46 protein-coding genes (1 of these 46 running past the window's edge) are annotated in these 57,671 nt (G+C 70.7%); 35 read left to right on the plus strand and 11 right to left on the minus strand.

Annotation, left to right across the window (positions count from 1 at the left end; all coding sequences use genetic code 11):
* The 3 genes from CS062_RS03605 to CS062_RS03615 all read right to left on the minus strand — a co-directional run.
* Positions 1–743, minus strand: a 743-nt coding sequence (locus CS062_RS03605; protein ID WP_143742241.1) for an ABC transporter ATP-binding protein, incomplete at its 3' end; no start/stop codon positions are given.
* A 2-nt stretch (positions 744–745) separates the two neighbouring features.
* Positions 746–1,951, minus strand: coding sequence for an efflux RND transporter periplasmic adaptor subunit (locus CS062_RS03610; protein WP_099860095.1), 1,206 nt, complete (start codon positions 1,949–1,951; stop codon positions 746–748).
* A gap of 10 nt (positions 1,952–1,961) precedes the next feature.
* Entirely contained in the window at positions 1,962–3,551 is a 1,590-nt protein-coding gene (locus CS062_RS03615; RefSeq protein WP_099860096.1) for an efflux transporter outer membrane subunit, read from the minus strand.
* A gap of 338 nt (positions 3,552–3,889) precedes the next feature.
* On the opposite strand from CS062_RS03615, the gene CS062_RS03620 reads away from it, so the two are divergent.
* Positions 3,890–4,342, plus strand: coding sequence for a hypothetical protein (locus CS062_RS03620; protein ID WP_099860097.1), 453 nt, complete (start codon positions 3,890–3,892; stop codon positions 4,340–4,342).
* 64 nt (positions 4,343–4,406) lie between these two features.
* Positions 4,407–4,802 carry an SMU1112c/YaeR family gloxylase I-like metalloprotein gene (gene gloA2 / locus CS062_RS03625; protein WP_438270452.1) on the plus strand — a complete coding sequence of 132 codons (396 nt, stop codon included), beginning with the start codon at positions 4,407–4,409 and terminating at the stop codon, positions 4,800–4,802.
* 46 nt (positions 4,803–4,848) lie between these two features.
* Here gloA2 and CS062_RS03630 read toward each other — a convergent pair whose 3' ends face one another.
* A complete protein-coding gene (locus CS062_RS03630; protein ID WP_143742242.1) occupies positions 4,849–5,877 on the minus strand; it encodes a SphA family protein in 1,029 nt (342 codons plus the stop codon).
* A 387-nt stretch (positions 5,878–6,264) separates the two neighbouring features.
* Here CS062_RS03630 and CS062_RS03635 point away from each other — a divergent pair, with 387 nt between their 5' ends.
* Complete coding sequence (locus CS062_RS03635) at positions 6,265–6,870, plus strand: chalcone isomerase family protein (protein ID WP_099860100.1); 606 nt, start codon at positions 6,265–6,267, stop codon at positions 6,868–6,870.
* Between the two features lie 71 nt (positions 6,871–6,941).
* Here the strand turns inward: CS062_RS03635 and CS062_RS03640 are convergent, their stop codons facing one another.
* Positions 6,942–7,184, minus strand: a complete 243-nt coding sequence (locus CS062_RS03640; RefSeq protein ID WP_099860101.1) for a glutaredoxin family protein — start codon at positions 7,182–7,184, stop codon at positions 6,942–6,944.
* Between the two features lie 62 nt (positions 7,185–7,246).
* Here CS062_RS03640 and CS062_RS03645 point away from each other — a divergent pair, with 62 nt between their 5' ends.
* The 4 genes from CS062_RS03645 (at position 7,247) to CS062_RS03660 (ending at position 10,849) form a co-directional block, all read left to right on the plus strand.
* Positions 7,247–8,467: a helix-turn-helix domain-containing protein gene (locus CS062_RS03645; RefSeq protein WP_099860102.1), complete on the plus strand. Its 1,221-nt coding sequence runs from the start codon at positions 7,247–7,249 to the stop codon at positions 8,465–8,467.
* A gap of 90 nt (positions 8,468–8,557) precedes the next feature.
* Entirely contained in the window at positions 8,558–9,220 is a 663-nt protein-coding gene (locus tag CS062_RS03650) for a Vgb family protein (protein WP_099860231.1), read from the plus strand.
* A 194-nt stretch (positions 9,221–9,414) separates the two neighbouring features.
* A complete protein-coding gene (locus tag CS062_RS03655; protein WP_099860103.1) occupies positions 9,415–10,209 on the plus strand; it encodes a DUF899 domain-containing protein in 795 nt (264 codons plus the stop codon).
* A 25-nt stretch (positions 10,210–10,234) separates the two neighbouring features.
* The gene (locus tag CS062_RS03660; protein WP_099860104.1) at positions 10,235–10,849 is read left to right on the plus strand and encodes a hypothetical protein; all 615 of its coding nucleotides are present in this window, start codon (positions 10,235–10,237) and stop codon (positions 10,847–10,849) included.
* On the opposite strand, the gene CS062_RS03665 is transcribed toward CS062_RS03660, so the two are convergent.
* Complete coding sequence (locus CS062_RS03665; RefSeq protein WP_233217894.1) at positions 10,824–11,396, minus strand: CAP domain-containing protein; 573 nt, start codon at positions 11,394–11,396, stop codon at positions 10,824–10,826. The genes CS062_RS03660 and CS062_RS03665 overlap by 26 nt on opposite strands.
* A gap of 211 nt (positions 11,397–11,607) precedes the next feature.
* Positions 11,608–13,803, minus strand: a complete 2,196-nt coding sequence (gene katG, locus CS062_RS03670) for a catalase/peroxidase HPI (RefSeq protein ID WP_099860105.1) — start codon at positions 13,801–13,803, stop codon at positions 11,608–11,610.
* A 319-nt stretch (positions 13,804–14,122) separates the two neighbouring features.
* On the opposite strand from katG, the gene CS062_RS03675 reads away from it, so the two are divergent.
* Genes CS062_RS03675 through CS062_RS03680 form a run of 3 tightly spaced genes read left to right on the plus strand, consistent with a single transcriptional unit; the run spans position 14,123 to position 15,493 of the window.
* Positions 14,123–14,782 (plus strand): peroxiredoxin, encoded by a 660-nt coding sequence (locus CS062_RS03675; protein WP_099860106.1) that lies wholly within the window; start codon positions 14,123–14,125, stop codon positions 14,780–14,782.
* Between the two features lie 19 nt (positions 14,783–14,801).
* A complete protein-coding gene (locus CS062_RS27180) occupies positions 14,802–14,930 on the plus strand; it encodes a hypothetical protein (RefSeq protein ID WP_259373100.1) in 129 nt (42 codons plus the stop codon).
* Between the two features lie 44 nt (positions 14,931–14,974).
* Complete coding sequence (locus tag CS062_RS03680) at positions 14,975–15,493, plus strand: hypothetical protein (RefSeq protein ID WP_099860107.1); 519 nt, start codon at positions 14,975–14,977, stop codon at positions 15,491–15,493.
* A 29-nt stretch (positions 15,494–15,522) separates the two neighbouring features.
* On the opposite strand, the gene CS062_RS03685 is transcribed toward CS062_RS03680, so the two are convergent.
* Positions 15,523–16,425, minus strand: coding sequence for a LysR family transcriptional regulator (locus tag CS062_RS03685; RefSeq protein WP_099860108.1), 903 nt, complete (start codon positions 16,423–16,425; stop codon positions 15,523–15,525).
* Positions 16,426–16,556: 131 nt separating this feature from the next.
* Between CS062_RS03685 and CS062_RS03690 the strand changes: the two genes are divergently transcribed.
* On the plus strand, positions 16,557–17,291 hold the full coding sequence (locus CS062_RS03690; RefSeq protein ID WP_099860109.1) for an SDR family NAD(P)-dependent oxidoreductase: 735 nt from the start codon (positions 16,557–16,559) through the stop codon (positions 17,289–17,291).
* Positions 17,292–17,309: 18 nt separating this feature from the next.
* Positions 17,310–17,546, plus strand: a complete 237-nt coding sequence (locus CS062_RS03695) for a tautomerase family protein (protein ID WP_091727508.1) — start codon at positions 17,310–17,312, stop codon at positions 17,544–17,546.
* Between the two features lie 180 nt (positions 17,547–17,726).
* Here CS062_RS03695 and CS062_RS03700 read toward each other — a convergent pair whose 3' ends face one another.
* Both CS062_RS03700 and CS062_RS03705 read right to left on the minus strand, forming a co-directional pair.
* Positions 17,727–18,389 (minus strand): YitT family protein, encoded by a 663-nt coding sequence (locus tag CS062_RS03700; RefSeq protein WP_099860110.1) that lies wholly within the window; start codon positions 18,387–18,389, stop codon positions 17,727–17,729.
* Between the two features lie 134 nt (positions 18,390–18,523).
* Positions 18,524–19,552 (minus strand): amidohydrolase family protein, encoded by a 1,029-nt coding sequence (locus CS062_RS03705; RefSeq protein ID WP_099860111.1) that lies wholly within the window; start codon positions 19,550–19,552, stop codon positions 18,524–18,526.
* Between the two features lie 266 nt (positions 19,553–19,818).
* Here CS062_RS03705 and CS062_RS03710 point away from each other — a divergent pair, with 266 nt between their 5' ends.
* Both CS062_RS03710 and CS062_RS03715 read left to right on the plus strand, forming a co-directional pair.
* Positions 19,819–20,997 (plus strand): BaiN/RdsA family NAD(P)/FAD-dependent oxidoreductase, encoded by a 1,179-nt coding sequence (locus CS062_RS03710; RefSeq protein ID WP_099860233.1) that lies wholly within the window; start codon positions 19,819–19,821, stop codon positions 20,995–20,997.
* 86 nt (positions 20,998–21,083) lie between these two features.
* Positions 21,084–22,946, plus strand: a complete 1,863-nt coding sequence (locus CS062_RS03715) for a DUF885 domain-containing protein (RefSeq protein ID WP_233217895.1) — start codon at positions 21,084–21,086, stop codon at positions 22,944–22,946.
* 91 nt (positions 22,947–23,037) lie between these two features.
* Here CS062_RS03715 and CS062_RS03725 read toward each other — a convergent pair whose 3' ends face one another.
* Complete coding sequence (locus tag CS062_RS03725; protein ID WP_099860112.1) at positions 23,038–23,979, minus strand: LysR family transcriptional regulator; 942 nt, start codon at positions 23,977–23,979, stop codon at positions 23,038–23,040.
* A 113-nt stretch (positions 23,980–24,092) separates the two neighbouring features.
* Between CS062_RS03725 and CS062_RS03730 the strand changes: the two genes are divergently transcribed.
* From CS062_RS03730 to CS062_RS03830, 21 genes are all read left to right on the plus strand, one after another.
* The gene (locus tag CS062_RS03730; protein WP_099860113.1) at positions 24,093–24,590 is read left to right on the plus strand and encodes a DUF6265 family protein; all 498 of its coding nucleotides are present in this window, start codon (positions 24,093–24,095) and stop codon (positions 24,588–24,590) included.
* 198 nt (positions 24,591–24,788) lie between these two features.
* Positions 24,789–26,129, plus strand: a complete 1,341-nt coding sequence (gene dbpA / locus CS062_RS03735) for an ATP-dependent RNA helicase DbpA (protein ID WP_233217905.1) — start codon at positions 24,789–24,791, stop codon at positions 26,127–26,129.
* A complete protein-coding gene (locus CS062_RS03740) occupies positions 26,126–27,370 on the plus strand; it encodes a DEAD/DEAH box helicase (RefSeq protein WP_099860115.1) in 1,245 nt (414 codons plus the stop codon). The genes dbpA and CS062_RS03740 overlap by 4 nt, the downstream gene beginning before the upstream one ends.
* 132 nt (positions 27,371–27,502) lie before the next feature.
* A complete protein-coding gene (locus CS062_RS03745) occupies positions 27,503–28,582 on the plus strand; it encodes a UDP-glucose--hexose-1-phosphate uridylyltransferase (protein WP_099860116.1) in 1,080 nt (359 codons plus the stop codon).
* 95 nt (positions 28,583–28,677) lie between these two features.
* Positions 28,678–29,865: a galactokinase gene (gene galK, locus CS062_RS03750; protein WP_099860117.1), complete on the plus strand. Its 1,188-nt coding sequence runs from the start codon at positions 28,678–28,680 to the stop codon at positions 29,863–29,865.
* A complete protein-coding gene (locus tag CS062_RS03755) occupies positions 29,862–30,914 on the plus strand; it encodes a LacI family DNA-binding transcriptional regulator (protein ID WP_099860118.1) in 1,053 nt (350 codons plus the stop codon). Before galK ends, CS062_RS03755 begins: the two co-directional genes overlap by 4 nt.
* Positions 30,915–31,076: 162 nt before the next feature.
* Positions 31,077–33,107, plus strand: a complete 2,031-nt coding sequence (locus CS062_RS03760) for an autotransporter outer membrane beta-barrel domain-containing protein (RefSeq protein ID WP_233217896.1) — start codon at positions 31,077–31,079, stop codon at positions 33,105–33,107.
* A gap of 117 nt (positions 33,108–33,224) precedes the next feature.
* Positions 33,225–34,865: a family 43 glycosylhydrolase gene (locus tag CS062_RS03765; protein WP_099860120.1), complete on the plus strand. Its 1,641-nt coding sequence runs from the start codon at positions 33,225–33,227 to the stop codon at positions 34,863–34,865.
* A gap of 51 nt (positions 34,866–34,916) precedes the next feature.
* Positions 34,917–36,476, plus strand: a complete 1,560-nt coding sequence (locus tag CS062_RS03770) for a GH39 family glycosyl hydrolase (protein WP_199174163.1) — start codon at positions 34,917–34,919, stop codon at positions 36,474–36,476.
* A 101-nt stretch (positions 36,477–36,577) separates the two neighbouring features.
* Positions 36,578–38,848 (plus strand): alpha-xylosidase, encoded by a 2,271-nt coding sequence (yicI, locus tag CS062_RS03775; RefSeq protein WP_099860121.1) that lies wholly within the window; start codon positions 36,578–36,580, stop codon positions 38,846–38,848.
* Positions 38,848–40,647, plus strand: coding sequence for a glycoside hydrolase family 9 protein (locus CS062_RS03780; protein WP_233217897.1), 1,800 nt, complete (start codon positions 38,848–38,850; stop codon positions 40,645–40,647). The genes yicI and CS062_RS03780 overlap by 1 nt, the downstream gene beginning before the upstream one ends.
* Before the next feature lie 142 nt (positions 40,648–40,789).
* The gene (locus tag CS062_RS03785) at positions 40,790–42,052 is read left to right on the plus strand and encodes an ROK family transcriptional regulator (RefSeq protein WP_143742243.1); all 1,263 of its coding nucleotides are present in this window, start codon (positions 40,790–40,792) and stop codon (positions 42,050–42,052) included.
* Positions 42,049–43,533, plus strand: coding sequence for a xylulokinase (gene xylB, locus CS062_RS03790; RefSeq protein WP_099860123.1), 1,485 nt, complete (start codon positions 42,049–42,051; stop codon positions 43,531–43,533). The genes CS062_RS03785 and xylB overlap by 4 nt, the downstream gene beginning before the upstream one ends.
* 75 nt (positions 43,534–43,608) lie before the next feature.
* Positions 43,609–44,925 (plus strand): xylose isomerase, encoded by a 1,317-nt coding sequence (gene xylA, locus CS062_RS03795; RefSeq protein ID WP_099860125.1) that lies wholly within the window; start codon positions 43,609–43,611, stop codon positions 44,923–44,925.
* Positions 44,926–45,082: 157 nt separating this feature from the next.
* Positions 45,083–48,118, plus strand: coding sequence for a TonB-dependent receptor (locus tag CS062_RS03800; RefSeq protein WP_099860127.1), 3,036 nt, complete (start codon positions 45,083–45,085; stop codon positions 48,116–48,118).
* Between the two features lie 81 nt (positions 48,119–48,199).
* On the plus strand, positions 48,200–49,888 hold the full coding sequence (locus tag CS062_RS03805; RefSeq protein ID WP_099860128.1) for a DUF5597 domain-containing protein: 1,689 nt from the start codon (positions 48,200–48,202) through the stop codon (positions 49,886–49,888).
* A 19-nt stretch (positions 49,889–49,907) separates the two neighbouring features.
* The gene (locus CS062_RS03810) at positions 49,908–52,172 is read left to right on the plus strand and encodes a hypothetical protein (RefSeq protein WP_099860130.1); all 2,265 of its coding nucleotides are present in this window, start codon (positions 49,908–49,910) and stop codon (positions 52,170–52,172) included.
* Positions 52,169–54,631 carry a glycoside hydrolase family 95 protein gene (locus CS062_RS03815; protein WP_233217898.1) on the plus strand — a complete coding sequence of 821 codons (2,463 nt, stop codon included), beginning with the start codon at positions 52,169–52,171 and terminating at the stop codon, positions 54,629–54,631. The genes CS062_RS03810 and CS062_RS03815 overlap by 4 nt, the downstream gene beginning before the upstream one ends.
* 22 nt (positions 54,632–54,653) lie before the next feature.
* Positions 54,654–56,003, plus strand: coding sequence for a GDSL-type esterase/lipase family protein (locus CS062_RS03820; protein WP_099860132.1), 1,350 nt, complete (start codon positions 54,654–54,656; stop codon positions 56,001–56,003).
* A 51-nt stretch (positions 56,004–56,054) separates the two neighbouring features.
* Positions 56,055–57,458 carry a GH1 family beta-glucosidase gene (locus tag CS062_RS03825; RefSeq protein ID WP_199174164.1) on the plus strand — a complete coding sequence of 468 codons (1,404 nt, stop codon included), beginning with the start codon at positions 56,055–56,057 and terminating at the stop codon, positions 57,456–57,458.
* A gap of 54 nt (positions 57,459–57,512) precedes the next feature.
* Positions 57,513–57,671, plus strand: partial view of an MFS transporter gene (locus CS062_RS03830; RefSeq protein WP_099860135.1) — the 5' portion only. Its footprint extends 1,302 nt past the window's final position; 159 of the gene's 1,461 nt are visible here — the first part of the coding sequence; it begins with the start codon at positions 57,513–57,515; the stop codon falls past the right edge of the window.

The raw sequence follows: 57,671 nt of genomic DNA on the forward strand, positions 1-57,671 counted from the left end.
CAGGCCGCGCCGGCCGGTGCCGGATCGGGCTTGGCCAGCACCGCCGGCGGCGCCGCGTCCGGCCGGCGCCGGTCGGCGACGATGACGCCGTCGCTGATCTCGATCACCCGCTGCGCATGCGCCGCCACCTGCGCATCGTGCGTCACCAGGATCACCGTATGGCCGTCGGCATGGAGCTCCTCGAGGATGGTCATGACCTCGCGCCCGCTGGCCTGATCGAGCGCGCCGGTGGGCTCGTCGGCCAGGATCACGTCGCCGCCGTTCATCAGCGCCCGCGCGATCGATACCCGCTGCTGCTGGCCGCCGGACAGCTGGCCGGGCCGGTGATGCAGCCGCTCGGCCAGGCCCAGCCGCGCCAGCAGCGACCGGGCGCGCGCATGCCGATGCGCGGTGCCCGCGCCGGCGTAGATCGACGGGATCTCGACATTGCCCACCGCGTCCAGGTCGCCCAGCAGCTGGTAGCGCTGAAAGATGAAGCCGAAGTGCTCGCGCCGCAGGCGGGCGAGCTCGTCGGGTCCCATCGCGCCGGTCTCCTGGCCGGCGACGCGATAGCTGCCGCGCGTGGGTCGGTCCAGGCAGCCGAGGATGTTCATCAGCGTCGACTTGCCGGAGCCCGACGGACCGATGATGGCGACCATCTCGCCCGCCTCGATCGTCAGGTCGACATCGCGCAGGACGGCGACGGTGCCTTCGCCGGCCGGGTATTCGCGCACCAGGCCGCGCAGTTCGAGCAGGGCCGCCATGCTCAGCCCCGCGGCGGCGGGCGGCGACCGGCCCCTGGCGCGCCGGGAGGCGCCGCCTCGGCGGTGACGACGCGCTCGCCTTCCTTCAGGCCGTCCAGCACCTGCGCGCGCACCCGGTTGTTCAGGCCGATGCGCACGATGCGGTCCTCGATCCGGCCGTCGGCGCCGAGCACGCGGACCTTGTGGCGGTCGCTGCCGCCCTCGCGCGCACCGAGCGCCGCCACCGGGAGGGTCAACGCCGCCTTCGCCTGCGCCAGCACGATGGTCGCCTGCGCCGTCATGTTGATGCGCAGCGTGCCGTCGGGATTGGGCACGTCGAAGATGCCGTTGTAGTAGATCGCGTTGGCCGTGCCCGACGAACTGGAACTGGAGGTCGAGGTGGTCGCCGAGCTGTCCGCCAGCGTGGTGTCGCCCGGCTCGACCGCGCGCAGCGTCGCCTGGATGCGGCGATCCGGCTCGCCCAGCAGCGAGAAGTGCACCGGCATGCCGGGCTTCACGCGCGGCACGTCGGCCTCGGAGATGCGGGCCTTGATCGTCATCGTGTCCAGGCGCGCGAGCTTGATGATCGTCGGCGCCGTCTGCGCCGCGTTCACCGTCTGCCCCTGTTCCGTCACGATCGCGACGACGGTGCCGTCCATCGGCGCCAGCACCCGGGCGTAGCCCAGGTTCAGCTGCGCGGTGTCCACATTGATCCGGGCCTGCGCCACCATCGCCCGCTGCGATTCGACGTCCGCCCGCGCCGTGTTCAACGTGGCCTCGGCGGCTTCGAGGTCGGCGCGGGCGCCGGCGTCGCCGGCAGCCAGCTCGCGCTGCCGCTTCGCGGCCAGTTCCGCCTGGACCAGCGTCGCCTGCCGGGCGCCGAGCAGGGCCTCGGCGCTGCGCAGCGAGGCCTGCGCGTCGCGCAAGGCGTTCTGCTGCGTCAGCGCGTCGATCTCGGCGATCAGCTGGCCTTCCTTGACCTTGTCGCCCAGCGCCACCGCCAGTCGCTTGACCTCGCCGGTCGCGCGCGCGCCGACGCTGACCAGCTTGTAGGCGTTGATCGTGCCGGTGGCCAGCACGCTGACCTCCAGATCGCCGCGCTCGACCGCCGCCGAGGTCACCTGCGGCGGCGGCGGCGCGCTGAACCAGAGCGCCTTGACGATCAGCGTCGTCACCACCAGTCCCGCCGCGACCGCCAACAGCCGGCCCGGCTTCATCCACTGCTTCATCGGATCTCCCTCAATCCTGGTCATTCCAGCCGGCCCGGCGAGCGGCCGCCAGGGCCGTCGCGGCACCGTCCACCCCTTGTGCCGCGCCCGTCGTCATCGGTGCGGGCGGCGGCGCTGTCGATGGCGCCGCGGCTGGCGTCGCGGGGGTCCCCGTCTCGGCCGTCGGCGCCTGCCAGCCGCCGCCCAGCACCTTGTAGAGCGTCAGGCGGTTGAGCTGCTCGCTCAGCCGCAGCGTCACCAGCGCCTGCTGGGCGCCGACCAGCGAGCGCTGCGCATCGAGGAGTTCCAGCTGCGTCGTGCTGCCGGCGCGGTACTGGGTCTCCGCCAGGCGCAGTTGCCGCTCGGCGGACGCGAGCAGCGACTGCTGCAGGTCCAGTCGCCCGGCCAGCGTCGCGCGCACGGCGAGCGCGTCCGCCACCTCGCGGAACGCCGTCTGGATCGCCTTGTCGTAGCTGGCGAGCGCGATGTCGCGCCCCACCTCGGCCTGGCGCAACGCCGCGTCGCGCGCGCCGCCGTCGAAGATCGGCAGCGAGGCCGACGGACCGAGACTCCAGCTCCCGCTGCCGGCCTTGAACAGGCCCGACAAGGCGCTGCTGCCGGTGCCGGCGCTCGCGGTCAGGCTGATCGTCGGGAACAGCGCCGCGCGGGCGGCGCCGATGTCGGCATGGCGGGCGATCAGCGCGTGTTCGGCGGCCTGCACGTCGGGCCGGCGCTGCAGCACGCTGGACGGCACGCCGCCGGGCAGGTCGACCAGCAGGCTGACCGTCGCGAGCGCATCGGTCGCGCGCGGCGCCGCCGCCTCGGGCAAGCTCGCGCCGAGCAGCAACTCCAGCGCATGCCGGTCCTGCGCGATCGTGGCCGGCCAAGCGGCGACGTCGGCCCGCGCGCTGTCCAGCGCGGTGCGCGCCTGCGCCAGCACCAGCCCGGAGACGGCGCCCGCCGCATGCCGGCGCTGCGTCAGCGCGAAGGAGCGTTCCTGGCTCTCCAAGGTCTGCTGCGCCAGCCGCTGGCGCTCGAGGTCCGCGGCCCAGGTCAGCCACGCGCTCGCGCTCTCGGCCACCAGGCTGATCTGCAGGCTGCGTCGGGTCTCGTCGGCGGCCAGCAACGACTGCTCGGCCGACGCGCTCAGGTTGCGGACGCGGCTGAAGACATCGAGTTCATAGCTGGCCAACGCCAGTTGCATCGACACCTGCTGGGTCACCTGCCCGGCCGCGCCGCCGCGGCTGGCGCCGGCCGAGGCGGTCAGCGACGGCAGCCGCTGCGCATCGGTCTGGCGGAAGGCGGCGCGCGCCTGCTCGACCTGCAGCGCCGCGACCCGCAGGTCCCGGTTCTGCCGCACGGCCAGGTCCACGACGGCGCGCAGGCGCTCGTCCAGGAACACCGCATGCCAGTCGAGCGCGGCGGCGTCGGTCGCAGCCGGTGTCGGCGACGAATCGCGCGACGGCACCGCGGCATCGGGCCGGTGGTAGTCGGGCGCGAGGTTGACGCAGCCGGCAAGCGCCAGCGCGGCGACCAGGGCCAGGGACCGGGAGACAGGGGATGGACGACGGAACGCGGTGGGGCGGTCGGAGCGCGGCCCCGGCGGCGGGATTCGGGTCATCGGCAAACGGACAGGCGGGACGGACGGAGCGGGGAACGACCGCCGGCACGAGGGGCACGGGCCGATGGCGTCGACAGTGCCGCGCATCATGCATCAGCGAGCGGCGTGCCGATTTACCCGGCGGTAAATCGCAGTGTCAGAGCTGATGCATGCCGACACACGGCAGGCCGCCCATCGCCGCCCATCGCCGATCACACCGGCGCGGCCCCGGGGGGTGAGTTCCGTCGTCCCCAAGATCAGGGGCGGTGCGCATCGCGCGCATAAACCCCATTCACACACGCTTGACCTGAGAGGGCTAGGCTGTCGCTTTCGTCCTGCGGGACGAACCAGGAGTTGCCGTGACTGACCTTTCCACGATCCAGCGCCCTGCGACCGCGGTCCGCGCCGCGATCGCGGCCCTGAGCGCCCTGCTGAGCGCCTGCGGCGCCGACCGCGTCGCGGGCAAGCCGGCGATGAGCGCCCATGAGACCACCCAGCACGACCGCTGCGTCGCGCTGCTGCGGCCGATGCTGCATGGGCAGCCGGTGCGCTCGACCTCGATCGAGCGGGGCCCGAATGGTCTGGACTACGTCTGGATCAATGCCGAGGTGCATGACGATGCGGACGATGTGGAGCGTCGCGTCGCCAAGGGCGCGCGCTTCGCGGGCCATTGCCAGTTCGACACCGGCGGACAATCCGTGCACCTGCACGCCTACGCGCTGGAGGCCGGCGACGGGCCCTCGACGCCGGCGGTGGACTACCGCTTCGTCGCCGGTTCCCGCGACATGGTCGCGAGCGCCGATCCGTCGTGACGCAGCGGGTCCGCATGTCGTTGGCGGCCTCGCCCCTTTCACCAGGACCGCTCGCCGGTCCGCGATGAGCCGACCCATGCTGCTGCGCATCCACCACGCCGCGATCATCTGCGCCGACTACGAGCGCTCGCGCCGCTTCTACACCGAGGTCCTGGGCCTGCGCGTGATCGCGGAGACCTACCGCGAGGCCCGGCGCTCGTACAAGCTGGACCTGGCGCTGCCGGACGGCTCGCAGATCGAGCTGTTCAGCTTTCCCGGCGCACCGCCGCGACCGTCGTATCCGGAAGCGCAGGGCCTGCGTCACCTGGCCTTCGAGGTCGACGATGTCGAGCAAGGCAAGCGTGAGCTCGAGGCCCGCGGCGTGAGCGTCGAGCCGGTGCGCGTCGACGAGCTGACCGGCAAGCGCTTCACCTTCTTCGCCGATCCGGACGGTCTGCCGCTCGAGCTCTACGAGCGCTGAGGGCCGGACGCGCCCTGGCGGCGCGCCCGACGCGGATCGATCGCGCTCAGTTGAGGCGGTAGTTCAGGCGCAGCCAGGTGACGGTGCCCTCGGGGCGATTGCGCACCGAGAACTCCTTCATCACCTTGAAGTCGACGCCCCAGTCGCCGCTTTCCGCCAGGTAGGCGACCAGTGGGCCGGCGGACAACGCCTGGACCTTGTTGGCGCCGGCGTCGCCGCCGCGATCGGCGGTGAACTGCTTGAGCACATAGCCCTGCACGCCGAACTTCCACTGGTCGTTCAGCTGGTAGGTGCCGGACCAGTCCGCATGCAGGTACTGGCCGGAGCGCACGCCGGTGTCGTCGTTGCGGGTGTTGAACGAGTAGGTGGCGCGCAGGCCGACGGCGAAGCCGTTCTCCCACACGCGCGAGGCCACCAGCAGCGGCTTGAAGGTCCAGTACTTGCCGGCGCCCGGATTGACCGGACGGTCGGCGTCGTAGGACCCCATCGGCGGATTGAACGCGACGCCGAGCGCGACACGCGATTCGTCCTGCTGCCAGTCGAGGTAGGCCGCCAGTTCAGGATCGGCCAGGCCGCTGCGCTTGCCCGACAGCGCGCCGCCCGCGGCGGCCAGCTGCTGGTTGACGGCCGCGGCGACATTGGCCGGCACGCCGGCCGGCAGCACCGTGGTCAGGGTGAAGTCGTTGGTCTGGCGCACCATCGGGAAGGCGGCGGAGAAGCCCAGGCGGCCCTCCATCACGATCTTCTCGGTGACCCAGGTCAGGCGCGGCACGAAGACGTCGGCCTTGATCGAGCCGTTCACCGTCAACGGCAAGCTGCCGACGCCGGGGATCGTCAGTGCCTGCGTCGGCGTCTTGCCATCCGCATCGCGCAGCTTGTCGGCCTCGTAGTGCTGGTACCAGAACTGCGCATAGAGACCGGGGAACTGCGGCGTCGAGATCTCGTACGACGGCGCGCCCAGCAGCGCACGCACCTGGCTGTTCTCGGTGGCATGGGCGGCGCCCGCGGCGGTGAGCGAGACGACGGCCGCGGCGACGAGCGCGCGCGGCATTAGGCGAAGACGGTCGATGGACACGGGGATCCCTCCGGAGTGCTTGGAATATGGTCGGCGGTGTTCGGGTGCCTGCATCGTGTCGGACCACCGGTCTTCAGGCGGACTGCAAGTGGTGTCGTGCCCGCGCGTGGCGGCGTCGATGAAGCGGCGCGCATCGTGCCAGCGGATGCCGGCGGCTCGCGTGCCAAACGTCACGTGGACCCTCGGATTAGAGGCACGGCCCCAGTTTCCGGGGCTGACGCGCCACACCGCCGCGCGCTTTAATCCGGTCCGCACAGCGCCCGCGATCGCCGTCACCATCGGCTCAAACTCGCGACGCCCCGAGTGCGGGCCCGTTTCGCCACCGCGTCCGGCCGGCTCGCGGATCCCCCTGACAACACGACGCGCCACGCCTGGAGGAGACTTCCCATGCTTCGTTCCGCTCTTGCCCGTTCCGCCCGGAACGCCCTGTTCATCGGCCTGATCGCGGCATCGACCTTTGCCGCCGCCGGGGAAGTCGAGGTGGAGGGCTACAAGTTCCAGGACACGGCGACCGTCCACAACCAGGCGCTGCAGCTCAACGGCGCGGCCACCTCGAGCATCCTGTCGACGCGTTCGACGGCGGTGGCCTTCTACCTGCCGCGCAAGCAGACCACGATGGAAGCGGCGGTGGCGGAGAAGGGCGCGAAGCGCATCACCTTCTACATGATGCGGGACGTGTCCTCGCGCGACCTGGCCAACGCGATGCTCGACCGCATCCGCCAGAACGCGGCGGAGGAGTTCGCGAAGAACATCATCCAGACCTCGCAGCTGGGCGTGGTCTTCGGCAACCGCGCGAAGCTGCTCAAGGGCGACCTGGTCACGATCGACTACGACCCGGCGAAGCAGACGACCGAGTTCAGCGTCAACGGTCAGAAGGTCGGCGACACCATCCAGGGAGAGAGCTTCTTCCCGATGATGATGAAGGTCTGGATCGGCCCGAAGGTGCGCGGCAGCACGCGCGACGGCCTGCTGGGAGTCGCGCCGGCGAAGTGAGCGCCGGGCGCGAAACTCGATGACGACGGGCCGCTGGCCCGTCGTCGCGTTTCAGTGGCGGGGCGACCCGCTCAGCGGCCGAGCTGCTTCAGCGCGGCCTGCAGGCCGGTGACGCCGCCGACGCGCTGGTCATTGATGAAGACCTGCGGCATCTGTCGCACCGAGGGGCCGCACTTCTCGTAGAAGGCCATGCGCTCGGCCTCGTCGTCGATCAGGATTTCCTGGAAATCCATCCCGCGGGACTTGAGCAGCATCTTCGCCGTGTCGCATTGCGGGCAGGCGGACTTGGAGTAGACGACGATCTTCAGTTGCATGGGCCGGGAGTGTATGCGCCGCCCCTCGCTGCTGCCAGCGCTGGCGCTTAAGCTCCGCCCCCATGGATGCCCTGATCAACGCCGCCGCGCGCTGTCTTGCCGCCGGCGACGCGCTCGGCGCGCTGCAGCGGGTGGCCCTGCGCGACGATCCGCCCGCGCTCGCGCTGCGCGGCATCGCGATGGCGCAGCTCGGAGAACACCCGCGCGCCCGCGACCTGCTGCGGCGTGCCGCCAAGGGCTTCGGGCCGAAGGAAGCCGTTGCCCGGGCGCGTTGCGTCGTCGCCGAAGCGGAAGTCGCCCTCGCGATGCGCGATCTCGGCGAGCCCGCGCGTCCCCTGCTGCAGGCGGCCGAGACCCTCGAAGCCCACGATGACCGCGCCAATGCCCTGCTGGGACGATGGATCGCGGCACGGCGCCTGATCCTGCTGGGTCGGCTCGACGAGGCCACACGTGCACTGCCCTCGGCCGAGCCCGCGCGACCGCCGCCGCTGCTGGCCGCCATGGCGGGATTGACGACCGCCGAGCTCGCGCTGCGCTCGCTGCGCAGCCAGGATGCCCTGACGGCGCTCGACGCGGCGTCGGCCGCCGCGCGGCGCTCCGGCGTGCCCGCGTTGATCGCCGAAGCCGATGCGATGCGCGCCCTGCTCGACCAGCCCGTGGCCCGGCGCATCGACGCGGGCACGGAGCATCCGCTTCGGCTCGCCGAGGTCGAGGAGCTGTTGCGGTCGCCAGCGCTCGTCGTCGATGCCTGCCGACGCGCGATCCGCGGTGCCGGCCTCGCCGTGGATCTGGCGCGCCGGCCGGTGCTGTTCACCCTGGCACGCGCGCTGGCCGAAGCCGGTCCGGCAGGCGTCGAGCGATCCGCGCTCATCCTGCGTGCCTTCCGGGCGCGCCATCCCGACGAGACCCATCGGGCGCGGCTGCGGGTGGAGCTGGGCCGGTTGCGCGCGCTGCTCGCGCCGGTGGCCCGCGTCGACGCCACGGCCGATGGCTTCGCATTGCGGGCCGGGGAAGGCCACCCGGTGACGGTGCTCGTCCCGCCGATCGAGGGCGAGTCCGCCGCCTTGCTGGCGCTGCTCGCGGACGGCACCGCCTGGTCGACGTCGGCCCTCGCGTTGGCCCTGGGCGCGAGCCAGCGGACGGTGCAGCGCGCCTTGGCGGCACTGGAGGCCGAGGGCCGGGTGCGGGCGCTCGGCCTGACGCGCGCCCGGCGCTGGCTGGCGCCGCCAATGAGCGGATTCGCGACGATCTTGTTACTCCCCGCGCTGCCGCCGTCTGGATAGATTGCTGTCCATGCGGCGACGGTTCGCCGCGAAGGAGATCCGATGTCCTCGACCGCTTCCAATGCCTGCGATCCCCACGCCGAGGCGCGCATGGCCTCCAACGACGGCCTGCCCGCGGCCCGTCCCGCCGAGGTCGTCCGCGAGTACGGCCCCTACCCCGGCGCGCCTGCCGTCCACGGCGTCAGCCATGACGGCGACCGGGTCTGGGCCGCGACGGCCCTGGGGCTGCTGGCGATCGATCCCGCCAGTGGCGAGGTGCAGCGCACGCTGCCGTGTGCCGCCGACGCGGGCACCGCCTTCGACGGCCGCCATCTGTACCAGATCGCCGATGCGCGCATCCACAAGATCGACCCGGCCAGCGGCCGCGTCCTCGGGTCCATCCCGGCGCCGTCCGGCCAAGGCAGCGACTCCGGGCTCACCTGGGCCGAGGGCAGCCTGTGGGTCGGCCAGTACCGCGACCGCACCATCGTGCAGATCGATCCGGAGACCGGCGCGGTGCGGCGCAGGATCGAGTCCAACCGCTTCGTCACCGGCGTCACCTGGGTCGATGGCGAGCTCTGGCACGCCACCTGGGAAGGCGACGAGAGCGAGCTGCGACGCGTCGATCCGGCCGACGGCACGGTGATGGAACGGCTCGCGATGCCCGCCCACCAGGGCGTCAGCGGCCTTGAGTCCGACGGCGCCGGCCTGTTCTATTGCGGTGGCGGCGGCAGCGGGAAGCTGCGTGCCGTCCGGCGTCCGCGACGCGCTTGAACGGCGCTTGAAGCGCCGCTTGAAGCACCGCTGACGGCGCACCGCCGTCGCTGCGCCGCGGCACCGACGCATCCCTTTTTCTCGATCTGACCGCATGCCTCGGCATGGCGGCGTGGGCCGCCTCACGCCTTCGCGTTCCGCTTCCCGTTGCGCGGTCCCTCCCATTCCCTTTCCCACCCCTCATGGAGCACGAGATGAACGACCTCACCGATGCCTCTTTCCTGTCCGACCACGAGGTGGTCACCCGCGACCACTGGATCGCCGAACGGCGCCGCCTTCTCGAGCGCGAGAAGGCGCTCACCCGCCTCGGCGATCAAGTCGCCCGAGAGCGCCAGACGCTGCCCTGGGTGCGCATGGACAAGCCCTACGTCTTCGAGACGCCGTCGGGGCCGCGCGGCCTGGCCGAGCTCTTCGGGCCGCATCGGCGGCTGATCGTCCAGCACCTGATGTTCGGACCGGGCTGGGAGGCCGCCTGCAAGAGCTGCTCCTTCATGGCCGACCACACCGACCCCGCGCTGCCCCACCTGGCCGCGCGCGGCGTCGGATTCGTCGCGGTCTCGCGGGCGCCGCTGGCGGAGCTGGCGCGCTTCAAGGCCCGCATGGGCTGGCGCTTCGACTGGGTTTCGTCCTTCGGCAGCGACTTCAACCGCGACTTCCAAGCCAGCTTCACACCCGAGGAACGCGCCCGGGGCGACGTCTTCTACAACTTCACCACGCAGCCCTTCCCACAGGACGAGGCGCCCGGCATCAGCGTCTTCGCGAAGGCGCCGGACGGCACGGTGTACCTGACCTACTCGACCTACGGCCGGGGCGTGGAATTGATGATGCACACCTATCGCTTCCTGGACCTGCTGCCGGAAGGGCGAGACGAGGCGGACCTGCCCTACACGATGGCGTGGGTGAAGCATCACGACCGCTACGAGGAGGCACCGGTCGCGGCATCGGTGGTGACGCCGGTCGCGGGCGGCTGCTGCTCGTCGCGCGGCTGAGCGGCGCTCACGAAGGCGCTCGGCAATGGACGCCCTCTGGCCCTGGCTCGCGGTGGCGGGCGCCGGCGCGGCGCACGGCCTGAATCCGCTCGCGGGCTGGGGACCGGCGCTCGCGTTGACGGACCGGCGGGTCGGGGCCCGAGCGCTCCTGGGCGCGCTCGCTCCGATCGCGATCGGTCATCTCGTCGCCGTGGTCCTCTCGGCGGTGGCGATTGCCCGGGGACTGCCGGTCCCCCGCGAGGGACTGTTCGGCCTGGCGGCGGTCGCGCTGATGGGCGTCGGCGTCCGGCATTGGCGAGGGCGGCGGCAACCATCCCCACCCCGTTCGCGATCGCCGCTGCCCGGCGCGCGGGCATGGAGCCTCGGGCTCTGGTCTTTCCTCGCCGCGACGGCCCACGGCGCCGGACTGATGCTGCTGCCTGCGCTCGCGCCGGTGTGTTTCGGCGCGATGGCCGGACGCGAACTCACCGCGTCAGGCTCGCTGGCGCTGGCGATGCTCGTGGTGGCGGTGCATGCCGCAGCGATGCTGGTGACGATTGCGGCGTCCGCGCTCGTGGCTCGGCGGGTCTGGCGGCTCGCTGCGGGCTGGCGCGCGCGGCGTCAGGGACGCCGCCTCAGCGCGCCTTGCCCAGGTCCATGACCCAGTACTTGCTGTAGGTGTTGGCCGAGGAGGCCGCCGGCCGGCAGGCGACGCCCACGTCGGCGAAGTTGGCCGACATCAGGTTGGCGCAGTGGCCCGGGCTGTTGCGCCAGGAACTCATGACCGCCTCGACGGTCGCCTGGCCGGCGGCGATGTTCTCGCCGGCCGCGACCCAGGTGTAGCCAGCGGCGGTGATCCGGTCGGAGAACTTGCGGCCGTCCTGGCTGTCGTGGCTGAAGTAGTTCTTGTTGGCCATGTCCAGCGCATGGGCGTCGGCGGCCTGCGTCAGCTTGTCGTTCCAGACGACTGGCGCGACGGCGGGGAAGTTGCCCGACGAGCCGCAACTGGCGCCTGAGGCGCGCAGCGCGTTGATGCGGTCGAGCAGGTCCTGCTTGAAGTTGGGCAGGTCGCAGGTACCGGCCACCGGGGTGGGCGTCGGCGTCGTCGGGGTGGGCGTGGGGGTCGAGCCCGGCGTGCCGGTATCGGCGTCACCGCCGCCACCGCCGCAGGCGCTCAGTCCCAGCGCCAGCAAGGCGGCGGCAATCATCGAAAGGGGCATTGGCCGGCGGACCGGCTTCTCATGGACGTCCATCGCCGCATCTTATGAAACAGCTGGCAGGAATGCTGGAACGAAACGTACCGAGCGCTGCCGGCGTAGCGACTCCGCCCACGCCGTAGCCGGGTTACCGACGTACCGCCGGCAACCTGAACGGATCGACGAGCCCGGGCCACCGCTCCCCACGGCAGCCCCGCGGCAATCACAGCAGGTCGTAGCGATCCAGGTTCATCACCTTCGTCCAGGCCTTGACGAAGTCATTGACGAAGACCTTCTCCCCATCGCTGGACGCATACACCTCGGCCAGCGCACGCAGCTGGGAGTTCGAGCCGAACACCAGGTCCGCCGCCGTGCCGGTCCACTTGACCGCGCCGGTGCTGCGGTCGCGGCCTTCCAGCACGCCCTCGTCGCTGGTCGACTTCTGCCACTTCGTCCGCATGTCCAGCAGGTTGACGAAGAAGTCGTTGCTCAGCGTCTCCGGACGCGTCGTGAAGACGCCATGCCGGGTGTGGCCGAAGTTGGTGCCCAGCACCCGCATCCCGCCGATCAGCGCGGTCATCTCCGGCGCGCTCAGCGTGAGCAGCTGGGCCTTGTCGATCAGCAGTTCGGCCGCATGCGGCACCAGGTCCTTGCGGATGTAGTTGCGGAAGGCATCGGCCGCCGGCTCCAGCACGCCGAAGGACTCGACGTCCGTCTGGTCCTGCGACGCATCGGTGCGGCCCGGCGAGAAGGGCACGACGACCGTGTGTCCCGCCTGCTTCGCCGCGGCCTCGACGCCGGCCGATCCACCCAGCACGATCAGATCGGCCAGCGAGATCCGCTTGCCCCCGGCCGCCGAGCCGTTGAACTCCTTGCGCACCGCTTCCAGCCGGGACAACACCTGCTCGAGTTCGCTCGGCTGGTTCACCGGCCATTCCTTCTGCGGCGCGAGCCGGATCCGGGCGCCGTTGGCGCCGCCGCGCTTGTCGCCGCCACGGAAGGTCGAGGCGGAAGCCCAGGCCGTCGTCACCAGCTGCGAGATGCTCAGGCCGCTGGACAGCAGCCTGGCCTTGAGCGCGATGACGTCCTGGTCGTCCACCAGCGGATGGCCGACCTCGGGCACCGGGTCCTGCCAGATCAGCTCCTCCTTCGGCACCAGCTTGCCGAGGTAGCGCGACCTCGGCCCCATGTCGCGGTGGGTCAACTTGAACCAGGCGCGCGCGAACGCGTCGGCCAGCTCGGCCGGGTTCTGCATGAAGCGGCGCGAGATCTTCTCGTAGGCCGGATCGACGCGCAGCGCCAGGTCGGCCGTCGTCATCATCGGCGCGTGGCGCCGGGTCTTGTCATGCGCATCGGGCACCGTGCCGGCCCCGGCGCCGCCCTTGGGCGTCCACTGGTGCGCGCCGGCCGGGCTCTTCGTCAGCTCCCATTCGTAGCCGAACAGCGTCTCGAAGTAGCTGTTGTCCCAGGTCGTCGGCGTCGGCGTCCAGGCGCCCTCGATGCCGCTGGTGATGGTGTAGACGCCCATGCCCTCGCCGAGCTGGTTCTTCCAGCCCAGGCCCTGCTCCTCGAGCCCGGCGCCCTCGGGCATCGCGCCGACGTGATGCGCCTCGCCCGCGCCATGCGCCTTGCCGAAGGTATGGCCGCCGGCGACCAGCGCCACCGTTTCCTCGTCGTTCATCGCCATGCGCCGGAAGGTCTCGCGGATGTCGCGCGCGGACGCCGCCGGGTCGGGCTTGCCATTCGGCCCTTCCGGATTCACATAGATCAGGCCCATCTGCACCGCCGCCAGCGGATTGGCCAGGTCGCGATCGCCCGCGTAGCGCTCATCGCCGAGCCAGGTGGTTTCCGGCCCCCAGAAGGTGTCGGTCTCCGGCTCCCAGATGTCGGCGCGGCCGCCGGCGAAACCGAAGGTCTTGAAGCCCATCGACTCCAGCGCGACGTTGCCCGCCAGGATCATCAGGTCGGCCCAGGACAGCTTGCGGCCGTACTTCTGCTTGACCGGCCAGAGCAGCCGCCGGGCCTTGTCGAGGTTGCCGTTGTCGGGCCAGCTGTTCAGCGGGGCGAAGCGCTGCGCGCCGGTGCCCGCGCCGCCGCGGCCGTCCTGCACGCGGTAGGTGCCGGCCGAATGCCAGGCCATGCGGATGAAGAACGGGCCGTAGTGGCCGTAGTCGGCGGGCCACCAGTCCTGCGAGTCGGTCATCAGCGCATGCAGGTCCTGGACCACCGCATCGAGGTCCAGAGTCTGGAACTCCCGCGCGTACTTGAATTCCTCGCCCATCGGGTTCGACTTGGACGAATGCAGGGAAAGGATGGAGAGGTTGAGCTGCTCGGGCCACCAGTCGCGGTTGCCTTTGGTCCCGGCCACCGCGTGGTGGTGGGTGCCGCCCGAGAACGGGCACTTGGAATCGACTGACATGTCTGCCTCCTGGGTTGAGCCGTGGGGAACCGTCCGCTTGTCCGCAGCGTGCGAGCGCGGACGAGTCTAGGACTCGGCCAGCGACGGCAGCAACAGGCCCTCTTTATCGGACCGATAGCTTTCGCCGTCATCCGGTCCGCGCATGACTAAAGTTGCTGCCCGAGTAAGGCCATTGGGCAGACTCTCCCCGTCGTCGAAAGGGAGGACAAGAATGTCGCTCCGCCTCCGGCCCGTGCCGGTTTGACGACGAGAATCGCCCGGTCCGCACGACCGACCGTCGCCGTCCGCGGCGATGGACCCATCCACCTTGGAGCCCATCATGTCTCTGCGCATCAACGACACCGCCCCGAACTTCACCGCCAAGACCACGCACGGCGAGATCGACTTCCACCAGTGGATCGGCGACAGCTGGGCTGTCCTGTTCTCGCATCCGAAGGACTTCACGCCGGTGTGCACGACCGAGCTGGGCTACATGGCGCGGATCGAGCCTGAATTCACCAAGCGCAACGCCAAGCTGATCGGCCTGTCGATCGACCCGGTGGAGAACCATGCGAAGTGGGCCGCGGACATCGAGGAGACCCAGGGCGCCGCGGTGAAGTACCCGATGATCGGCGACACCGACCTGGCGGTGGCCAAGCTCTACAACATGCTGCCGGCCGAGGAGGCGGGCACGTCGGAGGGTCGCACCGCGGCCACCAACGCGACGGTGCGCTCGGTCTTCATCGTCGGTCCGGACAAGAAGATCAAGCTGACGCTGACCTACCCGATGACCACGGGCCGCAACTTCGACGAGATCCTGCGCGTGCTGGACTCCATCCAGCTCACCGCCAAGCATCGTGTCGCCACGCCGGTGAACTGGAAGCAAGGCGACGACGTGATCATCGCCGGCTCGGTGTCCGACGACGAAGCCAAGACGATCTACCCCGAAGGTTGGAAGGCGCCCAAGCCCTATCTGCGCATCGTCAAGCAGCCGAAGTGAGACCGCAGGTTCAGCGCGGGTGAAGACGCAGATCCGCGCGGCACCCATGAAGGCCGGCCTCTCCGAGGGGAGCGCCGGCCTTTTCTCATGGGTCGTCGATCACATGCGCGGCTTCTTGCAACGCCGCCGCGTGGGCCGCTCCGGCTGAGCCAGAATCCCGCGCGTCGGGAGTGATTCGAACCAGGAGAAGACATGGCGGACAGGAAGGCCATCCAGGCCCGGGCCGATGCGATGCTCGCGCAGGGCGTGGGGAAGTCCGAGGTATTCCGGCAGCTGTCCGGACAAGGCCTGAAGGATCGCCAGCTCGCGGCCTGGCTGGCCGCCAGGCACGACCCAAGGGCGCGGGCCGAGATGAGCCTGCACGTCAACATCCTGGTCGGCCTCATGGTGCTGCAGGCGCTGATCCTGCTGGCGGTCGGCTGGCAGGTCGCGACAGGGTTCGGCCTGGCGTTGACCATCATCCCGCTGCTCTTCGCGTGGGGCTTCCGCAAGCCCTACGCCGGCGCCTACAGCGGCTACCTGCTTCTGTCGATCATCACGGTGGGGCGCAACCTGGCCCAGCTGTTCCCGATCACCACCGGCGGGCTCGTCGGCGTGGCGCTCTCGGTCGGCATGATCTGCTATGTCTTCTGGATCCAGCGCCGCCTCTTCCCCGACATGAACTTCCTCGGCCCGATGCGCAAGGGCGGACAGTTCGTCTTCACCACCTGAGGTTGCCCGCGGAGCGCGAAGCGCCGCCGTCAGGGCGAGAACAGCGCCCGTTCCTCTTCGAACACCTGCTGCAGATGGTCCGCGACGGTGCGGATCGCGCGGGCCTTGCGGTCCTGACCACGGATCAGCAGCCACATCTCGCGCGCCTCGCGCGTCGGCGTCAGCGCGCACTCGCGCAAGCCCGGCACCTGCCGACCGATGTAGTGCGGCAGCAGCGCCAGGCCGGCACCGGTCCGCGCCGCGATCGCCTGGGACAGGTGGTTGTTGGCACGGAAGGCGACCCGCGCGCGCGGAAAGCGCTGCGCCAGCCAGGTGGCGTCGGGCATGTCGGCGTTCTCCTCGTCGAAGCCGACAAACACCGGCGCCGCGCCGCCCTCGACCGCCGCGCAGACCGTCGGCGTGCCGTAGAAGCCGAAACCCATCGTGCCCAGCGGCTTGGCGATGAAGTCACCGTCACGCGGCCGCATCAGTCGCACCGCGATGTCCGCGCGATGCCGATCCAGGCTGACCGGGCGCAGGTCGGTGGCGAGGTCCAGATCCAGCCCCGGATGCGCCGTCGAGAGCCGCGCGAGGCGGTCGATCAGGAATCCCTGCGACAGCGCCGGCGGCGCATTGACCCGCACCAGCCCGCGCACCGCGCCGTTCTCGTCGCCGTCGCGCGCGAGCGTCAGCGCGGCGGCTTCCATCTCGCTGGCCGCCGCCAGCGCCATCCGCCCCGCCGGCGTCAGCACATAGCCGTCAGGCCGGCGATCGACGAGCTTGTCGCCCAGGCGATCCTCCAGCGACTGGATGCGACGCGAGATCGTCGCGTGATTGACCGAGAGCGCCCGCGCCGCCGCCGACAGGCTGCCGTGCCGGCCGAGTGCCAGGAAGACCCGCATGTCCTCCCAGTCCACCCCCTGTCGAGGCCCTGTGCGTTTTTGATCAGCCATTGAGACAGGATAGCGGCTACCGCCCGCGCAGCCCGGCTCCTACGCTTCGTCCAACGCCTCCCGATCCCCGATCGCCGCGGCGTGCAAGACCACCCCGGATCCTCCGGATCCCGCATGAACAGGAGCCTTCCATGTCCACCGCTTCCAGCACCGCCCCCACCCCCACGCAGCGCGTCGCCCTCATCACCGGCGCCTCGCAAGGCATCGGCGCCGGCCTCGTCGCCGCCTACCGCGCGCAGGGTTACGCCGTCGTCGCCAACTCCCGCAACATCCAGCCGGGCGACGACGCCGGCGTGATCGCCGTGCCCGGCCACATCGGCGACCGCGCCGTCGCGCAGCGCATCGTCCAGACGGCGCTCGACCGCTTCGGCCGCATCGACACGCTGATCAACAACGCCGGCATCTTCCTGGCCAAGCCCTTCACCGAATACACGCTCGAGGACTACCAGGCCGCCTTCGACGTCAACGTCGCCGGCTTCTTCCACATCACGCAGCTGGCGCTGCCGCAGATGCTGCTGCAGCGGCACGGCCACATCGTGCAGATCACGACGACGCTGGTGGACCAGCCGATCGCCGGCGTGCCGGCCGGCCTGGCCAGCCTGACCAAGGGCGGCCTGGATGCCGCGACACGCTCGCTCGCCATCGAATACGCCAAGAGCGGCGTGCGCGTGAACGGGGTGCGTCCCGGCGTCATCAAGACACCGATGCATGCGCCGCAGACCCATGAGTTCCTCGCCGCGCTGCACCCGATGGGCCGCATGGGCGAGATCAGCGAGGTCGTCGACGCGGTGATGTACCTGGAGCGCGCCGGCTTCGTCACCGGCGAGCTGCTCAACGTCGACGGCGGCCAGCACGCCGGCCGCTGATCCTGGAAAGGAATCGCCATGCCCTACGTCAACATCAAGGTGACCCGCGAAGGCACCGCCCCCGGCGCCAGCGCCACCACGCCCGAGCAGAAGGCCGCCCTGATCCAGGGCGTCAGCGACCTGCTGTTCGAGGTGATGGGCAAGCCGCGCCACATGACCTTCGTCGTCATCGACGAGGTCGAGCTCGAGAACTGGGGCGTCGGCGGACTGCCGACGGCGGAGTTCCGCCGGCGGCAGTCCGGAACGCCGGGCTAGGGAGGCCCTGGAAAGCGGCGATCGCCCAGGAGGATCGAGCGCCCAGCCGCCCTTGATCCTCTCGATGAACGTCAACCTGTAGCTGCCGCCGTCAGGTTGGGCCAGCCGCTCCGGCCGTAGAGGTTCGGGGCGCTGATCCTCGTCAACACGCTGCTGTTCCGCCGCTGCTGAACGCGTGCCTCACAGCACGGCGTAGCGGCCGGGCTTGTGGTTGACCGCGATGAAGAGATTCATCACCACCGCCGCGAGCACCGAGTAGGCGACGCGCTGCGGATCGACGACCGTCAGCGCGAGCAGCACGATGGCGCAGTCCATGGCCATCTGCACCTTGCCGGCTCGCCAGCCCTTGGCCTTCTGCAGGTAGAGGGAGACGATCGTCGCGCCGCCCAGGCTGGCGCGGTGGCGCGCCAGGAACAGGCAGCCCGAGCCCAGCAGCGCGCCGCCCAGGATCGCGGCATAGGCCGGATGAATGCGGTCGATGGCGAAGAGCTTGGGCGAGAACTCCGTCATCACCGACAGCAGCGCGATCGAGACGAAGGTCTTCAGCGTGAACTCGCGCCCCATGCGGGTCCACGCGAACCAGTAGAACGGCAGATTGATCACGAAGAAGAGCTTGCCCAGGCTGATGCCGGTCGCGTAGTGCAGCACGAAGGCGGCGCCGGCCGTGCCGCCGGTCAGCAGCCCGACCTGCGCGAACAGGATCAGCGCCAGCGACACGAACAGCGTCCCGGTGAAGATCGCCTGCGCGTCCTCGAAGGTCGTGTGCGAGCGGATCGCCAGGTCGGCAAGCGGCTCGACGGCGTTGGCGGACGGCGGGGTGGGGTCGTTGGGCGTGGCGCTCATCCCGGGTACGAAGCAGAAAGCATGCCCGGGAGTGTCGCAGCAGGGCGGGCCGGCCGACGCATGTCCTCGGGCGCCGCAGGCCCGGACCAAGTCGGGCTGGGCTGTACCGGCTCGCGCCCGTCCGGTGACGCGCCTCAGCGCCCCTGCGCCTTGAGCCGCGCATCCAGCCGCGGAAACACGCGGCGCGCGTTGCCCTCGTAGACCAGCTGGCGGTCGGCGTCGCTCAGGTGCGGCGTGGCCTCGATGTAGCGCTTGGTGTCGTCGTAGTAATGGCCGGTCGCCGGATCGATGCCGCGCACCGCGCCGATCATCTCGGACGCGAAGAGCACGTTCTTCACCGGGATCACCTTCGTCAGCAGGTCGATGCCGGGCTGGTGATAGACGCAGGTGTCGAAGAAGACGTTCTCGAGCAGATGCTCGTCGAGCAGCGGCTTCTTGAGTTCCTGCGCCAGGCCGCGGAAGCGCCCCCAGTGGTAGGGCACCGCGCCGCCGCCATGCGGGATCAGGAACTTCAGCGTCGGGAAGTCCTTGAACAGGTCGCCGGTCAGGCACTGCATGAAGGCGGTGGTGTCGGCGTTCAGGTAGTGCGCGCCGGTCGTGTGGAAGCACGCGTTGCAGCTGGTGCTGACGTGGATCATCGCGGCGACGTCCAGCTCGACCATCTTCTCGTAGAGCGGATACCAGTGGCGGTCGGTCAGCGGCGGACTGGTCCAGTGGCCGCCGGAGGGATCGGGATTCAGGTTCAGGCCGACGAAGCCGTAGTCCCTGACGCATTTCTCCAGCTCGGGCAGGCAGCTCGCGGGATCGATGCCGGGGCTCTGCGGCAGCATCGCGGCACCGACGAAGTGGTCCGGGAACATCGCGGCCACTCGCGCGCAGAGCTCGTTGCAGATCGCCGCCCAGGTGGACGAGGTCTGGAAGTCGCCGATGTGGTGGGCCATGAAGCTCGCGCGCGGGCTGAAGATGGTCAGGTCCGAGCCGCGCTCCCTCATCTTCTTGAGCTGGTTGGTCTCGATCGACTCGCGCAGTTCGTCGTCGGAGATCTTCAGCGCGCTCGCGCTCGGCGCGTTCGCCGGATCCTTGAGCGCGGCGATCTGCAGGTCGCGCCAGGCGCCCAGCGCCGCCGGGGCCGTCGTGTAGTGTCCGTGGACGTCGATGATCATGGGGGCTCTCTCGGTGCCGCGCCGCGGGCGGCAGGCTCGGAAACGACCGCGGCACGGCGTCGTCTCGCCGCGATCGACTGCGGCGGATTGTGGACAGCCCGGCTCCATCGTCCTAGGTATGGCCAGGACTAGCTGCTATTCGGATCCGGCATGGCGACGGCGGGGTCGGCGGCGGGATGCGTTAAGCTCCCGCGCCCGTCGCGATGCGCCCTCCGCGCGCCGCCGGGCAGCGATTCACAGGTCGAAGGGAAGCAGTTGTGCAGGACGTGCGGGACACCGATGTCGTGATCATTGGCGCGGGTGCCGCCGGGCTGATGTGCGCCGCGCTGGCGGGGCAGCGCGGGCGCCGAGTGCTGCTGGTGGACCATGCCAACAAGGCCGGCAAGAAGATCCTGATGTCCGGCGGCGGCAACTGCAACTTCACCAACCTCTACACCGAGCCGGCCAATTTCCTCTCGCAGAACCCCCACTTCTGCAAGTCGGCGCTGGCGCGCTACACGCAGTGGGATTTCATCGCGCTGGTCAACAAGCATCAGATCCCGCACCACGAGAAGAAGCTGGGCCAGCTGTTCTGCGACAACAAGTCGATCGATATCCTGCGCATGCTGCTCGCCGAGTGCGAGGCCGTCGGCGTCAAGCCGATGCTGGAGACCTCGGTCGACCGGATCGAGAAGACCGACGCCGGCTACCGGCTCGAGACCTCCGCGGGCCCGATGCGCTGCCAGTCGCTGGTGATCGCCACGGGCGGCCTGTCGATCCCGACCATGGGCGCGACCGGTTTCGGATACCAGGTGGCGCGGCAGTTCGGCCACAACCTGCTGCCGACGCGCGCCGGGCTGGTGCCGTTCACCATCACCGACCAGCTGAAGGACCTGTGCAACGAGCTCAGCGGCACCTCGGTCGACTGCCTGGTGAGCTGCAACGGCAAGAGCTTCCGCGAGAACATCCTGTTCACGCACCGCGGCCTGAGCGGGCCGGCGATCCTGCAGATCTCGTCCTACTGGCTGCCGGGCCAGGCGGTGGAGATCAACCTGCTGCCGGACCTGGACGTCCCGGCCTGGCTCGCGCAGCAACGCAACGACCGGCCCAATGCCGAGCTCAGGACGCTGCTGGCCGAGCTGTTCACCAAGAAGATGGCCACGTTGATCGCCGAGCAGTGGTTCGTCTCCAAGCCGATCAAGCAGTACACCCACGCGGAGCTGGAGCAGATCGCGCAGCGCCTCTCGGCCTGGCAGGTGGTGCCGGCGGGCACCGAGGGCTACCGCACCGCGGAAGTCACGCTGGGCGGCGTCGACACCAAGGAGGTGTCGTCCAAGACCATGGAGTCGCTCAAGTCGCCGGGCCTGTACTTCATCGGCGAAGTCCTGGACGTCACCGGCCACCTGGGCGGCTTCAACTTCCAGTGGGCGTGGGCTTCGGCGCATGCGGCGGCGCAGTACGTGTAGAGACACGCCCTGACACCCGGGAGTGACGAATAGCCGGTTACCCTGCCGGCCGTTCCAATCGACGCTTCGTCGACCAGGGAGATCAAATGACCAAGACGATCCGATCCGGCGCCGCGTCTGCCGTGCGCCGCCGCAGCCTGCTCGCGGCCGGACTGGGCGGCCTGCTGGCCGCGCCGGCGATGAGCGCCCTGGCCGCTCCGGCCGCCGCCTCGACTGCCTTCACCGCCGCCGACTTCGACGCCTGGGCCGAACGCGTCGCCGCCGAACGCATGTCGCACGCGCCGGAGCACGCCACCCGCATGCAGTACTTCCAGGGCGAGGTCCAGGCCCGTCTCGACGGGCAGTGGGACTCGCTCTCGCGCGAGGACCAGCTCGCGGGCATCGCCCGCGACCGCCAGGCCCTGGCCGAGCTGGCGCGCTTCCCGCGCGAGGCGCTGTCGCCGACACAGCGCACCTCCGCCGCGCTGATGGCCTGGACGATGCGGCAGGACGTCGCCGAAGCCGAGTTCCTCGACCATCCCTACGTCTTCGAGCACATGGCCGGCGTGCACGTCGGCCCGATCACCTTCCTCGTGCAGGAACACCCGATGCGCAACGCCGGCGACGTGCGCAGCTACCTCAAGCGCATGGACGGCCTGGCCGCGCTGATGGACCAGGGCATCGTCCGCGCCCGCGCCGCGCAGGCCAAGGGCGTGCTGATGCCGCGCTTCATCACCGCGACCACCATCGGCCAGATCGAGCAGTTCGTGGCGCCGCGGCCGGCAGACAACCCGCTGGTGGTGTCGCTGGCGGACCGCATGGCCTCCCTGGGCGACATGGATGCCGGCGCCCGCAAGCGCGCCCGCGCGCGGGCCGAGGCCATCGTGGCGAAGTCCATCGTGCCGGCGTGGAAGCGCGGACTCGCGCTGATGCGCTCGCAGCTGCCGCTGACCACCGACGACGCTGGCGTGTGGCGCCTGCCCGATGGCGACCGGTTCTATGCGGCGCGGCTGCGCGCCAACACGACGACCGAGCTCACACCGGCCGAGATCCACGCGATCGGCCTGAAGCAGGTCGCCCGCATCGAGGCCGAGATGGACGGCCTGCTGCGTCAGCTCGGCTACACCGAGGGCAGCATCGAGCAGCGCTATCGCAAGATGGACGCCGACCGCCAGCCCAAGGACGCCGCCCCGCAGGTTCAGCTGCTGGACCGCTACACCACCTACCTGCGCGATGCCGAGACGCGTGCCCGGCTGCTGTTCGACGTGATGCCGAAGGCGCCCGTCGAGGTGCGCCGCGAGCCCGCGCTGACCGAGCCCACCGCCGCCGCCCACTACACGACCCCGGCGCCCGACGGCTCCCAGCCCGGCGTGTTCTGGGCGCCGCTGGCCGGCCCCACCTACGACATCGCGGACATGCGGACCCTGGTGCACCACGAGGCGATCCCGGGCCACCACTTCCAGCTCGCGATCCAGATGGAAGCGAAGGACCTGCCCTACTTCCGCCGCCGCGCCGCGTTCTCGGCCGGCTCGGCCTACGTGGAGGGCTGGGCGTTGTACGCGGAGCAGCTGGCCGTCGAAAACGGCTGGTACGAGGGCGATCCGGTCGGCCATCTCGGCCAGCTGTATGGGGCGCTCTTCCGCGCCCGCCGCCTGGTCGTCGATACCGGCCTGCACGCGATGAAGTGGACCCGCCAGCAGGCCATCGACTACGGCATCACTCCGCAGGAAGTCGACCGCTACGTCACCTGGCCCGGCCAGGCCTGCGCCTACATGCTGGGCCGGCTGCGGATCGAGGCGCTGCGCGAGCGCGCCCGCCAGCAGCTCGGCGAGCGCTTCGACATCAAGCAGTTCCACAACACCGTGCTGCTGACTGGGGACGTGCCGCTGACCGTGCTCGAGCAGGTGGTCGATGACTGGGTCGGCACACAGCGCGTGGCCGGCAGGTCCCCGGCGGCCGCGGCGCCCTGAGGCGCCGGCAGCGAAGCGGCGAGCACGCATCGCTGCGCGCCGCGATCCCGTGCGGCGGCCGCCGCCGCCCGCGAGGCCGAGGCCTCGCTCTTCACTCTGCGTCGTGTCCCGGTGCCGCCGGCACGATCCAGGGCGCGTGGCGACGCATCAGCTCGTCGACCCAGTCGATGAACACGCGCAGCTTGGCACTGACATTGCGGTTGGGCGGATAGGCGAGGTACATCGGCATCGGCGCCATCGTCCAGTCCTCGAGCAGCGGCACCAGTTCGCCGCGCGCCGCATGCGGCTCGGCCATGTAGCGAGGCAACCAGAGCACGCCCATGCCGGCGAGCCCGGCCGCCAGATAGGCGTTGCCGTCGTCGGCCGCGACGACGTAGCGGCCGCGCACCTCCACCGACTCCTCCCCGCGCCGCATCTCGATCGGCGCGATCCGTCCCGTGCTGGCGCGCAGGAAGCCGACGATGCGCTGCGGGTCCGCCTCGATGTCGCGGGGATGCGCGGGCCTGCCGGTCGCGTCGAGGTAGGACGGCGCGGCATACACGCCCAGCGGCAGCTCGCCGATGCGTCGCGCGATCAGCGAGGGCACGGTGACTTCGCCACCGCGCAGCACCGCGTCGACGTTGTCGCCGATGAGGTCGACGATGCGGTCGCTGACGCCCATGTCGAGCTGGATCTCCGGATGACGCGCATGGAACTCCGGCAGCGCCGGCATCAGGACCAGCCGCGCGAAGGGCGTCGGCACGTCGACCCGCAGCCGTCCGCGCGGCGACGCGGTGGCGCTGGACAAGGCCGTGTCCGCGTCGTCCAGGTCGGCGAGCACGCGCACGACCCGCTCGTAGTACGCGGCGCCGTCCGGTGTCACCCGCACCTGCCGGGTCGTGCGGTGCAGCAGCTTGACCCGCAAGCGCGCCTCGAGCTGCTGAACCAGCTGCGTCACGGTGGTCTTGCTCAAGTGCAGCGTCTGCGCCGCCTTGGTGAAGCTGCCGGCCTCCACCACGCGGGCGAAGGCGAGCAGCGCATCGAATCGGTCCATCGTCGAGCCACCTTGATTGCTGTTGGCGAGATCCGGCGCATTCTCTTCGCGGCCGCCTGGCGTCGGCGCGGCCCCGGCGGTAGATTCGCGCATCGCCCTCCGGAGACCCTGCCATGCGCCCTCGCCTCGCCACCGCGATTGCCCTGCTGTCCGTCGCACTCGCTCCCGCCGCCGTCCGCGCCGAGGACGCCCAGCTCGAACGGCTCAGCTGGCTGGCCGGCTGCTGGGCCGCCGAAAAGGGAGAAGCCGGCTCGGTGGAGCATTGGCTGCCGCTGGCCGGCGGCACGATGCTGGGCATCGGCCGCACGGTCAGGAACGGCCGCACCGTCGAGCACGAGTTCATGCAGATCCGCCTCGACGCCGAGGGCCGGCCGGTCTTCATCGCGCAGCCGTCGCGGCAGAAGGAGGCGACCTTCGTGGCCACCTCGATCGGCGAACGCGCCGTGACCTTCGAGAACCCGGCGCACGACTTCCCGCAGCGGGTGATCTACCGCGCCGTCGGCGACTCCGGACTCGCCGCCCGCATCGAGGGCACGCGCAACGGCGCATCACGCGGCATCGACTTCCCGATGCAGCGCGTCGCCTGCGAGGGGCCGAGGCCCGCACCCTGACGCCCGGCTCGCTGCCGCCATTCGGGCCTGAAACGCGACTTCATCGTCGATTCGCCGGGAGGCGGGCCGGAGGCCCGGCGCCCGGATCGCCGACAATCGCGCATGACCCGCACCGATCCCTCCGGCTCCGCCGCCCCGGCGGCGCCGACGCCCGCGTCCGAGGCCACTGCCTTCGACCGCCTGCCGCTCCCTCCCGCCATGCTGGCCAACCTGCGCCAGCTCGGCTACCTCTCGATGACGCCGATCCAGGCGGAAAGCCTGCCGCTGACGCTGGGCGGGCACGACCTGATCGCGCAGGCCAAGACCGGCAGCGGCAAGACCGCGGCGTTCTCGCTGCCGCTGCTGACTAACTTGAATCCGCGCCGCTTCGCCGTCCAGGCGCTGGTGCTGTGCCCGACGCGCGAGCTCGCCGACCAGGTCACCCAGGAGATCCGCCGCCTGGCGCGCGCCGAGGACAACATCAAGACGCTGACCCTGTGCGGCGGCGTGCCGATCCGCACGCAGCTCGCCAGCCTGGCGCATGGCGCCCACATCGTCGTCGGCACGCCGGGCCGCATCCTCGATCACCTGCAGCGCGAGACGCTGTCGCTGGAGGCGCTGAACACGCTGGTGCTGGACGAGGCCGACCGCATGCTGGACATGGGCTTCGCCGAGGACATCGCCCAGGTGGTCGCCCATTGCCCGAAGCAGCGCCAGACGCTGCTGTTCTCGGCCACCTACCCCGACGGCGTGGCCGCGCTGGCCGGGCGCTTCATGCGCGACCCGAAGTCGGTCACCCTGACCGAGCGCCATGCGGCCAACAAGATCCGCCAGCGCTTCTACGAGGTGACCGAGGCCGAACGGCTGCATGCCGTCGGCCTGCTGCTCAACCACTTCCGGCCGGCCAGCACGCTGGCGTTCTGCAACACCAAGCAGCAGTGCCGCGATCTCGTGGCCGTGCTGCAGGCGCAGGGCATCGTCGCGCTGGAGCTGCACGGGGACCTGGAACAGCGTGAGCGCGACCAGGTGCTGGTGCGCTTCGCCAACCGCAGCTGCAGCGTGCTGGTGGCGACCGACGTGGCCGCGCGCGGCCTGGACATCGCGCAGCTCGAGGCGGTGATCAACGTCGACATCACGCCCGATCCCGAGGTGCATGTGCACCGCATCGGTCGCACCGGCCGCGCCGACGAGGCCGGCTGGGCCTTCAGCCTCGCCAGCCTGGACGAGATGGGCCGCGTCGGCCGCATCGACCAGATGCAGGGCAGCATCAGCCCCTGGTACCCGCTGTCCGAGCTGACCGCGACCGCGGGCGGCCAGCCGCTGCGACCCCCGATGGTCACGCTGCAGATCCTCGGCGGTCGCAAGGAGAAGATCCGCCCTGGCGACGTGCTGGGCGCGCTGACCAAGGACCTCGGATTCGATGGCGCCCGCATCGGCAAGATCAACGTCAACGAGTTCTCCACCTACGTGGCCATCGAACCCGAACTGGCGGATCAGGCGCTGCGCGGGCTGAATGCCGGCAGGGTGAAGGGCAAGTCGGTGAAGGTGAGGCGCCTGTGAGCCGCTTCGTCGACCTCGGGCTCTCGCCCGCGCTGTTGCGCGCCGCGGAGGAGCTGGGCTTCGAGCAGCCCACGCCGATCCAGGCCGCCGCGATCGCGCCGATCCTGGCCGGCCGCGACCTGCTGGGCAGCGCCGCCACCGGCTCCGGCAAGACGGCCGCCTATGTCTTCCCGGTGCTGCAGCGCCTCGACGCCGGCGTGCGCCCCGCGCTGCGCCGCGCACAGGTGCTGGTGCTGGTGCCCACCCGCGAGCTGGCCGTGCAGGTCGGCGAGACCGTGATCCAGGTCGGGCGCTTCCTCCGCGAGCCGGTCAAGGTGTCGGTGCTGGTCGGCGGCGTGTCGATCAATCCGCAGATGATGGCGCTGCGCGGCGGCGCCGACATCGTCGTGGCGACGCCGGGCCGGCTGCTCGACGTGGTCGCGAAGAACGCGCTCAAGCTCGGCGATGTCGAGTGCCTGGTGCTCGACGAGGCCGACCGGCTGCTCGACGCCGGCTTCGCCGACGAACTGGCGCAGGTGCTGGCGCTGCTGCCGCGCCGCCGGCAGAACCTGCTGTTCTCCGCGACCTTCCCGGCCGCGGTGCAGGCGCTGACGACACAGCTGCTGCACGACCCGGTGCGGGTCGAGGTCAGCGGTGAACCGGCCACCGAGGGGCAGATCGAGGAGCATGCGGTCGAGGTCGACGCCGCGCGGCGCACGCCGCTGCTGCGCCACATGATCGAGCGCGGCGGGTGGTCGCGGGTGCTCGTCTTCGTCGCCACCCGCTATGCCTGCGACCATGTGGCCGACAAGCTGCGCCGGGCCGGCCTGGAGGCCGCCGCCTTCCATGGCGACGCCAGCCAGGGCGCGCGCACGCGCACGCTCGCCGATTTCAAGGCCGGCCGTCTGCGGGTGCTGGTGGCCACCGACCTGGGCGCACGCGGCATCGACATCGCGCGGCTGCCGGTCGTCGTGAACTACGACCTGCCGCGCGCCGCTGCCGACTACACCCATCGCATCGGCCGCACCGCGCGCGCCGGCGAGAACGGCCTGGCGGTGAGCTTCATCAGCGCCGCGACGGAAGCGCACTTCCGCCTGATCGAGAAACGCCAGGGACGCCGCGTCGCGCGTGAGCGCATCGCCGGCTTCGAGCCGACGGAGACCGCGCCGCCGGACGCGGCGACCGGCGGCATCAAGGGCCGGCGGCCGAGCAAGAAGGACAAGCTCCGCGCCGCGGCGGCAGCGGCAGAGCGCGGCGGCTGACGCCCTCGCCCTGGCGCGGGGATCGGGAAACCCCTCGCCTTCAGGGCGAGGCCATCGCGGACACTAGCGCCCAGGTTAATCGATTAACCTACGCCATTCAGATTCACCTTCTCCGCTGCCTGTCCGCCTTCGATGCTCACTCCTTCCGATGTCACCGCGGCCTTCGACCGCAACCGCCACTCGCATCGCCGCTTCAATCCGCTGGTCGGCAAATGGGTGCTCGTGTCGCCACAGCGCAGCCTGCGCCCCTGGCAGGGCCAGACCGAAAACCCGGACCTGGAGGTGCGCGCCTCGCATGACCCCGGCTGCTACCTGTGCGCCGGCAACACGCGCATCAATGGCGAGGTCAACCCGCCCTACACCGGCACCTTCGTCTTCGACAACGACTTCCCCGCGCTGATGGCCGATGTGCCGGCGCCGGACACGGGCGGCGCGCCGGTGGCGGCCGCCGGCCTGTTCCAGGCCGAGCCGGCGCGCGGCACGAGCCGGGTGATCTGCTTCTCTCCCGACCACGGCCGCAGCCTGCCCGAGCTCGACGAGGCCGCGTTGCGCGACGTCGTCGGCTGCTGGGCAGCGCAGACCCGCGAACTCGGCGAGCGCTGGCGCTGGGTCCAGGTCTTCGAGAACAAGGGCGCGATGATGGGGTGCTCCAACCCGCATCCGCATGGCCAGGTCTGGGCCAGCGACTTCGTGCCCGACCTGCCGGCGCGCGAGGACCGCCTGCAGCGCGAGTGGCTGGCCGCCCAGGGCGAACCGATGCTGCTGGCGGTCGCCCGGGCGGAGGCCGACGGCGAGCGCGTGGTCGTGCAGAACGACGACTGGCTCGCGCTGGTGCCCTACTGGGCCGAATGGCCGTTCGAGACGCTGCTGCTGCCGCGCTTCGCGGTGCAGCGGATGGACCAGCTGGGCGCGTCGCAGCAGGCCAGCCTCGCGGCCATCGTGCGCGCGCTGACGATTCGCTACGACAACCTGTTCCAGTGCAGCTTCCCGTACTCGATGGGCTGGCACGGCGCCCCCACGGGCCCCCAGGCCGAGCCGGCTCCGCATTGGCAGCTGCATGCGCACTTCCACCCGCCGCTATTGCGCAGCGCGACGGTGCGCAAGTTCATGGTCGGCTTCGAGATGCTGGCCGAAGCGCAGCGCGACCTCACGCCCGAGCAGGCCGCCGCGCGCCTGCGCGAGCAGCCGTCCACCCACTATCGCCAGCGCTGAGGCGCTCCCGCGCGGCGACGATCGCCCCTTCCACCCCGACGCCGATTGACCGGAGACCTCGGCCGACCGGCGTCCCTCCGCTTCCACCGCTTGCCATGACCTCTGCATCGACCGCCCTCCCGCCCACCGCGCTCGCCGCCGTGCGCGCCTTCACCGAGCGCCACGGCGTCGCGCCGACGGTGCTCGCGCGCGCGCCCGGCCGGGTCAACCTGATCGGCGAGCACACCGACTACAACGACGGCTTCGTGCTGCCGGTGGCGATCGATCGCGACACCTGGGTCGCGGCGGGGCCGCGCGAGGACGGCCAGGTGGACGCGCTGGCGCTCGACGAGCAGCAGGCCGACGACCGCTTCGCCCTCAGCGCCGAGCCGCCGCATTTCCCTGGCGGCGGCTGGCGCGACCATGTGCGCGGCACGCTGGCGCAGCTCGCCGCCGAACTGCCGACGCTGGCCGGCATGAACCTCGTCATCGCCGGCGATGTGCCGATGGGCGCGGGCCTGAGCAGCTCCGCCTCGCTGGCGCTGGCGCTGCTGCGCGCGGCGCAGCGCCTGGCGGGCGACACCCGCCTCGACGGCAAGCGCCTGGCGCGCCTGGCGCAGCAGGCGGAGAACCGTTTCGTCGGCTGCCAGTGCGGGATCATGGACCAGCTGGCCAGCGCGGAGGGCCGCGCGGGTCACGCGCTGCTGATCGACTGCCGCTCGCTGGACACCGAGCCGGTGCCGCTGCCCGCGGGCACCGCGCTGCTGATCGCGCACTCGCGGGTGCGGCGCGGCCTGGTCGACAGCGCCTACAACGAGCGCCGTCGCCAGTGCGAGGCCGCCGCCGCGGGCGTCGGCGCGAAGGCGCTGCGCGACGCGACGCTGGCGCAGCTGGAAGCCGCCGACCTGGACGACAAGACCTTCCGCCGCGGCCGCCACATCGTCACCGAGAACGAGCGGGTGATCGCCGCGACGCATGCGCTGCGCGCGGGCGACATGCGTCAGCTGGGCCTGCTGATGAAGCAGTCCCACGCCTCGATGCGGGACGACTTCGAGATCACCGTGCCGGCCGTCGACCAGCTCGCGGCGCTGTTGCAGGACGTCATCGGCGACACGGGCGGCGCGCGCATGACCGGTGGCGGCTTCGGCGGCTGCGTGATCGCGCTGCTGCCGCGGGCGCTGGTGCCGACGGCCGTCCAGGCGCTGGAGCAGGGCTACCGCTCGCCCGAGGGGCTGCCGGCGCTGGTCTACCTCTGTGAGGCGGGTCCGGGCGCCGAGGCGGGCCCAGCAGCGGTGTCGGGATGACCACCCTCGTCGAAGTGGCGCGGGCTGCGGGCGTCACCGCGGCCACCGTCTCCAACGTGCTGCGCAACCGGGGCAAGGTCGGCGAGGAGACCCGCCAGCGCGTGCTCGAAGCGGTCGAGCGACTGGGCTACCGGCCCAACCTGATGGCGCGCGCGCTGGTGGAAGGCAAGCCCCACACGATGGCGCTGCTGGTCAGCAGCATCGCCAACCCGTTCTATCCCGAGTTCGCGCTCGAGGTCGAACGCGCGGCGCGCAAGCTGGGCTACTTCCTGCTGGTGTGCAACACCAACGAGGATCCGGCGCAGGAACGGGCCTACCTCGACGCGATCGGCGGCGCGCTGGCGCAGGGCGTGATCGTGATGAACGCGGACTTCGTGCAGCTGGATGCGCTGCAGGACCTGCGCCGCCGCGGCGTGCCCGTGGTGCTGTGCATGTGGGAGCGGCCGCAGGAGCCGCCGCCGCTGCCCTGCGTGGCGGTGGACCTGTACCAGGCCGGCGTGCTCGCGGCGGAGCACCTGCTGCGACTGGGCCACCGGCGCATCGGCGTCGTCTGCGGCGGGGAGCCCGGCGGCAACCACCGCTGGCGGCTGCGCGGTTTCCTGGACACCTTGGAACAGGCCGGCGCGGCGCTGCCGCCGAGCTGCCTGCGCCACGGCCACGACACGATCGATGGCGGCCGCGATGCGGCGCACCGGCTGCTGGCAGGCGGGCCCGGGCTGACAGCGGTCTTCGCGACCAACGACCTGCCCGCGGTCGGCGTGCTGCAGGCTGCGGCGGAGCTGAGCCTGCAAGTGCCCGGGGACCTGTCGGTGATCGGCGTCACCGACATCCAGCTGGCGCGCCAGATGCGACCGCCGCTGAGCACCGTGGCGATGCCCACGACGGAAGCGGCGGCGCTGGCGGTGCAGCTGCTGCAGTCGGAGATCGATGCGTCGCCGGACCATGTGCCGCCGATGCGCGTGACCGAAGCGCCTCGGCTGGTGGTGCGCGCATCGACGTCGGCGCCGCGTCGCGAGGGCATCCTCGGCGGCGCGGATAGCGGCGACTGAGGCCCCGCGACACCGGTCGCCGCTCGGCGGCGGGTCGGCCCTCGCCGCGGTGCGGACCCGGTTCCCGCAGGTCTGTTGCCGCTCGTGATGAGTCGGTGATATCTCCACGGCGGGCTTGCGACAGAATGCCCGGCACTTCGCAGCGCCGTCCCGGGAGCCCGCTTGAATTCATTCCTCCAAGGCGCCAGCCGGCGCGATTTCCTGATGGTCGGCTGTGCCGTTCTCACCTCCGCCTGTGGCGGCGGCGGTTCCGACGGCGCCTCATCGGCGGTGGACGATGCCAGCACCGGCGCGGCGGCCGACATCACCGCGGAGGTCCTCGCCAACCGCGACATCACCCTCACCGGCGACTCGGTGATCAAGCTGCCTCCGGGCACGACGACCTACACCGGCGTCATCAGCGGCCAGGGCACGCTGCGCCTGTCCACCACCGCCTCGAGCACGCTGGTCATCACGAAGACCAGCACCTTCACGCTCCCGGTCGCGCGGCAGGTTCAGGTCGTCACGAAGAAGACGTATCCGGGCGCCGGCTACGCGTTCACCATCACCGGCGTCAACCCGCCGGTGCTGACCATCGATCCGGGCGTCACCTTCCAGATCGGCACCAACACCAGCGCCGACAGCTCGCCCAACGTCATCGCGACATCCGACAGCAAGAACGACGCGAGCCTGATCAACGGCGAGATCAACCTCAACAACATCCTGAACAACGGGACCCTCGTCATCAGCAGCTCGCAGTTCGTGCTCCTGGGCCAGGTGAGCGGCAGCGGCAGCATCCTGCAAGCGCCCGGCGTCTGGGGAGGCAATTCGTCGAGCGGGGTGAGCACCTATTCAGGCGTGCTGTCGCTCTCCGTGGGGCAGGACTTCGGCAGCAACCATGTGGCCGCATCGCTGGCCAACGCCAAGGCGGTCCTGAACGAGGGATCCTGGCTGGTCTGGAGCCCGCCCGGCAGCGTCGTCACGGTGACGCAGAACATCTACGAAGCCGCCTTCGGCAACGACATCAACTTCCATGCGATCGGCCCCTCGACGATCGTGATGTCCGGCGTCTACAGCCACACCGACAACAGTCCGCACAACCAGCCGAACCTGGTCAATCCGGGCCTGAGCGATCCCGAACTGAACTTCGCCAAGACGATCTACCGCGAAGGAGCGAACGCGCCGAACGGCAACGACGCCAGCTACCGCGGCATCAACATCGAACGCGGCGCGGGCACGGTCCAGTGGGGCGACGGCACGCATGCCAACTTCTTCCTGCCGTCGGCCCCCTCGCCCGCCGAGGTCGATCCGCCGCTGGGCAAGAAGAACGCCTACATCAACCTGCGGAGCGGCACGCTCGCGTTCAACTACAACGGCCCGGTGACGCTGCACATCGGCATCACGGGGGGCGGCGGCGGCCCGCACCGGGACGGCTCCGTGGGCAACGGCAACGTGAAGATCATGCCGACGCCCGGCAACGACGTGACCTTCGCCCAGCCGCAGAACTACAACGGCACCACGACCATCGGTGCCAACGCGATCCTGCGCCTGGGCACGGGAACGCCGGTGCCGCTGCGCTACATCACGATCCATGCGACGCGGGGCAAGTCGACGGTGCTGCAGGCCACCTACAGCGGCGACGCCAGCCTGCTGACCGCCGAATCGCCAAATGGCGTCGCCACCAACGCCATCGTCAACGACGGCCAGCTCATCGTCCAGAACACGACGACCGCGATCACGCTGTCCAACATCAGCGGCAGCGGCAGCCTCGCGCACAACGGCGCCGCGGCGCTCACGCTGCGCAACAACAGCTACAGCGGTGCGACCACGCTCAACGCCGGCACGACGCTGGCGGACAGCGCGAACGCGATGGGCACCGGCTCCGTCGTCAACAACGCCGCGTTGGCGCTGACGGGTGGGCAGCGCGAGCTCACGCTGGGCGGCAGCTTCCAGCAGGGCGCCAACGGTCAGCTGACGCTCGCCATCGCCGGCTCGACGCCGGGCGTGGACCATGACCACCTCACCGTGGCCGGTGCGGCGGTGCTCGGCGGCACCTTGTCGCTGAGCTTCAGCGGCGGCGTCTCCAAGGGACAAAGGTTCGTGCTGATCAATGCCGCGGGTGGCGTGAGCGGCTCGTTCAACTCGATCGTCAGCAGCGGCGCGACCGTGGTCGGCGGGCAGGACGGGAACAGCTTCTTCGTCACGGTGCAGTAGTCACCTCCGCCCCCGGGTTAGCTCTAGTTAATTAGTGCATCGCGCGAACTAACATCCTCATCCGAACTGGCCTGATCAGATCGCCTCAACGCGACCGCCAGCAAGGAGACAAAAGGAATGTCGACTCTCACCAGGCGCGGTGCCGTCCGTGCGGCGCTCGCCTCGGTCGCCGGCGCCGGGCTCGCGGCTTCGGCCCCCGCCGCGACCGGCCCCGCGCCGGCCACGTCCGCCGCGTCGTCGCGGCCGCCCTCGTTCGGACGCGGCCGCGAAGGCCAGCGCACGGCCGACCTCGGCAACGGCACCTATCGCAATCCCATCGTGCCGGGCGATCGCCCCGACCCCACGCTGCTCAAGGACGGCAGCGACTACTACCTGACCTTCTCCTCGTTCAGCTCCTACCCGGGCGTCGTGATCTGGCACTCGACGGACCTGGTGAACTGGGCCCCGATCACCGCCGCGCTGCGCCAGCCGATCGGCACTGTCTGGGCGATGGACCTGATCAAGCATGACGGCCGCTACTTCATCTACATCCCCGCGATGCAGGAGAACGGCTCCAAGATCTACGTCATCCACGCCGACGACATCCGCGGCCCCTGGAGCGATCCAGTGGACCTCCACCTGGGCGACTGCATCGACCCCGGCCACGCCGTCGGCGAGGACGGCAAGCGCTACCTCTTCGTCAACGGCGTGCGCCGCATCCGCCTCAGCGACGACGGCCTGTCCACCATCGGCCAGCTCGAGCCCGCCTACACGCCCTGGCAGTACCCCAAGGACTGGGTCGTGGAGATGTTCGCCCCCGAGGGCCCGAAGATCTTCCGCCGCGGCGAGTGGTTCTACCTGATCGCCGCCGTCGGCGGCACCTCCGGCCCGCCGACCAGCCACATGGTGACCCTGGCCCGCTCGCGCTCGATCCACGGCCCCTGGGAGGACTCGCCCCACAACCCGATCGTCCGCACCCGGAGCGCCGACGAGCCCTGGTGGTCGCGCGGCCACGCGAGCGTGGTCGAAGGTCCCGGCGGCGACTGGTGGATGGTCTACCACGGCTATGAGAACGGCATGCGCACGCTCGGCCGCCAGACGCTGCTCGAGCCCGTCGAATGGACGAAGGACGGCTGGCTGAAGGCCCGCGGCGGCACGCTCGCGCGTCCGCTGCCCAAGCCGCGCGGCGGCCGTCCCTCGCCCGCCGGCTTCGACCTGTCCGACGACTTCGACACCGATCGCATGGGCGTCCAGTGGACGCTCTTCGCGCCCGACGCCAAGGACGGCGAGCGCGTCTCGCGGCGCGACCGCGCGCTGGTGCTGAAAGCCAAGGGCCGCTCGCTGGCGGACTGCTCGCCGCTGACCTGCCTGGTCGGCGACCGCAGCTACGAGGCGAGCGTCGAGATGGAGATCCCCGGCGACGCCCACGGTGGCCTGGCGCTCTTCTACGACGGTCGCTGCTTCGCCGGCATCGGCGCGAGCGCGCAGGAGATGCTCACCTACAACTACGGCCAGGAGATCGGCTGGATGCGGCAGAAGCTGCCAGCGACCTCCGGGCCGCGCCTGCTGCATCTGCGGCTCACCAACCGCGAGAACGTCGTCACCTTCCACACCTCGCCCGACGGCAAGGACTGGACGCAACACCCCTGGCAGATGGAGGTCTCCGGCTTCCATCACAACGTCTTCGGCGGCTTCCTCAGCCTGAAGCTGGCGCTGTTCAGCGCCGGCCAGGGCGAAGTGCGCTTCCGCCGCTTCCGCTACCGCGGGCTTCCCGCCTGACCCTTCATCCGGACTTCCAAACCCATGTCGCTCACTCTCTCGAGACGCAAGATGGCTGCGCTGACGCTCGCCCTGGCCCCGATGGCCGCCTGGAGCGCCGGACCGGCCGCCCAGCCCGGCCGCACGATCGACGTCGACCTGCGCCAGGCCGCCGGGCCGGTGGACCGCAGCTTCGACTACGCCGTCGGCGCCGACTTCCCCGGCACCCTCATCCGCGACGACAGCCAGGCCCAGCTGAAGACCGCCGTCGACGAGCTCGGCTTCCGCACCATCCGCTTCCACGCGATCTTCCACGACGCGCTGAAGACCGTGACCAAGGACGCCGACGGCGGCCTGCGCTTCGACTTCAGCCGCATCGACACGCTCTACGACGCGCTGCTGGCCAAGGGCATCAAGCCCTTCGTCGAACTCGGCTTCACGCCGGAGGCGATGGCCACCTCGCCGCTGACGATCTTCTACTGGAAGGGCAACACCTCGCATCCGCAGGCCGAGCCGTGGACCGCGCTGGTCGACGCCTTCGCCCGCCACCTGATCGCCCGTTACGGCGCCGAGGAAGTGCGCCAGTGGCCCTTCGAGGTCTGGAACGAACCCAACCTCGCCGGCTTCTGGGAACGCGCCGACCAGGCCGCCTACTTCGAGCTCTACGCCCGCAGCGCCCGGGCGCTGAAGGCCGTCGATCCCCAACTGAAGGTCGGCGGCCCGTCGACCGCCGGCGCCGCCTGGGTCGTGCCCTTCCTGGCCTTCTGCAAGGAAAAGAACGTCCCGGTCGACTTCGTCACCACCCACACCTACGGTGTCGATGGCGGCTTCCTCGATGAGTTCGGCCAGGACGACAACAAGCTGTCGCGCTCGCCGGACACGATCATCGGCGACGTCAAGCGGGTGCGCGGCGAGATCGAGGCTTCGCCCTTCCCCGGCCTGCCGCTCTACATCACCGAGTGGAGCGCCAGCTACAACCCCCGCGACCCTGTCCACGACGCCTACCTCAGCGCGCCCTACATCCTGGAGAAGCTGCGCCTGACCCGCGGCTATGCGCAGGCGATGAGCTACTGGACCTACAGCGACCTGTTCGAGGAGGCGGGCCCGCCGCCGGCGCCGTTCCATGGCGGCTTCGGCCTGCTGACGCGCGAAGGCGTGCGCAAGCCCTCGTTCTTCGCCTACAAGTACCTGAAGCAGCTGACCGGCCGCGAGCTGCCGTTGAAGGACACCAGCGCCCTCGCGGCGGTCGACGGCGGCAAGGTCGGCACGCTGGTCTGGGACTGGCGGCTGCCGGACCAGCCGACCAGCAACCGCCCCTACTTCGGCGAGGTGCGCCCGGCCACGAAGCTCGCGCCGGCGACGGTCCGCTGGCAGGGCCTGACGCCGGGCGTCTACACGCTGCGCCAGTACCGCACCGGCTTCGAGGCCAACGACGCGTACACCGCCTGGCTGAAGCTCGGCAAGCCGGTCAACCTGTCCGCCGACCAGTTGGCGAAACTGCAGGCGCTGACGACCGACAAGCCGGAGCGCGAGCGGACCGTGCGCGTCGGCCGCGACGGCCGCCATCGCGAGACGGTGCCGATGCGATCGCACGACGTGGTGCTGATGACGCTGGAACCGGCCGCGCGATGAAACCAGGGAGCGACGCCGCTGCGGCGCCGCTCGAACCAGGACACGATGGCGGCCCGCGGCCGCCATGACGAGTCACCGACAGGACGACAAGAAGGATCCCCATGAAGTTCACCGACGGGCAATGGCTGCTGCAACCTGGCGTCTCGGCCCATTACGCGACCGAGACCTATGCCGTGGATGTCCACGACGACCGCGTCGTGCTGCTGCTCACCACCCGCCCCATCAAGCACCGCGGCGACACCCTCCAGGGACCGACGCTGACCGTGACGCTGCGCTCGCCGCTGCCCGGCGTGATCCGCGTCAGCGTGGAGCACTTCAGCGCCTCGCAGCCGCCGCGGCTGCACGTGCCCATGGTCGGCGCCCAGGCCCAGCGCCTGCAGGTCAGCGAGACCGACAAGCTGGTGACCGTCAGCTCCGGTCCGCTGTCGGTCGACGTGAAGAAGGGCGAGGGCTACAGCCTGACCTTCCGCGAGGGCGACAAGGTGCTGACGCGCAGCGATTGGCGCTCGCTCGGCTACCTGCAATGGGCCGGCAAGGCCAACTACGTCCATGAGCAGCTGACCCTGGCCGTCGGCGAATACGTCTATGGCCTGGGCGAACGCTTCACGCCCTGGATCAAGAACGGCCAGACCGTCGAGAACACCAACAAGGACGGCGGCACCGCCTGCGAGCAGGCCTACAAGAGCGTGCCCTTCTACCTGAGCAGCCGCGGCTACGGCGTGCTGGTCAACGAGGCCGGCCCCGTGTCCTTCGAAGTGGCCTCGGAGAAGACCTCCCGCGTGCAGTTCAGCCGCGAGGGCGAGACGCTGGACTACTGCGTCGTCGCCGGCCCGACGCCCAAGGCCGCCGTCGCGCGCCTGACCGAACTGACCGGCCGCGCGCCGCTGCCGCCCGCCTGGACCTTCGGCCTGTGGATGACGACCTCGTTCACCACCCAGTACGACGAGGCCACCGCCACCCACTTCATCGACGAGATGGCGCGCCGCGAGCTGCCGCTGAGCGTCTTCCACTTCGACTGCTTCTGGATGCGCGAGTTCCAGTGGTGCGACTTCGAATGGGACCGCCGCGGCTTCCCCGATCCCGAGGGCATGCTGGCGCGCCTGCGCGGCAAGGGCCTGAAGATCAGCCTCTGGATCAACCCCTACGTCGCGCAGCGTTCGCCGCTCTTCGCCGAGGGCGTGCGCGAGGGCTACTTCATCAAGCGCAGCAACGGCCTGACCTGGCAGACCGACCTCTGGCAACCCGGCATGGCCATCGTCGACTTCACCAACCCCGCCGCCAAGGCCTGGTACCAGGGCCACCTGCGCCGGCTGCTGGCGATGGGCGTGGACTGCTTCAAGACCGACTTCGGCGAACGCATCCCCGACAAGGACGTCGTGTACTTCGACGGCTCCGATCCGGTCGAGATGCACAACCTCTATGCGTTGCAGTACAACCAGGCGGTCTTCGAGCTGCTGCAGGAGGTCCAGGGCAGCGACGCGGTCGTCTTCGCGCGCTCGACCTATGCCTCGGGCCAGCGCTTCCCGGTGCACTGGGGTGGCGACTGCTGGTCCAACTTCGAATCGATGGCCGAGAGCCTGCGCGGCGGCCTGTCGTTGACGTCCTGCGGCTTCGCGTTCTGGAGCCATGACATCGGCGGCTTCGAGGGCAACCCGCCGCCAGCCGTCTACAAGCGCTGGATCCAGTTCGGCCTGCTGTCCTCGCACAGCCGCTTGCACGGCAGCAGCTTCTATCGCGTGCCCTGGCTGGTCGACGAGGAAAGCTGCGTGGTGCTGCAGCGCTTCACCCGGCTGAAGCACCAGCTGATGCCGTATCTCTACGCGACCGCGATCGCCGCCACCGAGACCGGCGTGCCGACGATGCGCGCGCCGGTGCTCGAGTTCCCGGACGATCCGGCTTGTGCCACGCTGGACCGCCAGTTCCACCTGGGCGACGCGCTGCTGGTGGCGCCGGTGTTCACCGACAGCGGCGAGGTCGACGTCTATCTGCCGGCCGGTCGCTGGACCCATCTGCTCAGCGGCGAGGTCGTCGAAGGCGGCCGCTGGCGCCGCGAGACGCACGACTTCATGAGCCTGCCGCTCTACGTCGCGCCCAACACGGTGCTGCCCTGGGGCCAGGAGACCGAGCGCCCCGACTACGACTACGCGCGCGGCGTGATGCTGCGGGTCTTCGCGCTGGACAGCGGCGCGACCGCGCCCTTCGTCGTCGCCGCGGTGGACGGCACGATCGCGGCCCGTGGCACGGTGACCCGCGACGGCGACAGCTACCGCGTCCGTGTCGTCGAGGGCGCGCTGCACGACTGGGCGATCGAGGTCGACGGCGAGCGCAGCCCGGTCCAGACCGGCCAATCGCTGGACTGGAAGGCGAAGTGATGCGCACCCGGACCCTGGCCATGCTGACGGGCCTGGCGATCGTCGGCCTGGGCGCCACCGCCGCCTATGCGCAGGCGGGCGCCGCCACGACAACGCCCGCCCGGGCGGACTCGAAGGCCGCGGCCGCCGCGCCGCGCATCCAGGTGAACCAGGTCGGCTACCTGCCGGCCGCGACCAAGCGGGCCACGGTCCCCGCCGGCGCGGCCACGCGGTTCCAGCTGATCGACGCCGACAGCGGCCAGGCCGCATGGACCGGCACCCTCGGTGCCGCCGCGCTGTGGGCGCCGTCGCGCAGCAAGGTCCGGGTCGCCGACTTCAGCCCGGTGACCCGGCCCGGCAGCTACCGGCTGCGGGTCGCGGGCCTGCCCGACTCGGATCCGTTCACCATCGGCCCCGGCGCCTACGATGCCCTGGCCGCCGGCGCGATCCGCGCCTTCTATTTCAACCGGGCCGGCATCGCGCTGACCCCGGACCTCGCCGGCCCCTTCGCCCGCCCCGCCGGCCATCCTGACACCCGGGTCCTGATCCACGCCTCGGCCGCGGGACCGAAGCGCAAGGCGGGGGACATCATCAGCAGTCCCAAGGGCTGGTACGACGCCGGCGACTACAACAAGTACATCGTCAACTCCGGCATCACCGTCTACACGCTGCTGGCCGCCTACGAGCAGATGCCCGATCGGATGCGGGCGCTGAAGGTAGGCCTGCCGGAAAGCGGCAACGGCCTGCCGGACGTGCTCAACGAGGCGCTCTGGAACCTCGACTGGATGTTGACCATGCAGGATCCGGACGATGGCGGCGTCTATCACAAGCTGACCAACCCGAGCTTCGACGGCGTCGTGATGCCGGATGTGGCCACGAAGTCGGGCGATCGCGTCGTGGTGCAGAAGACCACCGCCGCAACGCTGGACTTCGCCGCGGTGATGGCCGTCGGCAGCCGCGTGTTCAAGGACTTCGAGAAGGAGCGCCCGGGCCTGTCCGCGCGCATGCTCGCCGCCGCGCGCTCGGCCTGGGACTGGGCCCAGGCGCATCCCGATGTGATCTACCGCCAGCCGCCGGACATCCACACCGGCGACTACGGCGATCCGACGCTGGACGACGAGTTCGCCTGGGCCGCCGCCGAGCTCTACATCACCACCGGCGAGGACGCCTTCTACGCCGCGATGAAGCCCACCAAGACCACGATGACGGTGCCCTCCTGGGGCGACGTGCGTGGGCTGGCATGGATGTCGCTCGCGGCGCACCGCGACCGGCTGGGCGCCGCCGCGGACCGCGCGCTGATCGAGCGCCGCATCCGCGACCTGGCCGACGCGCTGGTCGCGAAAGGCAAGACCTCGGCCTGGGGCGTGGCGCTCGACGAGAAGGACTTCAACTGGGGCAGCAACTCGAATGTGCTGAACCAGGCCATGGTGCTGCTGCAGGCGGACCGGCTCGACGCGCCCCGGCCCGGCGGCCAGCCGGGCACCTACCGCCAGACGGCGCAAGGCTTGCTCGACTATGTGATGGGCCGCAATCCGCTCGGCATGTCGATGGTGACCGGCTTCGGCACCCGCTCGCCGATGCATCCGCACCACCGGCCCTCGGAGGCCGACGGCGTGGTCGCGCCGGTGCCCGGCTTCGTCGTCGGCGGCGCCAATGCCGGCCAGCAGGACCTCAAGGGCTGCCCGGTGCCGTATCCCTCGTCGCTGCCCGCGCTGTCCTACCTCGACCATTTCTGCAGCTACGCCAGCAACGAGGTGGCGATCAACTGGAACGCGCCGCTGGTCTACGTGGCGGCGGCCCTGGGGGCGCCACCACGCTGAGGCGATGCGGCACCGCCGCATCGATGTCGGCAGGCCCTAGGTGTTTTCCTGCTCTTTATTCGTTCGGCGCCCCAACTAATATCAGTGTCATGGACACGCCACGCGCGTGGACCTCTACAAGACAGACAAGGAGACGACGCGCATGCAACCCGACGCCAGCGGTGGCCAACAGCTGTTGAAGTCCATCAACCGGATGGCCCTGGTCCGCCACCTGTGCGTGCATCCCGGCCTGTCCCGCGCCGACCTCGCCACCGAGGTCGGCCTGACCAAGTCCACCATCACCAGCCTGGTGCGCGAGTTGATCGCCGAGGGCTGGCTGATGGAGAGCAGCGTCGTCGCCACCGGTGATCTCGGTCGCCGCCCCACCCCGCTGTTCATCAGCCCGGATCGGCTGCTGATGCTCGGCGCGGAGGTCGGCATCGACGGCGTGCGCGTCGTCGCCACCACGCTGACCGGCGAGGTGCGCGCCCGCGCGGTGTCCGCCTACGGCGCGAGCCGCAGCGCCAAGGCCTGCCTCGGCGTGCTGGCGACGGTGCTGCTGAAGGTGCGCGCTCAACTCGATCCGTCGCAGCGCATCATCGGCATCGGCGTCGGCCTGCCCGGCGGCGTCGACGAGGCGCGCGGCGTGCTGAATTTCGCGCCCAACCTCGGCTGGCACGACGTGGCGGTCGGCCAGTTGCTGGGCGAGAAGCTCGATGGCGGCCCGCTGGCCGGCATCCCGCTCTACCTGCAGAACGAAGCCGACGTCGCCGCGCTCGGCGAGATGGAATTCAATGCCGGCTCGCCCGCCGATCCGCTGCTGTACCTGTCGATCAACCAGGGCGTGGGCGCCGGCGTGATCGTCGGCGACCGGCTCCTGACCGGCGCGCGCGGCTTTGCCGGCGAGATCGGCCACATGATCCTGCAGATCGACGGCCCGCTCTGTTCCTGCGGCCGGCGCGGCTGCGCCGAGGCGCTGATCGGCATGCGCGCGATGCTGCGTCCCGACGAAGCTGCCGAACTCGGCCCCCACTCGCTGCCCGACATCCGCGGCCGCCTGGTCGAGGGCGACCGCAAGACCGCCAAGGCGGTCGAGTCGGCCGGGCGCTACCTGGGCGTGCTGCTCCAGAACCTGGCGACCGCCTACGACCCGGCCTGCATCGTGCTCGGCGGCAGCGTGGTCGAGCTGGGCGATGCCTTCCTCGATCCGGCGCTGACCACGCTCAACGATTACGCCTCCGCCGCCGGCCTGTCGCCGACGCCGGTCCGCACCTCGCGCTTCGGCGCCGACGCGGTGGCCGCCGGCGCTGCGGCCCTGGCCCGTCATCGCGTTACCCGCCCGCAGCTGCCGATGACCGGCGCCGCGCGCGCCAACGCCGCAGCGTCCGCCGACGGCGAAGGCCAGGACCAGGAAGCCGCGCTGTGAGCCGCGACGACACCTTCCTCGGCATCGACCTCGGCACCTCCGAGGTCAAGCTGCTGCTGATCGACGGCAGCGGCGCCGTGGTGGGTCGCGCGGCCGCGCCGCTGACCGTGTCGCGGCCCGCGCCGCTGTGGTCGGAGCAGGATCCGGCCGACTGGTCCACCGCCACCACCCGCGCAGTCGAGCAACTGCGCGGCACCGCGCCGGACGCCTTCGCACGGCTGCGTGGCATCGGCCTGTCGGGCCAGATGCACGGTGCCGTGCTGCTCGACGGCCAGGACCGCGTGCTGCGCCCGGCCATCCTCTGGAACGACGGCCGCAGCCACGCCGAATGCGACGAACTCACCGCCGCCGCACCGCGCCTGCATGCGATCGCCGGCAACCTCGCGATGCCCGGCTTCACCGCGCCCAAGCTGCTGTGGGTGCGCAAGCACGAGCCGGAGCTCTTCGACCGTGTCCGCAGCGTGCTGCTGCCCAAGGACTACCTGCGGCTGCTGCTCACCGGCGACAAGGTCAGCGATCCGTCCGACGCCGCCGGCACGCTGTGGCTGGACGTGGCGCGACGCGACTGGTCGGATGAACTGCTCGCGGCCACCGGCCTGACGCGCGCGCACATGCCGCGGCTGGTCGAGAGCAACGCGCCCTCCGGCGTGCTGCGCGCCGAGCTGGCCGATGCCTGGGGCGTCGGCCGCGACGTGGTCGTGGCGGGCGGCGCCGGCGACAACGCGGCCAGCGCGATCGGCATCGGCGCCACCGCGCCGGGCAGCGGCTTCGTGTCGATGGGCACCTCGGGCGTGCTGTTCGTCGTCAACGACCGCTTCCGTCCGAATCCCGCCTCCGCGGTGCACGCCTTCTGCCATGCGCTGCCGCAGCGCTGGCACCAGATGAGCGTGATGCTGACGGCCGCCAGCGCGCTGCGCTGGTTCTGCCAGCTCAGCGGCACGACCGAAGCGGCGCTGCTCGAGGAGATCGAGGCGCTCGGCGCCGACGAGCTCGCCGCCGCACCGGTCTTCCTGCCCTACCTGGCGGGCGAGCGCACGCCCCACAACGACCCGTTCGCGACCGGCGCCTTCCACGGCCTGACGCATGAGACGCGACGCGCGCATGCCGGCTACGCGGTGCTCGAGGGCGTGGCCTTCGGCATGGCCGACGGCCTGGCGGCGCTGCGTGCGGCGGGGACCGACGTGACGCGGCTCTCGATCGTCGGCGGCGGGGCGCGCAGCCGCTTCTGGGCCCAGCTGATGGCCGACGCGCTCGGCGTCGAGATCGTCCGCCATGCCGACGCCGATGCCGGCGGCGCCCTCGGCGCCGCGCGCCTGGGCCGCATGGCCACCGGCGCCGGCGTCGACGAATCCTGCCCCCCGCCCCCGATCACCGACCGCTGCACGCCCTCGCCCCAGCGGCAGGACCTGCTCGCCCGACGGCTCGCCGTCTTCCGCTCGCTGTATGCGCCCCTGCGCGCGCTGCCGTCGATCCGGCCCTGAACCTCCGACCCCACCCGCATGCCCGGCCCTGACGGCCAGGCCGCGGTCTCGCCACACCTCGCAACGCAGTCCGTCATGACCAGCTACTTCTCGCACATCGCGCCGATCCGCTACCAAGGCCCCGCCACCGACGAGGCGCTGGCCTTCCGCCACTACGACAAGGACCGCGTCGTCCTGGGCAAGACCATGGCCGAGCACCTGCGCTTCGCGGTCTGCTACTGGCACAGCTTCTGCTGGAACGGCCTGGATCCGTTCGGCGGCGGCACCTTCGAGCGCCCCTGGTTCCAGGGCGGCTCGCCGATGGAGCTGGCCCGCCAGAAGGCCGACACCGCCTTCGAGTTCTTCGAGAAGCTCGGCGCGCCCTACTACTGCTTCCACGACCGCGATGTCGCGCCCGAGGGCGCCACGCCCAAGGAGAGCCACGAGAACCTGCTGCGCCTGGTCGACGTGCTGGGCGAGCACCAGCAGCGCACCGGCATGAAGCTGCTGTGGGGCACCGCCAACCTGTTCAGCCATCGCCGCTTCATGGCCGGCGCCGCCACCAATCCGGATCCGGAGCTCTTCGGCCTGGCCGCGCTGCAGGTGCGCGACGCGATGGACGCGACGATGCGCCTGGGTGGAGAGAACTACGTGCTGTGGGGCGGCCGCGAAGGCTACGAGACCCTGCTCAACACCGACATGGGCCGCGAACTCGACCAGATGGGCCGCTTCCTCAACATGGTCGTCGAGTACAAGCACCGCAAGGGCTTCAAGGGCACCATCCTGCTCGAGCCCAAGCCGCGCGAGCCGTCCAAGCACCAGTACGACTTCGACAGCGCCACCGTCTACGGCTTCCTGACCCGCTACGGCCTGGAGAAGGAGGTCAAGGTCAACATCGAGGCCAACCACGCGACGCTGTCGGGCCACAGCTTCGAGCACGAGATCGCCACCGCGGCCGCGCTGGGCATCCTCGGCAGCATCGACATGAACCGCGGCGACCCGCAACTGGGCTGGGACACCGACCAGTTCCCCAACAACGTGCCCGAACTGGCGCTGGCGATCTATCACATCCTGCAGGCCGGCGGCCTGGGCAGCGGCGGCTTCAACTTCGACGCCAAGGTGCGCCGCCAGTCGATCGACGCCGAGGACCTCTTCCACGGTCACATCGGCGGCATGGACGTCTGCGCCCGCGCGCTGCTGGTGGCCGAACAGATGATCGTCGACGGCCGCCTGGCCGCCCATGTCTCGCAGCGCTATGCCGGCTGGGACACGCCGGCGGCCCGCGAGATCCTCGACGGCCGCGTGTCTCTGGACCAGCTCGCCGATCGGGTGCTGGCCCGCAACACCGATGTCGCGCCGCGATCCGGCCGGCAGGAGTACCTGGAGAACCTCGTCAACCGCTTCGCCGGCTGAGCGCCGGCCCGCGGCGGACCGCATCGTCCAGCGGTCCCCGCGGATCCCGATCCCGACCCGATCCCGACCGTCCTACCCGTTCCCGAGCCCGAGCAGTTCCCTCCCCGCCCGAGGTCACGCCGTCAGAGCGGACCCGCACCTAACGACTGGAGACATCATGAGCAATCGCCAACGGACCGCCGTATCCGTCGCCGCCGCGCAGGCGGCCGTCCTCCTCGGTGGCCTGGCCGCCGGCATCGCCTTCGCCCAGACGGCGCCCGCGCCCGCCCCCAAGCCTGAACCCAAGCCCGAGGCCCAGATCGAGACCGTCGTGGTCTCGGGCAAGCGCGCCGCGCTGAGTTCGGCCCAGAAGATCAAGCAGAACTCCGACGAGATCGTCGACTCCATCGTCGCGGACGACATCGGCAAGTTGCCCGACCGCTCGGTGACCGAGGTGCTGCAGCGCATCGTCGGCGTCACCATGGACCGCACCATGGCCAAGGGCGACCCGGAGCACTTCTCGGTCGAAGGCTCCGGCATCAGCATCCGCGGCCTGACCTATGTCCGCTCCGAGATGAACGGCCGCGATTCGTTCTCCGCCAACGGCGGCCGCTCGCTCAACTTCGAGGACGTCCCGCCCGAGCTGATGGCCGCGGTCGACGTCTACAAGAACCCCTCCGCCGAGCAGATCGAAGGCTCGATCGGCGGCCTGGTGAACTTGCGTACCGCCATGCCGTTCGATTTCGACGGCCTCAAGACAGCGTTGTCGCTGCAGACCACGTACTCGGACCTGAAGGAGAAATCCTCGCCCAGCGTCTCCGGCATGGTGAGCAACCGCTGGAAGACCGACCTGGGCGAGTTCGGCGCGCTGATCAACATCGCCAGCTCGCGCAGCGGCACCCGCACCGACGCCTTCCAGGTCGAGCCCTACTACCCGCGCACCGACGCGGTGGCCGGCCAGGACCCCGCCACCACGCTGTGGATCCCCAAGGGCTCGCAGTGGCGCACGCTGGAATTCGACCGCAAGCGCCAGGGCCTCTATGGCGCGCTGCAGTGGAAGAAGGACGACGTCGACTCCAGCCTCACCTACTTCCGCAGCAAGTACAAGATGCAATGGGACGAGCGCGCGATCTTTGCGCAGTCCGACCCCTACAAGCTGCAGGTCGCCAATGGCGAGTTCGGCAAGAACGGCCAGCTGCTCTACGGCACGCTGACCAACAACGACGGCTCCGGCATCAACTTCGGCGCCGACACCCGCAGCGCCTACCGCAACTCCGAGACCCAGGACCTGGCCTGGAAGCTGAACTGGCGCGCCAATGAGCAGTGGTCCTTCTCGTCGGACCTGCAGTACATCCGCGCGACCACCGACAGCTTCGACTCCACCGTCGCCACCGGCGTGCAGATGCCGGAGGAAACCATCGACCTGCGCAGCGGTCGGCCGCAACTGATCTTCAACGACGCGCAACGCGCGGCGCTGCTCGATCCGGCCAACTACTACTGGGCCTTCACGATGGAGCACAAGGACAAGTCCAAGGCCACCGAGAAGGCCTGGAAGGGCGACGCCAAGTACAAGTTCAACGAGGGCATCCTCCAGGACCTGCGCTTCGGCGTGCGCTTCACCGAGCGCGACGCGACCACCACCAACACGGTGCCGGGCTACAACTGGTCGCCGATCTCGCAGCCGTGGCAGATCGGCTGGGACATCAACCACCTGGCCTTCCTGAACGATCCGCGCTTCAGCGGCGACACCTACGTCCACAACTTCAAGAACTTCTTCAGCGGCAAGGCCTCGGTGCCGTCGCTGATCTTCCCGACGGTGGGCACCACCTCGGGCTATCCGGACAGCTACGCCGCGCTGCACAAGTACCACGACATCCTGTGCGCCGAGCAGCACGGCGGCGACACCTCCTCCTGCACGCCGTGGGCGCCGGCCTCCTTCGGCACCGATCCGTCGGGCACCAACGACCAGCATGAGAAGACCCAGGCCGCCTTCGCGCAGCTGCGCTTCGCGATGGACGACTGGCGCTTCCCGGTGGACGGCAACATCGGCCTGCGCCTGGTGCGCACCCAGTCGCGCGCCAGCGGCTACACCGTGTTCACCAGCAAGCAGGTGCCGGACGGCGCGACCGGCGTGCCGGTGCCGGTGATCCCCAGCTTCTCGGAAGCGGGCACCTTCAACAACACCTACACCAATGCGCTGCCCAGCCTGAACCTGCGGATGAAGGCCAGCGAGAAGCTGCAGTTCCGCTTCGCGCTGGGCAAGGGCATCTCGCGCCCCGACTTCAGCCAGCTGCAGGCCTACACGACGATGTCGCAGGACTTCACCTCGACGACGACGAACGGCCAGACGGTGGTGAGCAACGTGACGCAGACCGGCACGGCCTCGGGCAACCCGATGCTCAAGCCGATCAAGTCGACGCAGGGAGACGCGACGGCCGAGTGGTACTTCAGCCGCACCGGCTCGCTGACCTTCGCCGCGTTCCACAAGCGGCTGAGCGACATCATCATCAACCAGACCTACCTGAAGCAGATCCCCGACGCGTCGGGCCAGCTGCAGGACTTCACCGTCACCGGTCCGATCAACGGCGCCCGCGGCCGCGCGACCGGCTTCGAGCTCGCCTTCCAGACCTACTTCGACCAGTTGCCGGGCTGGCTGTCGGGCTTCGGCATCCAGGCCAACTACACCTACGTGGACAGCAAGACCACGCTGTACCAGCCGGTGAACAGCGCGTACTGCTCGGGCGGCAACACGGCGGCCAACCTGAACCTCAACCTGAACGGTTGCGACACCGACGGCCGCACCTTCGGCAACCTGCCGCTGCAGAACCTGTCGAAGAACGCCTACAACCTGGCGCTGCTGTACGACCGCGGCGACATCTCCGCGCGCCTGGCCTACAGCTGGCGCTCGAAGTACCTGCAGGCGGTCAACGTCAATGGCACCCAGGGCGGCGACGGCACCGACACCAACCCGCAAAGCCCGACCAACGGCCAGCGCAACGTGGCCTGGGGCCTGCCGGTGTGGGCCGACTCCTACGGTCAGCTGGATGCGGGCGTGTACTACAAGTTCAACGACCACGTGACCTTCGGTCTCGAGGCGCAGAACCTGACCAACGCGACCTACAAGCAGCTGATGCAGCAGCACATCGGCACGATGGGCCGCGCCTGGTTCGACACCGGTCGCCGCTACACGCTCACCGCCCGGATGAGCTTCTGAGGCACTGACGCCTCGTCCCCTCTGCCCCGGCTGCGGCGCCCGCGCGCCCGGCCGGGGACGTCAAGGAAAGGACTGTCCCGGATGACGCCCCGCTCCCGCCCCGCCCACCGCATCCGCGCCGCCGTGTTGGCGACGCTCGCGGTCCTGACCGCCGCCCTCGCCGGCACAGCCACCGCGGCGGAGCTGCCGCGGCTGGTCGAAGGCGAGGGCCGTCATGCGCTGCTGGTCGACGGCAAGCCCTTCCTGGTGCTGGGCGCGCAGGTGCACAACTCGAGCAACTCGGTCGAGGCGCTCCAGCAGGTGTGGCCGGCGGTGGCCGATGCCAAGGCCAACACCGTCGTCGTGCCGGTGGCCTGGGAGCAGGTCGAGCCGGTCGAAGGCCGTTTCGATTTCTCCTTCGTGGACGCGCTGCTCACCCAGGCGCGCGAGCGCGGCGTGCGGGTCGCGCTGCTGTGGTTCGCGACCTGGAAGAACACCAGCCCGCAGTACGCGCCGGCCTGGGTCAAGCTGAACAACACCCGCTTCCCGCGCATGCTCGATGCGCAGGGCAAGCCCAACTACTGCCTGTCCCCGTTCGGCGCCGAGACGCTGGCGGCGGACAAGCGCGCCTTCGTCGCGCTGATGACCCATCTGAAGCAGGTGGACGAGGCGCAGCGCACCGTGATCATGGTGCAGGTGCAGAACGAGGTCGGCACCTACGGCCTGGTGCGCGACCACGGCGCCGCCGCCAATCGCGCCTTCGCCGCCGACGTGCCCGCCGAGGTGCTGCGACTGCAGAAGCCCGTCGCCGCCAGCGGCGCGGCCGGCAAGGCCAGGGGCTCCTGGTCCGCCGTCTATGGCGACTACGCCGAGCAGTACTTCCACAGCTGGGCGATCGCGCGCTACATCGGCGAGATCGCCGCGGCCGGCCGCCAGGTCTACGACCTGCCGATGTTCGTCAACAACGCGCTGCGCGACCCGCTCGCGCCGATGGCGCCGTGGAAGTCGGACTTCGCCAGCGGTGGCCCCACCTACGACGTGATCGGCATCTACAAGGCCGCCGCGCCGAAGATCGACATCGTCGGCCCCGACATCTACATGCCCGAATCGGCCAAGGTCGAGGCGGTGCTCGGCCAGTTCCAGCGGCGCGACAACGCGCTGTGGGTGCCGGAGATCGGCAACGCCGAGACCTACGCCCGCTACCACTACGCGATCCTGGGCCGCGGCGCCCTCGGTGTCGCGCCCTTCGGCGTCGACTATGCCGACTACAGCAACTACCCGCTCGGCTCGCCCCACACCGACCGGCGCATGACCGCGCCGATCGCCGCGGTCTACGGCAGCTTCGCGCCGATGGCCTCGCAGTGGGCCCAGTGGGCGCTGGAAGGACGCACCCGCGGCGTGGCCGAAGGCGACGACCGGCAACCCCAGACCGTCGCGCTGAAGGGCTGGACCGCCAAGGTCAGCTTCGGCGAATGGCAGTTCGGCGAGCGCAGCTGGCCGCACCTGAAGGACGACGCGCCGCCATCGGCCGCGAAGCCTTCCGGTGGTGTCGCCATCGCGCAGATCGGCGACGACGAATTCATCGTGACCGGCCAGCGCGCCCGTGTGCGCTTCGAGGGCGACGCCTCCTTCAAGGGGCTGGGCACGATGCTGATCCACGCGCAGGAAGGCCGCTTCGGCCCGGACGGCCGCTGGACCACCACGCGCAACTGGAACGGCGACCAGGTCGACTGGGGCCTCAACCTGCCGGCGACGCCCACGGTGCTGCGCGTCAAACTCGGCCGCTACTGATCCGCACGGAGCGCCCCGCATGCAACGCCGTCATTTCATCGCCCGCACCGCCGGCCTGGCTGCCGCCGGCAGCGCCTTGCCGGGCGTGCTCCCCGCGGCCATGGCCGCGACCGACGCTTCCGTCGTGCCCTATGACTGGCGCAGCGTGCCCTTCGGTGGCGGCGGCTTCGTCGATGGCTTCGTCTTCCATCCGCGCGAGGCCGGGCTGCTGTACTGCCGCACCGACATCGGCGGCGCCTACCGCTTCGATCCAAAGGCGCGTCGCTGGTGGCCGCTGCTGGATCACCTCGACAAGGCCGACGCCGACCTGATGGGCGTGCTGAGCGTGGCCGTGGATCCGAACGATGCGGACCGGGTCTACCTCGCCTGCGGCCTTTACCTCAGCAAGGACGTGCGCGACGGCGCGCTGCTGGCGTCGAGCGACCGCGGCCGCACCTGGGCCAAACACGAACTGGGTCTGAAGATCGGCGGCAATTCTCCCGGCCGCGGCAGCGGCGAGCGCCTGCAGGTCGATCCCTGGGTCGGCGAGGTGCTCTATCTCGGCAGCTCGCAGGACGGCCTGCTCAAGAGCACCGACCGGGGTCGCAGCTTCCAGCCGCTCGGCCTCCCGGCCCGGCATGTGTCGCTGGTGCTGGTCGATCCGGCGAGCGGCGCGGCCGGCAAGGCGGCCTCGCGGATCTACGCGGGCAGCCACGACCAGCCCGGGCTGTATGTCTCCGAGGACGGTGGCCGCAGCTTCGCCCGCGAGCCGGGCACGCCGGCCATGGCGCCGCAGCGCGCGGCCATCGGGCCGGACGGCGTGCTTTACGTCAGCTTCGCCGCCAGCGACGCGCCCCAGGCGGTCAATCCGAGCTACGCGCTGCGCGGTGGCGTCTGGAAGCGCGAGTTGCGCGGCGGCAAGGCCCTGTGGACCGAGATCACGCCGGTCAAGCCCGCCGAAGGACCGGCGGGCTTCGGCTACTCGGGGCTCGACGTCGATCGGCAGCGTCCCGGTCGCCTGATCGTGTCGACGATCGAGCGCTGGCGCGACGGCGACGACCTCTTCCTCAGCGAGGACGGCGGCAAGAGCTGGACCGCGATCGGCGCGCGCTCGAAGCACGACATCGAGTCCCGCCCCTGGCTCGCCAACTACAAGGGCGCGACGCGCCGCCCTGATCCGATGGGGCACTGGATCGCCGACGTGAAGCTCGATCCCAAGGACGGCAGCCGGGCGGTCTACGGCACCGGCTACGGCGTGTGGATGACCGACTCGCTGGCGGCGGCGACGCGCTCGCCGGCCGGTACGGTGGCGTGGCGCTTCGAGGTCGAGAACCTCGAGGAGACCGCGACGCTGGAGATCAAGAGCCCGTCCGGCGGCGCCACGCTGCTGGCGGCGATGGGCGACGTGTCCGGGGCGGCCTGGGACGACCTCGGCAAGAACCCGTCGGCCGGCCTGTTCGCGCCGAGTAACGAGACCAACCGTTCCGTCGACGCGGCCCAGCTCGAGCCGCGCGTGCTGGCGCGCACCTCGGACCACGCGCCGACCGGCGGCTATGTCTCGGTCGACGGCGGCGTGAGCTGGCGGCCCTTCGGTCCGTCGCCGCGCGAGGCGAAGAACGCGCGCGGCCATCGCACGCCGACCGGCCTGGTGGCCGTCAGCGCCAAGGGCGGCTTCCTGGTGTGGGCGCCGGAGCGCCAGCCGGGGATGTGGTCCAAGGACAAGGGGCGCAGCTGGTCGCTCTGCGAGGGCTGGCCGGCGGAACGCAGTCCGCTGTTGGCGCCGATCGCGGACCGCGCGGTGGAAGGCGTCTTCTACCTGCTCGATCGCGCGCAGGGACGCGTGCTCATGAGCGTCGATGGCGGCGAGCACTTCCAGCCGGCCGTCAACGGCCTGCCCCAGCTCGACGACGGGCAGTACGCGCAGATGCTGTGCGCGCCGGGCCGCGGGCGTGACCTGTGGTTCGCGCTGCCCAATGGCCTCTTCCACCTGCCCGGCGCCGACCAGCCGATGCAGCAGGCCAAGCCGGTCGCCGAGGCCTGGATGATGGCGCTGGGCAAGTCGGCCGCGAGCGCCGCCTACCACGCGATCTATGTGTGGGGCCGCGCGTCGGTGGGTGGTGCCTCGCCGGTCGAGGGCCTGTTCCGCAGCGACGACGAAGGCCGGAGCTTCGTGCGCATCGGCGACGACCTGCATCGCTACGGCCGACTGCTGTCGATGGCCGCGGATCCGCTGGAGCACGGCACCGTCTTCCTTGCGCCGCACGGGCGCGGCGTCGTGGTCGGCAGGCCGAGGACCACCCCATGAACGCTTGCGGCGCCATCGCCCCTCGCCGCCTGCGCGCGCGGCTGCTGAGCGCTGCCGCGACCGTGGCGGTGGCGCTCGCGGGCGTGCTCGCCTCGACGGCGGCGATGGCCTCGGACTTGCGCCTGTTCGAGCGCGCGCCCGCGCCGGACACGCCGGAAGGCTGGGAGCGCCAGGCGCTGCCGGTCGGCAACGGTCGCCTCGGCGCGATGTTGTTCGGCGGCCTGGCACGCGACCGGATCCAGTTCAACGAAAACACCCTGTGGGTCGGCGACGGCCGCACCATGGGCGCCTACCAGCCCTTCGGCGACCTGGTGCTGACGCTGCCGGGTCACGATGCGGAGAGCCCGGAGGCCAGCGGCTACCGGCGCGAGCTGGACATCGGCGACGCGCTGCACCGCGTCAGCTACACCCATGGCGACACGCGCTTCACCCGGGAAGTCCTCGCCAGCCATCCGGCGCAGGCGATCGTGCTGCGTCTCAGCGCGGACCGCGGCGGCCAGTACAGCGGCAGCCTCGCATTGACCGACCGACACGGCGCGCGCGTCCTCGCGCACGGCGCCGGCACCGAGGAGGGCTCCCGCCTGACCTCGACCGGCGCCCTGCCCAACGGCATGCGCTACGCCGCGCAGGCGCGCCTCATCGCCCAGGGCGGGCTGCTCCGCGTCGAGGGCGGCCGGCTGGTCTTCCAGGGCTGCGATGCCTTGACGATCGTGCTCGGTGCCGGCACCAGCTATGTGCCCGACGCTGCCAAGGCCTTCGACAGCGGCATTGATCCGCTGCCGCGTGTCGCCGCGCAGGTCACCGCTGCGTCCGCCCAGCCCTGGGAGACGCTGCGGGAGCAGCATGTGGCCGACCACCGGCGCTTCTTCGCGCGGCTCGCGCTGGACCTCGGTCGCAGCGGCGACGATCGCCGCGCGCTGCCCACCGGCGAACGCCTGCGGCGCTACACCGCCGAGGGCGGCGATCCCGAGCTCGAGGCGCTGCATGCGCAGTACGGCCGCTACCTGCTGATCGCGAGCTCGCGCGACTCGCTGCCGGCCAACCTGCAGGGCCTGTGGAACGACAGCCTGACGCCGCCGTGGAGTTCGGACTACCACACCAACATCAATGTCCAGATGAACTACTGGCCGGCGGAGCCGGCCAACCTGTCGGAGATGGCCACGCCCTTCCTGGGCTTCGTGCAGAGCCAGATCCCGATGTACCGGCGCGCGGTGGCCGAGGCGGCAGCGCTCGCCCTGGCCCGCGACGCGGCGCAGGGCAAGGGCGCCGCGAGTGCCGCCTCCAGCGAGCCGATGCCCATCGGCGCCTTCGCCGGCGACGCGCGCCCGCCGGAGGAACGCTTCCTGACCGCGCAGGGCCGGCCGGTGCGCGGCTGGACCGTGCGCACCGAGTCGAATCCCTTCGGCGGCATGGGCTACCTCTGGAACAAGACGGGCAATGCCTGGTACCTGCAGCACTTCTGGGAACGCTACGCCTTCGGCGGCGACCGGCGCTTCCTGCGCGAGGTCACGCTGCCGCTGATGAAGGAAGTCGTCGCCTTCTGGGAAGACCAGCTCAAGCCGCTGCCCGATGGCCGGCTGGTCGCGCCGATGGGCTGGTCGCCGGAGCACGGTCCGGTCGAGGACGGCGTCAGCTACGACCAGCAGATCCTGTGGGACCTGTTCAACAACGCGGTGGCCGCCGCCGATGCGCTCGGCACCGAGCGTGCCTGGCGCGATCACGTCGCCGCGCTGCGCGACCGCCTGGCCGGCCCGAAAGTCGGCAGCTGGGGCCAGCTGCTCGAGTGGCTGGAGGAGAAGCGCGATCCGGTGCTCGACACGCCGGGCGACACCCATCGCCATGTGTCGCACCTGTTCGCGCTCTTCCCGGGGCGGCAGATCTCGACCACGCGCACACCAGCCCTGGCCGCCGCGGCGCGCCGCACGCTGCAGGCCCGCGGCGACGCGGGGACCGGCTGGTCCATGGCCTGGAAGATGGCGTTCTGGGCGCGCCTGGGCGACGGCGACCATGCCTACCGGATGCTGCGCGGCCTGCTCGCCACGCCGGGCGCGCGCGCCGCGCAGCAGGCCGGCCCCGGCAGCGAGTCCAACAACGCCGGCGGCACCTATTCCAACCTGCTCGATGCCCATCCGCCGTTCCAGATCGACGGCAACTTCGGCTACACCGCCGCGGTGATCGAGATGCTGCTGCAGTCGCATGCCGGCGAGATCCAGTTGCTGCCCGCGCTGCCCGCGGCCTGGCCGGAGGGCCGCGTCAGCGGACTGCGCGCGCGCGGCGGCATCGAGGTCGATCTCGCCTGGTCCAAGGGCCGGCTCACCGCGGTCGCGCTGCGCGCCGTGGCTGGCGGCTTCGATGCGAACCGCCGGGTGACGCTACGTGCCGGCGAACGCCGCACGACGCTCGTGCTGCGCCCGGGAGAGACACGCCGGCTCGACGGCGATCTCCGGCCCCTCCGATGAACCCGATGCACCGATCCGACCCATGAAGCTGTCCCCCCTCCTCCACACCGCAGCCGCCACCGCGGCCGTCACCTTGACCGGCCTGGGGCAGCCCGCCGCGGCCGCCGCCGGCGCCGCCGCGCCGGCCGATGTGCTGAATGTCTTCGTCGGCCAGCCGATGAAGGGCCACCAGCTGACGATCGGCGACTTCGAGCGCAGCGCGCCGCTGACCGGGGATCGCGTGGACGCGCCGCCAGCGCCCAAGCCCGAATCCCCGACCACCCGGATCTCGGCCCGGCGCAGCGCCAAGGACGGCCCGCGCGACGCGGTCACGATGACCTGGCAGGACACCTGGTACGCGAGCCTGCGGGTGACCGGCGGCCCGCCGGTGGACCTGCGGCCCTACCTCGCGCACGGCACGCTGGAGTTCGACATCGACGTCAAGGACCTGCGCCAGGGCGGCCTCTCCTTCAAGCTGGCCTGCGGCGAGGGCTGCGAACGCAAGGTCAACCACCTGATCCCCGGCCGCGCGCTGGAGGGCAAGGGCTGGCAGCGGCTGTCGTTCTCGCTGTCGTGCTTCCACCGCGATGGCGACGACTTCAGCCGCGTGACGCTGCCGTTCTCGGTCGAGGTCGGCGGACGGGGCGAGCTGTCGATCGCCAACGTGCGCATCAAGCGCCGCGGACAGGCCAACGCGGTCTGCCCGGACTACCGCACCGAGTCGGTCACGCCGTCGCCGCTGCTGCAGTCCTGGTCGCTGGACTGGTGGATGCCGCGCCATGAGCAGAAGCTCGCCGAGGTCCGCGCCATGCGCGCGGCCGGCAGGAACCCGGAGGTCGTCTTCATCGGCGACTCCATCACGCAGGGCTGGGAAGACGCGGGCAAGGCCGTCTGGGCCGAGTACTTCGCCCGCCACGACGCGCTGGCGCTGGGCTTCGGCGGCGACCACACCGAGAACGTGCTGTGGCGCCTGCAGCATGGCGAGATCGATGGCATCGCGCCCAAGGTCACCGTGCTGATGATCGGCACCAACAACACCGGCGACCGGCAGGACGCCCCCACCGCCACCGCCGCCGGCATCCGTCGCCTGATCGACGAGATCCGCATCCGGCAACCGGGCAGCAAGATCCTGCTGCTGGCGATCTTCCCGCGCGATCCCAAGCCCGACGGTCGCGGCCGCGCGCTCAACAACGAGATCAATGCGCTGATCCGCGGCTTCGCCGACGGCGAGGTCGTCCACTTCCTCGACATCGGCGCGTCGCTGAGCAACCCCGACGGCACGCTGTCGCCCGAGGTGATGCCCGATCGGCTGCACCTCTCCGAGCGCGGCTACCGCCTCTGGGCGGAAGCGATGAACCCGACGCTGCTGCGTCTCCTTGAAGCCTCCCGCTGAGCCGGCCCGGTCCGCGCCTGCCCCGATCCACCCTGACCCATGAGCAGTCCCTTGAGTTCCACCACCGCTCCTTCGCCGCTGTTCCCGCTCTCGCCGCTGCCGGCGTTCGGTTACGCCTCGCCCTTCCCCGGCACCTTCGTGTTCGGCGTGTCCGCCTCCGCGCCGCAGATCGAAGGCGCCGCCTTCGAGGGCGGCAAGGGCGAGTCCAACTGGGACCGCTTCAGCCGCCAGCCGGGCGCCGTCCATGGCGGCGACACGCTGGACGTGGCGGTCGACCATTACCACCGCTTCGACGAGGACTTCGCGCTGATGGCCTCGCTGGGCCTGAAGGACTACCGGATGTCCATCGCCTGGCCGCGGATCATTCCGGACGGCACCGGCGCGGTGAACGAGGCCGGCATCGACTTCTACCGCCGCCTCTTCGCCAGCATGCGCAAGCACGGCATCAGGCCGTGGGTGACGCTGTTCCACTGGGACCTGCCGATGGCGCTGGAGGAGCGCGGCGGCTGGACCTCGCGCGAGACCGTCGACGCCTTCGCCCGTTATGCCGAAGTGGTCGTGAAGACCTTCTCCGACGAGGTCAAGCACTGGATCACGCTCAACGAGATCCGCTGCTTCACGATGCTGGCCTACGGCTACGGCACCAAGGCGCCGGGTCGCCGCGAGCCGGAAGCCGTCGTCAACCAGACCTACCACCATGCGATCGTCGCCCATGGCCATGCGGTGCGGGCGGTGCGCCAGCACGGCGGCCCCGGCGCCCAGGTCGGCCTGACCGACAACTGCGACGTCAGCGTGCCGGTCAGCGAAAGCCCGGAGGACATCGCCGCCGCGACCGCCTGGTTCCGCGACCGCAATGCCCACATCCTGGGCGCGATCCACGCCGGCCACTATCCCGAGTCCTACCTGAAGCGCGTCGGCGACGCCGCGCCGAAGGTGCTGCCGGGCGACTTCGACCTGATCAGCCAGCCGACCGACTTCCTCGGCCTGAACATCTACACCGGCCACTATGTGCGCGCCGCTGACAACGCGCAGGGCTATGAGCAGCTCGCATTGCCGAAGAACTACCCGCGCGCCGATCCGCCCTGGCTGCACCTGGTGCCGCAGTCGATGTACTGGGCGCCGCGGATGGCGGCCCAGCTCTACGGCCATCGCTCGATCTACATCACCGAGAACGGCTGCGGCTACGACGACGAGCCGGTGACCGACGGCGAATGCCACGACCTGCACCGGCGCGACTTCGTGCGCGGCCACCTGCGCGAGCTGCATCGCGCGATCGGCGACGGCGTGCCGGTGAACGGCTATTTCCTCTGGTCCTTCATCGACAACTTCGAATGGGAGGACGGCTACCAGCGGCGCTTCGGCATCGTGCACTGCGACTACGGCACGCAGGTCCGCACGCCCAAGCTGTCGGCGCGGTACTACGCCCGGATCGTCCAGGAACGGCGCATCCTCTGAGCCGCCGCCCTCGCCAGAAACCATGAAAGGACGCGGGGCCGCCCCGCCACCGCCATGAGCGCACACAGCCTGTCTTCCACCGCCGCGGACGCACCGCCGGCGCCGCACGTGATCCACCCCGCCGACCGCGTGCCGATGCCGCAGAAGGTCGGCTACGGGCTCGGCTCGATGATCGACCTCTGGGGCCACTGGCTCTATGCGTCGCTGGCCTTC

Source organism: Roseateles chitinivorans, assembly GCF_002761755.1.
GTDB lineage: Bacteria > Pseudomonadota > Gammaproteobacteria > Burkholderiales > Burkholderiaceae_C > Roseateles > Roseateles chitinivorans.

Bases quoted from the DNA above. Each gene is read 5' to 3' on its own strand.
- CS062_RS03640 (WP_099860101.1), bottom strand. From the start codon at position 7,184: ATGCAACTGAAGATCGTCGTCTACTCCAAGTCCGCCTGCCCGCAATGC.
- CS062_RS03695 (WP_091727508.1), top strand. From the start codon at position 17,310: ATGCCCTACGTCAACATCAAGGTGACCCGCGAAGGCACCGCCCCCGGC.
- CS062_RS03680 (WP_099860107.1), top strand. From the start codon at position 14,975: ATGGCGGACAGGAAGGCCATCCAGGCCCGGGCCGATGCGATGCTCGCG.
- CS062_RS03705 (WP_099860111.1), bottom strand. From the start codon at position 19,552: ATGATCATCGACGTCCACGGACACTACACGACGGCCCCGGCGGCGCTG.
- dbpA (WP_233217905.1), top strand. From the start codon at position 24,789: ATGCTGGCCAACCTGCGCCAGCTCGGCTACCTCTCGATGACGCCGATC.
- CS062_RS03700 (WP_099860110.1), bottom strand. From the start codon at position 18,389: ATGAGCGCCACGCCCAACGACCCCACCCCGCCGTCCGCCAACGCCGTC.
- CS062_RS03765 (WP_099860120.1), top strand. From the start codon at position 33,225: ATGTCGACTCTCACCAGGCGCGGTGCCGTCCGTGCGGCGCTCGCCTCG.
- CS062_RS03660 (WP_099860104.1), top strand. From the start codon at position 10,235: ATGGACGCCCTCTGGCCCTGGCTCGCGGTGGCGGGCGCCGGCGCGGCG.
- CS062_RS03800 (WP_099860127.1), top strand. From the start codon at position 45,083: ATGAGCAATCGCCAACGGACCGCCGTATCCGTCGCCGCCGCGCAGGCG.
- CS062_RS03675 (WP_099860106.1), top strand. From the start codon at position 14,123: ATGTCTCTGCGCATCAACGACACCGCCCCGAACTTCACCGCCAAGACC.
- CS062_RS03725 (WP_099860112.1), bottom strand. From the start codon at position 23,979: ATGGACCGATTCGATGCGCTGCTCGCCTTCGCCCGCGTGGTGGAGGCC.
- CS062_RS03755 (WP_099860118.1), top strand. From the start codon at position 29,862: ATGACCACCCTCGTCGAAGTGGCGCGGGCTGCGGGCGTCACCGCGGCC.
- CS062_RS03610 (WP_099860095.1), bottom strand. From the start codon at position 1,951: ATGAAGCAGTGGATGAAGCCGGGCCGGCTGTTGGCGGTCGCGGCGGGA.
- CS062_RS03685 (WP_099860108.1), bottom strand. From the start codon at position 16,425: ATGGCTGATCAAAAACGCACAGGGCCTCGACAGGGGGTGGACTGGGAG.
- galK (WP_099860117.1), top strand. From the start codon at position 28,678: ATGACCTCTGCATCGACCGCCCTCCCGCCCACCGCGCTCGCCGCCGTG.
- CS062_RS03715 (WP_233217895.1), top strand. From the start codon at position 21,084: ATGACCAAGACGATCCGATCCGGCGCCGCGTCTGCCGTGCGCCGCCGC.
- CS062_RS03820 (WP_099860132.1), top strand. From the start codon at position 54,654: ATGAAGCTGTCCCCCCTCCTCCACACCGCAGCCGCCACCGCGGCCGTC.
- CS062_RS03780 (WP_233217897.1), top strand. From the start codon at position 38,848: ATGCGCACCCGGACCCTGGCCATGCTGACGGGCCTGGCGATCGTCGGC.
- CS062_RS03635 (WP_099860100.1), top strand. From the start codon at position 6,265: ATGCTTCGTTCCGCTCTTGCCCGTTCCGCCCGGAACGCCCTGTTCATC.
- CS062_RS03810 (WP_099860130.1), top strand. From the start codon at position 49,908: ATGCAACGCCGTCATTTCATCGCCCGCACCGCCGGCCTGGCTGCCGCC.
- CS062_RS03785 (WP_143742243.1), top strand. From the start codon at position 40,790: ATGCAACCCGACGCCAGCGGTGGCCAACAGCTGTTGAAGTCCATCAAC.
- CS062_RS03645 (WP_099860102.1), top strand. From the start codon at position 7,247: ATGGATGCCCTGATCAACGCCGCCGCGCGCTGTCTTGCCGCCGGCGAC.
- CS062_RS03690 (WP_099860109.1), top strand. From the start codon at position 16,557: ATGTCCACCGCTTCCAGCACCGCCCCCACCCCCACGCAGCGCGTCGCC.
- CS062_RS03770 (WP_199174163.1), top strand. From the start codon at position 34,917: ATGGCTGCGCTGACGCTCGCCCTGGCCCCGATGGCCGCCTGGAGCGCC.
- CS062_RS03650 (WP_099860231.1), top strand. From the start codon at position 8,558: ATGGCCTCCAACGACGGCCTGCCCGCGGCCCGTCCCGCCGAGGTCGTC.
- CS062_RS03730 (WP_099860113.1), top strand. From the start codon at position 24,093: ATGCGCCCTCGCCTCGCCACCGCGATTGCCCTGCTGTCCGTCGCACTC.
- CS062_RS03745 (WP_099860116.1), top strand. From the start codon at position 27,503: ATGCTCACTCCTTCCGATGTCACCGCGGCCTTCGACCGCAACCGCCAC.
- katG (WP_099860105.1), bottom strand. From the start codon at position 13,803: ATGTCAGTCGATTCCAAGTGCCCGTTCTCGGGCGGCACCCACCACCAC.
- CS062_RS03615 (WP_099860096.1), bottom strand. From the start codon at position 3,551: ATGACCCGAATCCCGCCGCCGGGGCCGCGCTCCGACCGCCCCACCGCG.
- CS062_RS03655 (WP_099860103.1), top strand. From the start codon at position 9,415: ATGAACGACCTCACCGATGCCTCTTTCCTGTCCGACCACGAGGTGGTC.
- CS062_RS03815 (WP_233217898.1), top strand. From the start codon at position 52,169: ATGAACGCTTGCGGCGCCATCGCCCCTCGCCGCCTGCGCGCGCGGCTG.
- CS062_RS03805 (WP_099860128.1), top strand. From the start codon at position 48,200: ATGACGCCCCGCTCCCGCCCCGCCCACCGCATCCGCGCCGCCGTGTTG.
- xylA (WP_099860125.1), top strand. From the start codon at position 43,609: ATGACCAGCTACTTCTCGCACATCGCGCCGATCCGCTACCAAGGCCCC.
- gloA2 (WP_438270452.1), top strand. From the start codon at position 4,407: ATGAGCCGACCCATGCTGCTGCGCATCCACCACGCCGCGATCATCTGC.
- yicI (WP_099860121.1), top strand. From the start codon at position 36,578: ATGAAGTTCACCGACGGGCAATGGCTGCTGCAACCTGGCGTCTCGGCC.
- CS062_RS03665 (WP_233217894.1), bottom strand. From the start codon at position 11,396: ATGATTGCCGCCGCCTTGCTGGCGCTGGGACTGAGCGCCTGCGGCGGT.